General features: G+C 49.3%; 44 protein-coding genes, 1 tRNA gene and 1 riboswitch (1 of these 46 running past the window's edge). Of the genes, 39 read left to right on the top strand and 6 right to left on the bottom strand.

Going from position 1 to position 57,671, the window contains the following annotated elements; translation table 11 throughout:
* From DWZ44_RS15025 to DWZ44_RS14995, 7 genes are all read left to right on the top strand, one after another.
* Window positions 1-37, top strand: partial view of an MATE family efflux transporter gene (locus DWZ44_RS15025; protein ID WP_055267729.1) — the final stretch only. Its footprint begins 1,337 nt before the window's first position; the window shows 37 of its 1,374 coding nt (coding positions 1,338-1,374); the start codon falls outside the window, past its left edge; the stop codon is at window positions 35-37.
* Between the two features lie 317 nt (window positions 38-354).
* Window positions 355-657, top strand: a complete 303-nt coding sequence (locus tag DWZ44_RS15020) for a helix-turn-helix domain-containing protein (protein ID WP_055220202.1) — start codon at window positions 355-357, stop codon at window positions 655-657.
* 91 nt (window positions 658-748) lie between these two features.
* Entirely contained in the window at window positions 749-1,288 is a 540-nt protein-coding gene (locus tag DWZ44_RS15015) for a hypothetical protein (protein WP_117510108.1), read from the top strand.
* 8 nt (window positions 1,289-1,296) lie between these two features.
* The gene (locus tag DWZ44_RS15010; protein WP_117801552.1) at window positions 1,297-2,682 is read left to right on the top strand and encodes a TrkH family potassium uptake protein; all 1,386 of its coding nucleotides are present in this window, start codon (window positions 1,297-1,299) and stop codon (window positions 2,680-2,682) included.
* Between the two features lie 15 nt (window positions 2,683-2,697).
* Entirely contained in the window at window positions 2,698-3,354 is a 657-nt protein-coding gene (locus tag DWZ44_RS15005) for a potassium channel family protein (protein ID WP_117805224.1), read from the top strand.
* An 11-nt stretch (window positions 3,355-3,365) separates the two neighbouring features.
* Complete coding sequence (locus DWZ44_RS15000; RefSeq protein ID WP_117510107.1) at window positions 3,366-4,136, top strand: TrmH family RNA methyltransferase; 771 nt, start codon at window positions 3,366-3,368, stop codon at window positions 4,134-4,136.
* A 175-nt stretch (window positions 4,137-4,311) separates the two neighbouring features.
* On the top strand, window positions 4,312-5,781 hold the full coding sequence (locus DWZ44_RS14995; RefSeq protein WP_022461704.1) for a hypothetical protein: 1,470 nt from the start codon (window positions 4,312-4,314) through the stop codon (window positions 5,779-5,781).
* 90 nt (window positions 5,782-5,871) lie between these two features.
* On the opposite strand, the gene DWZ44_RS14990 is transcribed toward DWZ44_RS14995, so the two are convergent.
* The gene (locus DWZ44_RS14990) at window positions 5,872-7,638 is read right to left on the bottom strand and encodes a DUF885 domain-containing protein (RefSeq protein ID WP_158555014.1); all 1,767 of its coding nucleotides are present in this window, start codon (window positions 7,636-7,638) and stop codon (window positions 5,872-5,874) included.
* A 119-nt stretch (window positions 7,639-7,757) separates the two neighbouring features.
* A riboswitch (cobalamin riboswitch) is annotated at window positions 7,758-7,961 on the top strand.
* A 279-nt stretch (window positions 7,962-8,240) separates the two neighbouring features.
* Here DWZ44_RS14990 and DWZ44_RS14985 point away from each other — a divergent pair.
* The 4 genes from DWZ44_RS14985 to DWZ44_RS14970 all read left to right on the top strand — a co-directional run bounded on the left by DWZ44_RS14985 (window position 8,241) and on the right by DWZ44_RS14970 (window position 15,650).
* Window positions 8,241-12,029, top strand: a complete 3,789-nt coding sequence (locus DWZ44_RS14985) for a hypothetical protein (RefSeq protein ID WP_117805223.1) — start codon at window positions 8,241-8,243, stop codon at window positions 12,027-12,029.
* Window positions 12,030-12,108: 79 nt separating this feature from the next.
* Window positions 12,109-13,473 carry an ABC transporter substrate-binding protein gene (locus DWZ44_RS14980; protein WP_243002113.1) on the top strand — a complete coding sequence of 455 codons (1,365 nt, stop codon included), beginning with the start codon at window positions 12,109-12,111 and terminating at the stop codon, window positions 13,471-13,473.
* A gap of 11 nt (window positions 13,474-13,484) precedes the next feature.
* Window positions 13,485-14,546 carry a FecCD family ABC transporter permease gene (locus DWZ44_RS14975; protein ID WP_243001844.1) on the top strand — a complete coding sequence of 354 codons (1,062 nt, stop codon included), beginning with the start codon at window positions 13,485-13,487 and terminating at the stop codon, window positions 14,544-14,546.
* Between the two features lie 6 nt (window positions 14,547-14,552).
* Window positions 14,553-15,650 carry an ABC transporter ATP-binding protein gene (locus DWZ44_RS14970; RefSeq protein ID WP_055220215.1) on the top strand — a complete coding sequence of 366 codons (1,098 nt, stop codon included), beginning with the start codon at window positions 14,553-14,555 and terminating at the stop codon, window positions 15,648-15,650.
* Between the two features lie 573 nt (window positions 15,651-16,223).
* Here DWZ44_RS14970 and trxB read toward each other — a convergent pair.
* Window positions 16,224-17,144, bottom strand: coding sequence for a thioredoxin-disulfide reductase (gene trxB, locus DWZ44_RS14965; protein ID WP_117510103.1), 921 nt, complete (start codon window positions 17,142-17,144; stop codon window positions 16,224-16,226).
* Between the two features lie 59 nt (window positions 17,145-17,203).
* Complete coding sequence (locus DWZ44_RS14960) at window positions 17,204-18,529, bottom strand: hypothetical protein (RefSeq protein ID WP_117801548.1); 1,326 nt, start codon at window positions 18,527-18,529, stop codon at window positions 17,204-17,206.
* 205 nt (window positions 18,530-18,734) lie between these two features.
* Here DWZ44_RS14960 and dapF point away from each other — a divergent pair, with 205 nt between their 5' ends.
* Window positions 18,735-19,583 carry a diaminopimelate epimerase gene (dapF, locus tag DWZ44_RS14955; RefSeq protein WP_117805222.1) on the top strand — a complete coding sequence of 283 codons (849 nt, stop codon included), beginning with the start codon at window positions 18,735-18,737 and terminating at the stop codon, window positions 19,581-19,583.
* 171 nt (window positions 19,584-19,754) lie between these two features.
* Window positions 19,755-21,890: an anaerobic ribonucleoside-triphosphate reductase gene (gene nrdD, locus DWZ44_RS14950; protein WP_022461695.1), complete on the top strand. Its 2,136-nt coding sequence runs from the start codon at window positions 19,755-19,757 to the stop codon at window positions 21,888-21,890.
* Between the two features lie 97 nt (window positions 21,891-21,987).
* Here the strand turns inward: nrdD and DWZ44_RS14945 are convergent, their stop codons facing one another.
* Window positions 21,988-23,355, bottom strand: coding sequence for an MATE family efflux transporter (locus DWZ44_RS14945; protein WP_117805221.1), 1,368 nt, complete (start codon window positions 23,353-23,355; stop codon window positions 21,988-21,990).
* Window positions 23,356-23,532: 177 nt separating this feature from the next.
* On the opposite strand from DWZ44_RS14945, the gene DWZ44_RS18275 reads away from it, so the two are divergent.
* Entirely contained in the window at window positions 23,533-23,682 is a 150-nt protein-coding gene (locus DWZ44_RS18275; protein WP_158565933.1) for a hypothetical protein, read from the top strand.
* A 210-nt stretch (window positions 23,683-23,892) separates the two neighbouring features.
* A tRNA-Lys gene (locus DWZ44_RS14940) sits at window positions 23,893-23,965 on the top strand.
* Between the two features lie 211 nt (window positions 23,966-24,176).
* On the opposite strand, the gene DWZ44_RS14935 is transcribed toward DWZ44_RS14940, so the two are convergent.
* Window positions 24,177-24,485 (bottom strand): hypothetical protein, encoded by a 309-nt coding sequence (locus DWZ44_RS14935; protein WP_117805220.1) that lies wholly within the window; start codon window positions 24,483-24,485, stop codon window positions 24,177-24,179.
* A 73-nt stretch (window positions 24,486-24,558) separates the two neighbouring features.
* Complete coding sequence (gene trmB, locus DWZ44_RS14930) at window positions 24,559-25,209, bottom strand: tRNA (guanosine(46)-N7)-methyltransferase TrmB (protein WP_117801545.1); 651 nt, start codon at window positions 25,207-25,209, stop codon at window positions 24,559-24,561.
* A gap of 414 nt (window positions 25,210-25,623) precedes the next feature.
* Here trmB and DWZ44_RS14925 point away from each other — a divergent pair, with 414 nt between their 5' ends.
* The 24 genes from DWZ44_RS14925 to DWZ44_RS14805 all read left to right on the top strand — a co-directional run bounded on the left by DWZ44_RS14925 (window position 25,624) and on the right by DWZ44_RS14805 (window position 57,317).
* A complete protein-coding gene (locus tag DWZ44_RS14925) occupies window positions 25,624-25,935 on the top strand; it encodes a hypothetical protein (protein ID WP_022461691.1) in 312 nt (103 codons plus the stop codon).
* A gap of 4 nt (window positions 25,936-25,939) precedes the next feature.
* Window positions 25,940-26,980 (top strand): V0D/AC39 family V-type ATPase subunit, encoded by a 1,041-nt coding sequence (locus DWZ44_RS14920; protein WP_022461690.1) that lies wholly within the window; start codon window positions 25,940-25,942, stop codon window positions 26,978-26,980.
* 11 nt (window positions 26,981-26,991) lie between these two features.
* The gene (locus tag DWZ44_RS14915) at window positions 26,992-28,938 is read left to right on the top strand and encodes a V-type ATP synthase subunit I (RefSeq protein WP_373142148.1); all 1,947 of its coding nucleotides are present in this window, start codon (window positions 26,992-26,994) and stop codon (window positions 28,936-28,938) included.
* 127 nt (window positions 28,939-29,065) lie between these two features.
* Window positions 29,066-29,500 carry an ATP synthase subunit C gene (locus DWZ44_RS14910; RefSeq protein WP_022461688.1) on the top strand — a complete coding sequence of 145 codons (435 nt, stop codon included), beginning with the start codon at window positions 29,066-29,068 and terminating at the stop codon, window positions 29,498-29,500.
* 50 nt (window positions 29,501-29,550) lie between these two features.
* Complete coding sequence (locus tag DWZ44_RS14905; RefSeq protein ID WP_055220228.1) at window positions 29,551-29,859, top strand: V-type ATP synthase subunit F; 309 nt, start codon at window positions 29,551-29,553, stop codon at window positions 29,857-29,859.
* 23 nt (window positions 29,860-29,882) lie between these two features.
* Window positions 29,883-30,470 (top strand): V-type ATP synthase subunit E, encoded by a 588-nt coding sequence (locus tag DWZ44_RS14900; protein WP_055220230.1) that lies wholly within the window; start codon window positions 29,883-29,885, stop codon window positions 30,468-30,470.
* Entirely contained in the window at window positions 30,463-32,229 is a 1,767-nt protein-coding gene (locus tag DWZ44_RS14895) for a V-type ATP synthase subunit A (protein ID WP_022461685.1), read from the top strand. Before DWZ44_RS14900 ends, DWZ44_RS14895 begins: the two co-directional genes overlap by 8 nt.
* A gap of 14 nt (window positions 32,230-32,243) precedes the next feature.
* Window positions 32,244-33,668 (top strand): V-type ATP synthase subunit B, encoded by a 1,425-nt coding sequence (locus DWZ44_RS14890; RefSeq protein WP_022461684.1) that lies wholly within the window; start codon window positions 32,244-32,246, stop codon window positions 33,666-33,668.
* 20 nt (window positions 33,669-33,688) lie between these two features.
* Window positions 33,689-34,312: a V-type ATP synthase subunit D gene (locus DWZ44_RS14885; RefSeq protein ID WP_022461683.1), complete on the top strand. Its 624-nt coding sequence runs from the start codon at window positions 33,689-33,691 to the stop codon at window positions 34,310-34,312.
* Window positions 34,313-34,543: 231 nt separating this feature from the next.
* Window positions 34,544-36,310: a sulfatase-like hydrolase/transferase gene (locus DWZ44_RS14880; protein WP_117805219.1), complete on the top strand. Its 1,767-nt coding sequence runs from the start codon at window positions 34,544-34,546 to the stop codon at window positions 36,308-36,310.
* A gap of 228 nt (window positions 36,311-36,538) precedes the next feature.
* Window positions 36,539-38,224: a formate--tetrahydrofolate ligase gene (locus DWZ44_RS14875; RefSeq protein WP_022461681.1), complete on the top strand. Its 1,686-nt coding sequence runs from the start codon at window positions 36,539-36,541 to the stop codon at window positions 38,222-38,224.
* A gap of 187 nt (window positions 38,225-38,411) precedes the next feature.
* Window positions 38,412-41,156, top strand: coding sequence for a hypothetical protein (locus DWZ44_RS14870; protein ID WP_117805218.1), 2,745 nt, complete (start codon window positions 38,412-38,414; stop codon window positions 41,154-41,156).
* A gap of 165 nt (window positions 41,157-41,321) precedes the next feature.
* Window positions 41,322-42,392 (top strand): BMP family ABC transporter substrate-binding protein, encoded by a 1,071-nt coding sequence (locus tag DWZ44_RS14865; RefSeq protein ID WP_147326117.1) that lies wholly within the window; start codon window positions 41,322-41,324, stop codon window positions 42,390-42,392.
* 197 nt (window positions 42,393-42,589) lie between these two features.
* The gene (locus tag DWZ44_RS14860; protein WP_117510092.1) at window positions 42,590-43,945 is read left to right on the top strand and encodes a C40 family peptidase; all 1,356 of its coding nucleotides are present in this window, start codon (window positions 42,590-42,592) and stop codon (window positions 43,943-43,945) included.
* Between the two features lie 240 nt (window positions 43,946-44,185).
* Window positions 44,186-44,887 carry a hypothetical protein gene (locus DWZ44_RS14855; protein WP_199608703.1) on the top strand — a complete coding sequence of 234 codons (702 nt, stop codon included), beginning with the start codon at window positions 44,186-44,188 and terminating at the stop codon, window positions 44,885-44,887.
* 294 nt (window positions 44,888-45,181) lie between these two features.
* Window positions 45,182-45,901, top strand: coding sequence for a GntR family transcriptional regulator (locus DWZ44_RS14845; protein WP_117805217.1), 720 nt, complete (start codon window positions 45,182-45,184; stop codon window positions 45,899-45,901).
* Complete coding sequence (gene deoC, locus DWZ44_RS14840; protein ID WP_117805216.1) at window positions 45,898-46,584, top strand: deoxyribose-phosphate aldolase; 687 nt, start codon at window positions 45,898-45,900, stop codon at window positions 46,582-46,584. Before DWZ44_RS14845 ends, deoC begins: the two co-directional genes overlap by 4 nt.
* 143 nt (window positions 46,585-46,727) lie before the next feature.
* Window positions 46,728-47,789 carry an NAD(P)-dependent alcohol dehydrogenase gene (locus DWZ44_RS14835; RefSeq protein ID WP_022461674.1) on the top strand — a complete coding sequence of 354 codons (1,062 nt, stop codon included), beginning with the start codon at window positions 46,728-46,730 and terminating at the stop codon, window positions 47,787-47,789.
* Window positions 47,790-47,821: 32 nt separating this feature from the next.
* Entirely contained in the window at window positions 47,822-48,766 is a 945-nt protein-coding gene (locus DWZ44_RS14830) for a CobW family GTP-binding protein (protein WP_117805215.1), read from the top strand.
* A 172-nt stretch (window positions 48,767-48,938) separates the two neighbouring features.
* Window positions 48,939-50,021 carry a hypothetical protein gene (locus DWZ44_RS14825; RefSeq protein WP_117510090.1) on the top strand — a complete coding sequence of 361 codons (1,083 nt, stop codon included), beginning with the start codon at window positions 48,939-48,941 and terminating at the stop codon, window positions 50,019-50,021.
* Window positions 50,022-50,213: 192 nt separating this feature from the next.
* Window positions 50,214-52,820 (top strand): ATP-dependent chaperone ClpB, encoded by a 2,607-nt coding sequence (gene clpB / locus DWZ44_RS14820; RefSeq protein WP_055220290.1) that lies wholly within the window; start codon window positions 50,214-50,216, stop codon window positions 52,818-52,820.
* A complete protein-coding gene (locus DWZ44_RS14815) occupies window positions 52,817-52,990 on the top strand; it encodes a DUF4250 domain-containing protein (protein ID WP_022461670.1) in 174 nt (57 codons plus the stop codon). Before clpB ends, DWZ44_RS14815 begins: the two co-directional genes overlap by 4 nt.
* A 206-nt stretch (window positions 52,991-53,196) precedes the next feature.
* Window positions 53,197-54,837 carry a TIM barrel protein gene (locus DWZ44_RS14810; protein WP_158565931.1) on the top strand — a complete coding sequence of 547 codons (1,641 nt, stop codon included), beginning with the start codon at window positions 53,197-53,199 and terminating at the stop codon, window positions 54,835-54,837.
* Between the two features lie 212 nt (window positions 54,838-55,049).
* Entirely contained in the window at window positions 55,050-57,317 is a 2,268-nt protein-coding gene (locus DWZ44_RS14805) for a hypothetical protein (protein ID WP_117805213.1), read from the top strand.
* Window positions 57,318-57,671: the final 354 nt, after the last annotated feature.

The raw sequence follows: 57,671 nt of genomic DNA, 5'->3' as shown, positions 1-57,671 counted from the left end.
TCATCATTTGATAGAAGAAAAGAAACAGGAGATCTAAACCTCTTCTTCCGGTAAAAAAGAAAGCGCATATGCAAGAGAGTCGTTGAGATGAGATTTTTGACCGCGGCTGGAAGCCGTACCGGATCAATCACCTGAGCTGGTGGAAAGAGGAGCTTGCATCCGAAGAAGAGATGGAAGAGGGACGGAACAATCTTGCAGCACACGACAATCGGAATGTAGATGAAAAGAAAATCCTTTTGTACGAACAGATCATTCGGGTTGTGTAGAAACAGGAAGAAAAAACTGGATTTTTCCAGTACCGGATGATAAGATAAAACTGTGTTTCGGGATGGCTTAAACATATGGAGGTGCAGGATGGAACCAATTTATTTGTCAATCCAGCAGAAAGAAACTGGCAGCCGCATCAAATCCCTTCTTCGTGAAAGCGGATACACCGTGAGAGACATTCAGAATGCCATGGGTTTTGAAAATCCACAGGCGGTCTATAAATGGATTTCCGGCAAGTGCCTGCCAAGTCTGGACAACTTTCTCATTTTAAGCAGATTATTAAACACAAGCATCGAAGATATCCTCGTCATTGACGGGGATATTCCTCGCTTCAGGATAATTTTAAACTACACACAACGGTGGCAGGAAAGTCTCCACCGGCTCCGTTGACTTTATATGTGCAAACTGATAAGATACTCATAAGTATGTTCTTAGGGGTATCTTATTTTTGTATTTCAAAAAGAAAAGGGGAAATTAAATAATGACAAAAAAGAAAATCATTGGCCTTTGCATCGGCGCTGTCGTTCTTGTCGTGGCTGCGGCCGGTGTGAAGGAAGGCAGCTGGCTGATGAAGCATCGCCGGATGCAGAATGAGTTTACGCATGAGATGAATGCATTCACGACCAAAACAAACGCTGAGCTGATCCAGCCGACGATTGTTGCGGAGGATGATATCTACGGCTGGTTTTTCCATGAGGAAGATGACGGGCTGTACATGAATCTCTATTACCGGATCAAAAACGAGTCCAATCAGCACGAAATTGCATCCAGTGAATTTCCTGTGAAGATCAAAAAGGAGCTTCTTGCGGATGATAAAGTGTGGAGCAGAACGACGGGGGCCGCGAAAAATCAGGTTCACGCGGAATACCTGGAAGGAGAAGATGACATGACGGTTTCGTTTGACGTCTATTACCAGTGTGAGGGTTCCTGCGGGGAATATTTTGCGGATATTACCGTGACGGACAGTGAGACCGGAAAGCTCTACTACAGCAGTGAAGCAGAAAATGAAGCGGCAGAATAGGAGGAGCGATGGCCGAAAAAGAAAGCAAAAATAAATGGCACACACCGGCGGAGCGGATTATGATGCTGGGATTTGCGGCGGTAATCCTGCTGGGAACGATTCTTCTTTGCCTGCCGGTTTCTGCGGCGGACGGAAAAAGCGTTTACTGGCTCGACGCCCTGTTTACCGCAACGACATCTGTCTGCGTGACGGGCCTTGTCACCGTTCCGACGGCGACGACATGGAGTACCTTTGGAAAAATTGTGATCCTCGGGTTGATTCAGTTCGGAGGTCTTGGTATCATGGCGTGCCTGACGATGGTGTTTCTGATCCTGCGCCGGAAAATCAGTCTGCAGAGCCGTAAATTGATCCAAGACACTTACAATCTGCCGGTTTTAAAGGGCAGCGTCGGTATTGTGCGGAAGCTGCTGATCGGCACGGCGGCGGTGGAGCTGGCGGGAGCCTTTTTCTACAGCTTCTGGTTTGTGCCGGAATACGGTTTCTGGAAGGGAATCGGCTACAGCCTGTTCCATTCCGTATCCGCCTTCTGCAACGCCGGAATTGACCTCGTCGGGGAATCCTCGTTCGCCCCGTTTGTGACGAACCCTCTCATCAACTTTACGACGATGGGCCTGATTTTCTTAAGCGGCCTTGGCTTTCCGGTCTGGTGGGAAGTGCTGGAGCGCGTGCAGGATCTTGTAAAAGGAAAACGGACCCGGAAAAACTTCGTGCGCGGCTTCACGCTCCACACCAAACTGGTTCTGACGACAACCGTCATTCTTCTGTTCGGCGGGGCGCTTCTGATCCTCGCGCTGGACTGGAACAACGCATCCTCGCTTGGCAGCTTAAAACCGGCGCAGAAGGCTATGGCGGCCTTCTTCCAGTCCGTGACGACGCGAACCGCCGGCTTTGAGACGATCCCGCAGGCAAACTTCTCGGACGGCTCCGCGATGGTAAGTATGATCCTCATGTTCATCGGCGGCTCTCCGATGGGAACGGCGGGCGGTGTCAAGACGACGACTGTTGCGATTCTGCTCGTGGTCGTCGCATCCTACATCCGCGGCGATTCCGACACCGTGGTCTGGGGACGGAAGGTCATGGAAGAAAACATCCGCACCGCGGTCGTTATTTTCTTCTTCGCACTGACGATGGCATTCACCGCGACGGTGCTTCTGATCTCTGTCACCGGAAGTCCTCTGCTGGACTGCCTGTATGAGATCGTTTCCGCTGTGGCAACCGTGGGACTGACGCGGTCGCTTACGCCGACACTTCCGGCGGCGGGAAAAATCATCGTAATTCTGGTCATGTTCATGGGACGTCTTGGACCGGTTACGCTGGCCATTGCACTGCGGCGGAGAAGCGGAAGAAAAGATGTGGATATCCAGCGCCCGGAACAGCGGGTGCTGATTGGATAAAAGAGGAGAAAAAACATGAGTAAACAATACGCAGTCATCGGACTTGGAAAATTCGGCTTCGCCGTGGCGACGACGCTGGCGCAGGCAGGAAAAGAAGTGCTCGCGGTCGATAAAGACCCGGAGCTGGTACAGGAGATCGCCGATCTCGTCACATATGCGGCGCGCGCGGACATCACCGACAGCCGTGTTTTTGCATCGCTTGGCATCAGCAACATGGATGTCGTGATCGTCGGCATCGCTGAAAATATGGAGTCGAGCATCCTCGCCACCCTGCAGGCAAAAGAGGCGGGCGTGCCGCTCGTCATCGCAAAGGGCATGAGCCAGATGCATGCCAATATTTTGAAAAAAGTCGGCGCGGACCGCGTCGTGATGGCGGAGAGTGAGACGGGCATCCGCCTCGGAAAAAGCCTGATTTCCGGCGGCTTCCAGGACTTCTTCATGCTGTCGGATTCGTTCTCCATGGTAGAGCTTCCCGTGCCGGAAGCGTGGACGGGGCATAACCTCGAGGAGCTGGATCTGCGGAAGAAATACAGTATCAACGTAATCGCCGTCAAGGACGGAGAAGACATCCGTGTCACGGTCAATCCGAAGACGCTGCTCCGCGCAGAGGAAGTGCTGATTCTGATCGGCGAAAACAAAGAACTTGCCAAATTGATGAAAAACAGGAAATGAGGGGACCATTCATGATTACAAGCAGCAGCAATGCACAGGTAAAAAACATTATTGCGCTGAACAAAAAAGCAAAAGAACGCCGGGAGCAGGACGTTTTCGTGGCGGAGGGCTGGAAAATGTTCCAGGAAGCGCCGCGGGAATGGCTGAAAAAAGTATATGTGTCTGAGAGCGGCAGCAAAATGCATGAAATGCCGTCCGACGGGACAGAATACGAAGTAGTGGACGACCGCGTGTTCCAGTCCATGTGCGACACGAAGACGCCGCAGGGTGTTTTAAGTGTGATCCGCATGCCGCATTACACCGAAGAGGAGGTGATGGACAACGGAAAGACACCGCTTCTGATGGTACTTGAGGATCTGCAGGACCCTGGAAATGTCGGAACAATCATCCGCACCGCAGAGGGCGCAGGAGTCACCGGCATCATCATGAGCCGCGGTACCGCGGATATCTTCAATCCGAAAACGATCCGCTCGACGATGGGCTCGATCTACCGTATGCCGTTTCTGATCGTCGACGATGCGGTCGAATTTGTAAAAGGCTTAAAAGCGCGGAAGATCTGTACGTACGCGGCACATCTGCACGGCGTGCATTCCTACCGCGAGGAGGATTACACAAAAGGAACGGCATTCCTGATCGGAAATGAGGGAAACGGCCTGACCGATGCAATGGCAGAGGCCGCCGAGTGCCTGATCCGTATTCCGATGGAAGGAAAAGTGGAGTCGTTAAACGCAGCGATTGCATCCGCCGTTCTCATGTATGAGGCACACGGCCAGCGCGCATAAAAGAAAGAGCGTTACCGGTTTTCTTACATTTCTCTTAACCTGCCGGAAACCTACTCGACAGAACCGGTATTTTGAGCTAAAATAGAAAGAGCAGAGTCCGGGCTGAATTTCTGTCAGTCCGGTAAAACTGTAATATTTGCCAGAAAAGCAAAAGCTGTTTTGGGAGGAAGGAAAAATGAGTGAGAAAAAAAACATCAGTAAAAAGGAGCTCCGAAGAAGAAAGCGGAAGCGTGCGCTGATGATCAAAACAGGAATTCTATGTGTTCTGCTTGTCATCTTCGGCATTGGAATATGGGCTTTGGCCGGAGGAACAGAAAAAATCCAGCAGAAAGCACAGGAAAAAGAGGATCAGAAAACAGCAGAGGTGGACGGTTCCGTATCGTCGGACAGCACGGGAAGTGCTGAAGCGCCGACAACGAAAGCACAGATTATGGCGGAAGCCGATGCACTTGCGCAGACATACGATTACGATGGAGCCATTGAAAAGCTCCAGAGCGTAGAGGGCGCAGCGACCGACGCGGATATCATCACAAAAGTAGCAGAGTACACCAGCACGAGAGATGCCTGTGTGCGCGTCAACGTCAACGAAGTAACCCACATTTTCTATCATTCTCTTGTAGTCGATCCGCAGAAAGCGTTCTATCAGGACAACGCACAGACCGCAGGCTTCTGCCAGTGGATGACCACCGTGGATGAGTTCAACGCGATTACCCAGCAGATGTACGACAGAGGATATGTCATGGTTTCGATCAACGATCTCGTGAAAAAGACCGTAGATGATGACGGAACCGTTCATTACGAGGAAGGGGACATTTACCTGCCGGAGGGCAAGAAAGCATTCGTTCTTTCTCTGGATGACCTTTCCTATTACCACTCTTACGACGGACGCGGTATTGCCAGTAAGATGGTAGTCGGCGACGACGGAAAACCGACCTGCGAATATATTCAGGATGACGGAACTGTTGTGACCGGTGCTTACGACTGTATCCCGCTGATGGATCAGTTTATCGAAGCGCATCCGGATGCCGTATACCACAATGCGCGCGGAACCGTAGCACTGACCGGCTACGATGGAATCCTCGGATACCGCACCGACGGTGATTACAAGACGAGAGAAGATCTGACGGATGATCAGGTAGCATGGCTTGATGCACACCCGGATTTCGACTGGGATAAAGAGTGCGAGGAGGCGAAAAAAGTAGCCGATGCGATCAAAGCAGACGGCTGGACATTCGCAAGCCATACCTGGGGCCATATCCGTGTCGGCGACAAACCGATCGAGACGATCCAGGCGGATACCGAGAAATGGCTGACGTATGTTGCACCGCTCATCGGCGGAAGCGATATCATCATCTTTGCACATGGACAGGATCTTTCCGACTGGCACGATTACACGATGGACAATGAGAAGTTTGCTTACTTAAAGAGCCAGGGCTTCAACATCTACTGCAACGTAGATTCCTCCCAGTATTTTGTTCAGGTAAGAGACAATTACCTGCGTATGGGACGAAGAAACCTGGATGGATACCGTCTGTACCAGAACCTCTACGGAGGCGGCGAGGACAGAACAAGCGATCTGTTTGATTCTGCCTCTGTTATTGATCCGCAGCGGCCGACAGATCCATCTCTTTACAATTTAGGTTAAAGAATTTTGAAAATGAAAAAGATCTCACAGAACTTTCTATTATTTATAGAAGAAAGTCTGTGGGATCTTTTTTTCAGCAGGGCGAACCGTTTACAGATATTTTTCTACGAGCGGAAACGGCAGAGGCCCGAGACGGAGCAGTTTTTCATGGAAACCGATCAATGAGAATGAGTCACCTTCCTGTTCCCGCACTTCCGAGAGGAGCTGCGAAAACGAGAGCGATCCGACACAGTATTTCAGATAGTTCGCCGGTGTCTCGAGAATATACTGATATAAAGAGGCAGCGGCCGACGCATCCGTGATGCCGAACTGCGCCAGAAAGGCTGACGCATCCGAGAGGAGCCATCCCTGGCTGTGGATTCCGAGATCCAGCAGCGAGCAGAGGGTAAGATGCACCGAGCGGTTCAGATACCAGAGACGGCAGAGTGCCTGCGTGTTTGCATCGAGATTACGTGCGGCGTAGCGGCAGGCATATGATTCAACGTAGGTTGCCCATCCTTCCACATAACCCGACGGCGCGTAGAGATGGCGGATCAGAAGCGGGTCGGAGCGCGAGAACGAGACGGTCTGGTACAGATGGCCGGGAAAGCCCTCGTGGGCAAGTGTGGAATACAGTTCGATGCCGGTCATCTCATCCGCGGGATTCAGGTAAATGGAGTTGGGTGAATTGATATCGGCGGGCGGTGTGAGATAAAAGGCGGGGCTTAAAAAATCCTTGAGGGAGTCATCCACGGTCTTTACTTCGTATGCGATACCCGAAAGAACGGGAAAATCTTCAGAAACGGCATTCTGCAGATCGGCAAGCATTTCCTCCGGCGTGGAGAACGGCAGCACGAGCGCCTGCTCGGAGAGGGAGAGCGACGGATTCTGATCGAGAATGATCTGCATTTCGGCACACTGGTCCGCAAGCTGCTGTGTTAAAAGGCGGGTCAGCTCCTCCGGTGAAGCATCAACACCGACGCGGCTGCGGAGAAGATACGCATAGTAGGAAAGTCCGCCTTCCTGCCGTGAAAGACCACCGGCGTTCTGTGTTCCTTTGCCGCGGAGTGAAGAAAGCGCATCGGAAAGAGAGCGGTAGGCGGGAAAAACACAGGAGGTAAGGAGTTTTTCATGCGTCTGCAGACAGAGATTCCTTTCCGCCTCAGAAAACAGTGAAGACGCCTGCAGTTTATTTTGAAAAACGGTGTGGAGCAGATGGATTTCCGGTGTATCCGCGTCGGCGAGAAAAGCACTGCACTGGCGGATAATGCCATCGACCGCAAGGTCATTCTGAAACACGCCCTGCCGGGATTTTTCCTGCTCGAGTGCGATGAGGTCGGAGAAATAGCGCGGGAGATCCTGCAGAAGATGGAGGTAATCGGCGATATCCTGCTGTGTGCGGAACGGGTATTCTGCGAGCAGAATGGGAAGCTGTGCCTGAATCCCGAGCGACGGACCGAGCGGTTCCGCAAGAAGGCTGGTGCTGCCCGGCATTTTCTCGCAGTCCAGCTCGTAGAGCAGAAGATCGAGCGTGATCTGATTTTCCGCGGAGAGGCGGTTGCGATGAAAGGATGTGAGCGTTGTTTCCACACTCTGCAGCAGGGCATCATACGAGGTGCGGTCAGGGATGGAAACCGTGCCGAACGAGGCGGTGCCGGGGGCAATTCCGCGGGAAGCCGGATCAGCGAGGGTATAGTGGAGCGTGATGGCAGAAGAGGTTACCTCGGAGTGGAACCGTTCCTCCACATACGCGGAAAACCGGCGGTTCTCACCAGGGGAAAAGAACGGGGAAAAATACCAGAACAGCAGGGCGAAAAGAAGTCCGCCGCACAGAAGCAGAGGGAACAGGATGCGGCGGTGCAGAGAAGCTGGTTTCATAGAATAGGCTCCGGTGCGGACAGTTATCATAAAGTATGTAAAAAATGCTGATTTTATGCGCTTTTTCCGTGGCCTTTCATTTGACTTTCCAAAACGGCTTTGCTATAATCAGTAACGAATGAAATAAGGGACTTTTCAGTGCAGAACGGATTTGAAAAAGAATCCGCGAAGGTAAAAGAGAATCAGGTGGAAATCCTGAGCGATCCGGTCACTGTAAGCAGGGAGTGTTAGCTGCAGAAATGCCATTGTGCGAAACGCATGAGAAGGCGCGGCTGCCGTGAAGATCTGCGAGTCAGGAAACCTGCTGGAAAGGTTAGTGAATCGCTTCCGATGAAAGCATATATTCATGGAAAGATGTACGAAGTAAAATCGGACATCTGCTTTTTTGTCGCCATGCGTCCGAAAAAGAGCTCCGGTGGAGAAACTCTTTTGCAGAAAAAGCAGATGTCTGTTTGTCTTTTCGCAGAAAAAATGTGTCCTCAAAAACAAGATTACTTGCAGGGAGACATCATTGACGGGGACAGGCACCGCCCAGCTGCCTGAAAAAGTCAGACGGAATCCGGAGCAGATGCGCGAAGGAGATCCGAAGAAAAGGAGAAGTTATGAAAGGAAATTCAAGCAAATTTCTGGCACTGCTGCTGTCGGCGTCCATGATCATGAGCCCGACTGCCAGCGTATTAGCAGATACGCAGGAAAAAGCAGCACAGACAGAAAGCAGCGCAGCCGCAGAGGAAGCGCCGCAGAGCGAAGAAACAGCAGAGACGGCAGAACCGGAAACAACACCGGCAGAAACCGAGAGCAGTGAAAGCACTGCAGAGACTCCGGCAGAAGAGCCGACGGAAACACCGGCCGCGCCTGCAGAGGATCAGACACCGGCAGGATCTGACGAGACCGAGACACCATCCGCAGATGAGGATGCTTCGGAAGATACTGCAGAGGACACTGCAAAAGACGGTGAAGAGACTGCCGATACCACAGAAAAAGAGCCGGAAGCAGCAGATGAGACTTCCCAAGATGCTGAAAAAGAAACACCGGCAAAAGAAGAAACCAAAGATGCTGTAAAAGAGAATACCAGTCCGGCGGCAGAACAGCCGAAAACGGAAGTAAAAGAAACAACCAGAAATGAGGCATCCAATACAGCCGAGGAGAAAGAAACAAAAGCAGCGGAAGCAGCAAAACCGGCAGATGGTGAGTATGAGACTTCTGCAGAAGCAACCGGAAGCATGTTCCGTGTGATTTCTTCCAGACTCATCGTAAAAGATGGAAAACTGAAAGCATCCATTCTGCTGAGTGGAACCGGCTATGATTACCTGTATACGGGAACAGCAGCAGAAGCTGCCGCAGCAGATGAAAAGAGCTGGATTGCTCCGACAGGAAGCGAAACCTATACGGATACGAAGACTGGTGCAGAAAAGACCGGATATCGTTTTGAAATTCCGGTGGAAGAGCTTGACAAACAGATGGATGTTGCCGTTCGCTCAGCCAAGAAAAAAACATGGGCTGATAAAACCGTTACGATCCACAGCACCGATGCAATCCCGACGGTAACACCGGAACCAACCGAGACTCCAAGCGAAAATCCAGGTGAGGATTCCTCGAATAAGCCAGCCAGTGTAGAAGCACCGGTTACCAAAGAGGACGGCAGCGTATTCAAAATGTTCGTCATCTCCGAGGCAACAATGATCAACAAGGGCGATAAACTCGTTCTTACACTGAAAACAAACAACGTATCATTTGATAAACTGTATCTTGGAAAGAACGATGACCTTGCAAAAACACCGGCTATCCAGGGAATGCAGGAAGCAAACGGCGGTTATTCCTTTACATTTGAAGTAGATGCGGACAAAGCCGGCACAACCGTTCCGATCGTTCTTGGAAAGAAAGACGGAACCTGGTACACCAAACAGCAGCTTTATCTTGCAGTTCCGGGAAGCAAAACACCGGAAGTAACTCCGATACCGGAGCCGACCGAGACTCCGGTCCCGACTGCAACCCCGACTCCGAGTGAGACTCCGGTTCCAACCGCAACTCCAACTCCGGAACCGGCGAAAGTAGAAAACGGTATCTACAGCGGAACCGCGGAGACCGGCGCAGCTATGTTCAAAGTAGTCGGCGTAGAGCTGACCGTAAAAGACGGCGACATGAAAGCACGCATCACGTTAAGTGGTGTTGCCTACGATTATCTGTACATGGGAACACCGGAAGAGGCAGCTGCCACAGACAAGAGTGCATGGATTGCAGGCGTCGGCACCGTTGATTACACAACAGCAGACGGCGAGACGAAAACAGGAATGCAGTATGATATTCCGGTAGCAGCACTCGATCAGGCACTTGTTGTTTCTTCCCATTCTGCAAAACGGGATAAATGGTATGCAAGAACCATTACTATTGCATCTTCCAGTCTGAAAAAGACCGCAGATCTTCCGGCAGATGAGACCAATAAAGTAGCAGATGGTATTTACAGTGCAGAGGCAACAACTAATGCAGCAATGTTCAAGGTAGTCGGCGTAAAACTGACCGCGAAAAACGGAAAAATGACAGCAGTTATCACCTTAAGCGGAAGCGGCTATGATTATCTGTATATGGGAACCGGAAAAGATGCGGCAGCAGAGAGCGGCGCATGGATCGCTTCCACCGGAAAAGTGGACTACACCTTAGACGGTGAAACCAAAACCGGAATGCAGTTTGAAATCCCGGTAGAGGCACTTGATCAGGAATTTGCTGTAGCAGCTCATGCAGTAAAGAGCGGCAAATGGTACGACAGAGCCATCACGATTGCATCTTCCAGCCTGAAAAAGACCGGAGACCTTCCGTCGGATGACAACAAGGGCGATACTCCGAAACCAACCCTCGTTCCGACCAATACCCCAACCGTATCTCCATCTGAGACACCGGTTGTAAAACCCACCAGCACCCCGACTCCGGCACCGACCCAGAAACCGGCCGATACCAAACCGGAGCAGGAATCCAAATATGAGTCTGACTTAAGCGGCGGCACATCCAAAGTAGACAGTGCAACCACACTGGCAGACGGCGTTTACACACCAGACGGATTCTCCTTCTCCGGCGGATCCGGAAAGGTAACCATCTCCTGCAGCAAGATTACTGTAACGAACGGACAGGCTTATGCAACGATCGCATTCAGCAGTCCGTACTACGGATATGTAAAAGCAAACGGAAATAAATACATGGCAAATGTCAGCGGCGGAAGCAGCATCTTCACCATTCCGGTTGAGCTGAACAAGAACAATACCATCATCGGTATGACCACCAGAATGTCCGTTGCCCATGAGATTTCCTACAACATCTTCATCTCCTTGGCAGCAGCAAAGAAGGGCGGCAGCACTTCTTCCAGCACAGGATTTGTAAAAGCAGACGGAACAATCTCCACGATCAGCACCGATAACTCCAAGTTGGATACCACCGCTCCAGAGATCATGGGACTGGAATACAAAGCAGAGACAAAACTTGCTTACGCAGAGTACTTCAAGATGTATCATTACGACGAAGGCATCACCCTGCTGGAGATCGATATGACAAAAGATACCGAGCGTGATCCGGAGAAACAGAACGAGGACGACAAGAAAGCAGAAGATACCGATACCGCAGCAGCGGAGGATACCGCAGCAGCAACCGACGAGGAAGAAGCGGCAGCAGCATCCGATTCCAAAAAGACCAGCACTGAGAAAGCGAAAGATCTGACCGAAAAGACAAAAGAGCTGTACGAAGGCAATGTTGTCAAATATCTGATCGTTCCGAAAGATGTTGAGATTCCGGCAGGACTGGACAAAGATATGATCGTGATCCAGCTTCCGGTTGAGAAAACATACGTAGCATCTGAGGATGCCCTGAAACTTCTCGATGAGCAGTTAGACGCAGCAGAGAGCATCAAAGCAGTCGGCATGGAGCAGAAAGACTGCCAGATCGAAAACATTGCAAAAGCAATGGAAGACAAAAAAATCTCCTTCGACGGAGCATTCGATGATCTGGACTACAAAGCTCTGGTAAAAGACGAAATCGATTTTGCAATTCTTCCGTCTGAGTTCCTTCCGGGAAATGCAAAAGATGAGGAAGATGCTGATGCAGCCGACGAGACCGCAGATACCAAAGCTGAGGATCAGAAGGACGATAAAGACGATAAGACAACGGATGAGAAAGCAGACGAAGACAAGACTACGGAAGAACTTCTGAAAGAGGAAAATGAGCGTCTGTCCGACACCGCAGAGCGTCTGGCAACCCTGACCATTCCGATGCTGGTTGACCGTTCCGCAGACGAGAAGACCGATCTTGCGAAAGCAGAGTGGCTGAAAGTCTACGGCGTGATCTTCGGATGCGAGGATCAGGCAAACGAGCTGTTCCAGCAGATGGTAAAGGCAGAAGAGAATAAATAAGTACAATAATTTGCAGCAAAAAATGAGAAAGGGCTGCTGCCGTATGGCAGCGGCTTTTTCTTTCAGAAAGGAATATCAAATGACAGGAAAAAACGAAAGAAAGCTGAAAAAATGGGCCGCACTTTTTCTTGCAGCAGCGATGTCACTGACGGCCTGCGGCAGCACCGCATCAACGGGAAGCAGCACATCGTCCGCGTCGGGCACTTCGGCAGTTTCTGAGAGCAGCACATCCACAGCATCCGCAGCAGACGTTTCCGAAAGCCAGACGGAGAGCACATCCGTCTCGGAAAGTACGGCTGAAAGTGAAAGCACCTCCGAAGCCACTGCTGCGAGCAGCACCTCCGGGAGTGATACCGCATCCGCGGATGGTTTCGCAACGACAGACGATGTCAGCGACGCACCGGACATCACCGGAATCACCATCGAGAGCAAGATGGTCCTGAATTACGCGGAGTGCTTTAACGTATACTACTGCACAGACGGCTATAAACTGATCGATGTCAAAGACGGCGCGCAGTATCTGCTCGTCCCGGACGGAAAAGAGGCGCCGGATGACCTCGATTCCGACGTAATTGTAATCCATCAGCCGCTGGAACGCATCTACATGGCAGCAACCTCTCCGATGGCGCTGTTCGATGCCATCGACTCCCTCGATACGATTCGTCTCTCCGGTGAAACCGCAGACAACTGGTACGTACAGGATGCCGTTGACGCGATGAATGCCGGAACGATGATCTTCGCCGGAAAATACAGTGAGCCGGATTACGAACTTCTGGTCAGTGAGAACTGTGATCTGGCCATTGAATCCACGATGATCCTCCATTCCCCGAAGGTACAGGAGATGATCGAGATGCTCGATATTCCGGTCTTCATCGACCGTTCCAGCTACGAATCCCAGCCTCTTGGCAGAACCGAATGGATCAAACTCTACGGTGCCATGCTGGACAAAGAGGAGGAGGCGGCCGACTTCTTTGCAAATCAGGCAAGTGTTGTGGAAAATCTGAAGGATTTCCAGAATACCGAAAAAACGGTCGCTTTCTTCTATATTAATACGAGCGGAGCTGCCGTTGTGCGGAACCCGGAGGACTACATTTCCAACATGATCGAGCTTGGCGGTGCGCGCAACGCCTTCCGTGATCTCCAGGACGACAGCGGAAAAACATCCGTGCCGATCACGATGGAGCAGTTCTACGATACGGCCGAAGATGCGGACTACCTGATCTACAACGCAAGCATCGATTCCACCGTCAAAACCCTGGACGACCTGCTGGCAAAGGATTCCATGTTTGCCGATTACAAAGCAGTCAAAGAGGGCAACGTCTGGACAACCGAGAAATCCATGTATCAGGCAACCGATAAAATTGCACAGTTTACCAACGACATTAACCTTCTGGTAACGGGCGGCGATCCGGATCAGATGGTATTCTTAAGAAAATTATCCTGATGGAGGAACGTATGTCAGAGAAAAAAAATATGACAGGAAAAGAGAACAGTTTCCATATGGAAAACTTCCGGCGCCGTTCGCGGTATGCCGCTGTGTTCCTGGTGCTGATTCTGGCGTTCGCCGCCATCACCGTGCTGAATATCAATTCCGGAAACGTAAATATTTCGATTCCGGAAATTTTCCGGATTCTGCTGCGGCGGACCGGAGAGGGGAAAGCGTACAATATTATCTGGAAAATCCGCCTTCCGCGTATTCTGATGGCGGCAATCCTGGGCGGTGCTCTGTCCCTGTCGGGCTTCCTTTTACAGACTTTCTTTGAAAACCCGATTGCCGGTCCGTTTGTTCTTGGAATTTCCTCGGGAGCCAAAATGGTCGTGGCGCTGACCATGATCTTTTATCTGGAGCGGGCGCGCAATATCACATCTTACACGATGATTGTTGCAGCATTCTTAGGATCCCTTCTCTCCGTCAGCTTCATTCTGCTGATGTCCCGGCGGATCAAAAATATGGCAGGACTTCTCGTCGGCGGTATTATGATCGGTTACATCTGCTCGGCGGTCACGGATTTTGTTGTCACCTTCGCGGAGGATTCCGATATCGTCAACCTCCACGGCTGGTCACAGGGAAGCTTCTCCGGCATGAGCTGGAGCAACGTAGCGATCTCTGCGGCTGTGATCGGCATCACCTTTGTCATCACGTTCCTGATGGCAAAACCGATCGGTGCATATCAGCTCGGTGAGGCGTATGCGCAGAGCATGGGTGTCAACATCAAAGTATTCCGCATCGCGCTGATTCTGCTTTCGAGTATTCTCTCCGCATGCGTCACCGCATTTGCCGGTCCGATTTCGTTTGTCGGCATTGCCGTCCCGTTCCTCGTTAAACAGAGCCTCGGCACATCGCGTCCGCTCGTCGTAATCCCGGGAACGTTCCTCGGCGGAGCCGTCTTCTGTATGATGTGCGACCTGATCGCGCGTATGGCGTTTGCACCGCTGGAGCTGTCCATCAGTACGGTCACATCGATCTTTGGTGCGCCGGTCGTCATTTTCATGATGCTGCGCCGGAAAAGGGGGTAAGAGAATATGAATGAATATTATTTTCATCTGGACCACCTGACGGTCGGCTATGATAAGAAGCCGCTGATCAAAGATATCTGCATCGGCATCGAAAAAGGCGAGATCGTTACGCTGATCGGACCGAACGGTTCCGGTAAATCAACGATTCTGAAAAGCATCACCCGCCAGTTAAAGCTGGTCGGCGGAAATGTGGAGTTTGACGGGAAAAACCTGCATGAGCTTTCGTTCCGCGAGTTGTCCACGAAGATGGCCGTTGTGCTGACGGAGCGCATGAAGCCGGAGCTGATGACCTGCCACGATATTGTGGCAACGGGCCGCTATCCGTACACCGGACGACTCGGCATGCTGACCCGCGAGGATGAGGAGAAGGTCGAGAAGGCGATGCGCGCCGTTCATGCCGAAGAGCTCGGCGGCCGCGATTTCAACGCCATCAGCGACGGCCAGCGCCAGAGAGTGCTTCTTGCGCGTGCGATCTGTCAGGAGCCGGAGGTCATCATCCTCGACGAGCCAACTTCTTTCCTCGATATCCGCCACAAGCTGGAACTGCTCGCGATTCTGCGCCGCATGGCAAAGGAGAAGGGCATCACCGTCATCATGTCGCTGCATGAGATCGATCTGGCACAGAAAATTTCAGATAAGATCATCTGCGTCAAGGGCGATGCTATTTCCCATTTCGGCGCACCGGAGACAATTTTCCGCGAGGATATCATCCGCGAACTATACGAGATTGACAATGGTTCGTTTGACCCGTGCTTCGGAAGCATCGAGCTGCCGCGGCCGGAGGGAACACCGCGCGTCTTTGTCCTCGCAGGCGGCGGAACGGGAATCCCGGTGTTCCGGAAACTGCAGAAGGAAAATGTCCCGTTTGCGGCAGGCGTCCTGTATACGAACGATATCGATTACCAGCTCGCCCGCATTCTGGCGATGGAGACGGTAACCGAAGCACCGTTCCAGGAGATCAGCGACGAGGCATTTGCCCGCGCCTGCGAGCTGATGAAGAGCTGTGAACGTGTCATCGACACCGGCGTCCCGGTGGGCATGTGCAACCGCCGGATCGAAGAGCTGAGGGCAGAAGCAAAGCGGCTTGGAAAGCTGGCAGAGTAAAACAAAGAAAAATCCAATCAAAATCTCCTGTCTGGGAACGAAACAATCGTTTTCCGAACAGGAGATTTTCTTTTTGCAGCCATTGTAAAAACAGCAAAAGAACACGAAAAATGTAATATTAAATTGTACGAAAAATTCACACAATTCAAGTCAAAAACCAACAGAGATTGACACTTAAAAAGTCAAGTGCTTTATAAAATCTTTTGGCGAAATAACGGTTTTCTCTGTTATGACCAAAACACGCGTTCTGATTTCGCAAGATTTAAACACATGCTTTCCACACCGTTTTTCGTGGATAATGTGGATAACTCGGTGTATAACTTGTTTTTAGGCATGTTTTCGGTGGTTAACTATGTGGATAACTTGTGGACGGGATGTTTATAAAATTGGCCCGTGTGGGAAAAAACCGGTTTCTTTGTGCAATTTCGACAAAAAGAGGTTTTAAAGTTTTACACGACTGACATGAAAGGTTTTTCAGATTTCAGAAACTACGGAAAAACAGAAAAAAGCAGGCAGTTCTCCGTACAATACGAAGAATGCCTGCTTTTGCCGTATTCTATTCGAAAGAAGCCATCAGTGGCTGATCAGATATTTCTCTACCGAAGTCACACAGTTCGCGCCGTCGGCGGCTGCAGTGATGATCTGACGGAGCTGCTTCGTGCGGACATCGCCTGCGGCGAACACGCCCGGCACGCTCGTCACACCGTCTTCGCCGGCTTTGATGTAGCCAGCCTCATCGGTTTCTACGATGCCTGCGATCAGTGCGGAGACCGGAACGATGCCGACGGCAATAAACACGCCGTCTACCGTGATCACACCGGCTTCCCCTGCCTTTTTGTTCGTTACCTTCACGCCGGACACCATCTCGTTTCCTTCGATGGAATCCACAACCGTATCCCACACCATTTCCACATTCGGCAGTGCCAGCAGTGCATCCTGGAGAACACCGGCTGCCCGCAGTTCATCGCGGCGGTGGATCACGTAAACCTTTTTGCACGTTCTGGCAAGGAAAATCGCATCCTCCACGGCGACATCGCCGCCGCCGATAACGGCAACGGTTTTGTCTTTGAAAAATGCGCCGTCACACGTTGCACAGTAAGAGACGCCCATGCCGGAGAGCTCCTTTTCACCAGGTACATTTAACGCGCGGTGCTCCGCACCGGTTGCAAGAATGACCGTTTTGGCATGATACTCATTTTTTCTCGTGCGGACAATCTTGATCTCTTCGTCAAGAACAAGCTCCTTCACACGCTCACGGGAAAATTCCGCGCCCATTTTTTCAGCGTGTGCGCGCAGCGTGCTTCCGAGATCCATGCCGCTGATGCCCGGAAGGCCGGGATAGTTGTCTACTTCATAGGTATTCAGCACCTGGCCGCCGCTTGCAAAGTTTGCCTCAATCGTAAGAGAGGAGAGCTTTGCGCGTTTCGCATAAATCGCGGCAGAAAGACCCGCCGGGCCGGAGCCGATGATGATAACGTCGTATAAGTTTTCCATAAAAATCCTCGTTTTCGTCTGTAGTAAGCTGCCATGCAGCCATTTTTCTGAAAGTATCGTTACGGAGCCGGTGTTTCGGACGGTTCCTGACTGTCGGAAACGGAAGATGAATCTTCCGCGGAAGTTTTTTTGGCTTCTTCTTCCGGCGCTTCCGGCTGGTTGTGAACCACCTTGATGCTGCGTACCAGCTTCAGATCGTTGTCGATGCCGATTTCAGTGTAGTCCAGCTTTTCGTCATCACTATAGAATGTGTAGAGTGTCAGGTTACTATCCTCTTTTTCCGTTTTTTCTGATTTGGCATCCCCTGCCTTCGCCAGAAAATCGCTCTCGGAAGTGCCGAGCGTGATGCCGTTTGTGATTGAAATCGGAATCTTTGTCGTATCGAGATCGCCGTACAGCGAAGTAACAAAACAGTTGCGTACTGTCGTCGCCTCCGCGCCGTAATTATGTACGGTGCAGTAAAGCTTCTGACCGCCCTTTTCCAGCGTGACGTAGCCGTATTTTCCGTTTAAAACGGCCGTATCGGACTCTTTCGTATTGACGGTCCAGTCGTGGTCCAGAAGTTCACTGACCGGAACGGGAAGATGATAGAGTACATCGTCAAAGCGGACGGTCCAGTCGTTGATTTTACTGCTGTCGGCTTCCGGTGCCTGGTAGGCCTCCACTTCCGGTGTTGTGGCATCGCTGACACCATCGAGCGCTTCTGCATCAGCCGTGGTCGTAAAGTTCTGCATATCGAGGGAATACAGAATTCCCGTTTCGTTATCGAAGCCGAGCGTGATCGTCTGGTACAGCCCGTATTCATACGTGAACTGCACAGAGGTATCGGCCTCATAACGGTCCTTTGGCGCACCGTAGATGCTTTCCACATCCTCCATCAGCGACTGCTGCAGGGTGACGCCGTTCGGCAGGCCGACATAGATATTCTGACCCTCAGCGGTCGAGGTATCGATGTGAATGCCTCCGATCAGGCATTCCGCCACTGGCTTTGCCGTGGTGTCCGGATTGGCAATATCGACGGTAATCTGGTTTCCGTCCTTTTCAAAGCTTTCGCCCTCTGAGAAGGATTCCGGCTGGATTTCCTTTGTGTCGTCGCCGCTGTAGACCCAGCCAAGCGCTGTAAAATCCGCGTAGGATTCCGGAACTTCGTATGTATCGCCCCAGATGGCAAGCTGAAAACTGTTCAGGTTCTTCGAGAGATCCACATCGTATTCCGGAATCTCATCGGAATCGCCGGAGGCCGCCAGATTGTCTTTGGGGTCGTCATCGTCGGTACTCTGACTGATGGTTGTGATCGGAATCGTTTCTGTTTTCTTTCCGCAGCCGCTCGTTCCCACGAGGAAAGCGGCAAATACTGCTGTTAAAACCCAACGGTATTTTTTCATCAAAACCTCCTCATAATAAATGGTTAAAAATATTTGAGAGTTACTTCATGTAAGTAACGATATCAGTTCCCCCTATTCTATCACATTCCGCTTCGTTTTCCAATGTCTGAAGCGGATTTGAGAAAAATGGTTTTTCAAAAGCGCGGTACGGAATACATATTTAGTAAGGAACTGGAAAGGGCAGAAGTCTGGGAGGAGGCTGTGTATGCGTTTTACAAAAATGCAGGGCTGCGGAAATGATTATATCTATGTAAATGCCATGGAGGAGCGGGTGGAGAGTCCGGGACGGCTGGCAAAAGCGGTAAGTGACCGCCATTTCGGCATCGGCGCGGACGGGCTGATTCTGATCGGGGCATCCAAAACAGCAGATTTTTCGATGGAAATGTACAACGCCGACGGCTCGAAGGGCGCGATGTGCGGCAACGGCATCCGCTGTGTGGGAAAATACGTGTACGAGCATGGGCTGACGAGAAAAACGACGCTGACTATCGAAACCGGCAGCGGAAACCGTGTGATTCATCTGCAGACGGGGGAGAATCCGAATAAGATCTGTCAGGTGACAGTGGAGATGGGAACGCCGGAATTCCGCGCCGCACAGATCCCCGTTGTTTCTCTGGGGGAATATGTGCTGGAGCATAAAATTACCGTGTGCGGGGAAAATTATACGATGACCTGCCTTTCGATGGGAAATCCGCATGCGGTGATTCCGGTGGAAGATGTGGAAAAAATATCCATTGCAAAGACCGGTTCCGCTTTTGAACACCTTTCCTGCTTCCCGGACCGTATCAATACAGAGTTTATCCAGACTTTAGATCAACACACAATAAAAATGAGAGTCTGGGAACGTGGGAGCGGTGAAACGCTGTCCTGCGGAACGGGAGCGTGTGCGGCAGCCGTCGCGGCGATGCTTTCCGGCTGTGTTTCGGAGGGAGAAACTGCCGTAGAACTGCGCGGCGGCAGGCTTTTCGTTACATGGGACCGGACGAAAAATAAGGTCCTTCTGACCGGCCCGGCCGAGACCGTTTTTGAAGGAACGCTTGCAGAACGAATTTGAAAAATGCAGATTTCTGTCTGCACGAAAGAGCAGTATGCAATATTCTGAAAATAAAAACTTACAGGAAATGCCTTTTCTTTTCAAAAGAAACATGCTACAATATGTGGTGCCCGCTACAAGAAAAGGGTGGGGGACACACAAGATATAGTGTTTGAATTGGAGGACACCACAATGGTTTATATTATCAAAAAGGACGGCACCAAAGAAGAATTCGACGCGCAGAAGATCGTCCGTGCCGTAAATAAATCCGCACAGAGAATCCTGTATACCTTCTCACAGCAGGAGATTGACTTTATCTGTAAGTTCGCAACCGAGCACGTATATTCCCTTGGAAAGACCGAAATTCCGATCAGCGATATGCACAATATCGTGGAGGGAGCACTCGAAAAAGTAAACCCGGCTGTGGCAAAAAGCTACCGCGATTACCGCAATTACAAAACTGATTTTATCCATATGATGGACGAGGTCTACACGAAGAGCCAGTCCATCCGCTACATCGGCGACAAGAGCAATGCCAACACCGACAGCGCCCTCGTTGCAACGAAGCGAAGCCTGATTTTCAACGAGCTGAACAAAGAGCTGTACCGCAAGTTCTTCATGAACCGCAACGAGCTGCAGGCCTGTAAGGACGGTTACATCTACATCCACGACCAGTCCGCACGTCTCGATACCATGAACTGCTGTCTGTTCGATGTCGGAAACGTTTTAAAAGGCGGTTTCGAGATGGGAAATGTCTGGTACAACGAGCCGAAGACACTCGACACCGCATTTGATGTCATGGGCGATATCGTCCTCAGCACCGCTGCACAGCAGTACGGCGGCTTTACCGTGCCGGAGGTGGACAAGATCCTTGCTCCGTACGCACAGAAGAGCTATGATTACTACGTAAAAGAGTTCCTGAAATATACCGACGCATCCTGGGAGGGTGCACAGGAGAAAGCCATCGAGTATGCGATCGACAAAGTAAGAAGAGAGTGCGATCAGGGATGGCAGGGAATTGAGTATAAACTGAACACTGTTGGATCTTCCCGCGGTGATTATCCGTTCGTTACCGTGACCCTCGGCCTTGGAACGAGCATGTTCGAGAAGATGATTTCCATCTCCCTTCTCGAGGTCCACAAAAACGGACAGGGCAAGAAGGGCCACAAAAAGCCGGTGCTCTTCCCGAAAATTGTCTTCTTATATGACAAGGCAATTCACGGAGAGGGCGGCATCGCAGAAGATGTCTTTGAGGCAGGACTTGACTGTTCCTCTAAAACCATGTATCCGGACTGGCTGTCGATGAGCGGCGAGGGCTACATCGCCGAGATGTACAAGAAATACAAGAGAGTCATCAGCCCGATGGGATGCCGTGCTTTCCTTAGCCCGTGGTACGAGCGCGGAGGCATGGAGCCGGCAGATGAGAACGACAAACCGGTCTTTGTCGGACGTTTCAACATCGGAGCCGTTTCCCTTCATCTTCCGATGATCCTGGCAAAATCCCGTTCCGAGAACCGCGATTTCCATGAAGTGCTCGACTTCTACCTCGAGATGATCCGCGATCTGCACAAACGGACCTACGATTACCTCGGCGAGATGCGTGCATCCACGAACCCGCTGGCTTACTGCGAGGGAGGTTTCTACGGCGGCCACTTAAAACCGTCCGACAAGATCCGCCCGCTGTTAAAGCCGATGACCGCATCGTTCGGTATCACGGCGCTGAACGAGCTGCAGGAGCTGTACAACGGAAAATCTCTTGTTGAGGACGGACAGTTCGCACTCGACACGCTGAAATATATCAACGACAAGGTTGCCGAGTTTAAGAAAGAGGACGGCATCCTCTATGCGATCTACGGCACACCGGCAGAATCCCTGTGCGGCCTGCAGATAGAGCAGTTCCGCAAACAGTACGGCATCGTCCGCAACGTTTCGGACCGCCCGTATGTGAGCAACAGTTTCCACTGCCACGTAACCGAGGACATCACCCCGATCCAGAAACAGGATCTCGAGGGACGTTTCTGGGAGCTCTGCAACGGCGGAAAAATCCAGTATGTGCGCTACCCGGTCGGCTACAACAAAGGTGCGATCAAGACCCTGATCGAGCGTGCAATGGAGCTCGGCTACTACGAGGGCGTCAACCTGTCCCTGGCTTACTGCGATGACTGCGGCCACCAGGAACTCGACATGGATGTCTGCCCGGTCTGCGGTTCCAAGAACCTGACGAAGATTGACCGTATGAACGGCTATCTTTCCTACAGCCGTGTCCATGGCGACACCCGTCTGAACGAGGCGAAGATGGCAGAAATTGCGGAAAGAAAATCGATGTAAAATCATTGCGATATTTGTAATACGATAAAAGAACGAAATCCCCTGCGGGAAATCCATTCGGTTTGGATTTTCCGCAGGGGATTTTATAGTTCGGTAATTATTCTTCGATATCGCGGGTGATGTTGCGTACCCAGACGTATTTTTTATAATGAAGATAAACCGCAGGCAGTTTCACGATCTCATCGAGGTTTACGATACAGTAGACAACCATGACCGGCAGCTTCAGCCAGAACGCGGCGAGGAAGCCAAGCGGTACGGAAAAGCACCACATCGCGCCGATATTTCCCTGCATATCGAATTTTGCATCGCCGCCGGCACAGAAGATGCCGTCGAGAACGGTGGTGTTGACCGACTGTGCCATCAAGTTCAGACCGCAGAAGAGAAGCATGTACTGCAGATATTCTGCCGCGGTATCGGTAAGCGGAGCGAAGTGGACGATTGCAGGAGAGATCAACATCAGAAGACCGCCGGTCACAACGCCGATGGCAATTGCAAGATGCGTCAGGCGGCCGCCGTATTCGCGTGCTTTCTCGAGTTCATCTGCACCGAGCAGATTTCCGATCAGAACCCCGGCACCACCGCTCACACCGCGGATCAGGCAGGAGAGAAGGCTCTTGGCAATCGAGGTGATGGAGTTTGCCGCAACGGCATCGCTTCCCATATGTCCCATGATAACGGAGTACAGAACGTAGGCAATTCCCCAGACGAGGGAGGCCGCAAGCACGGGAAGCGTGTAGCGCCAGAAGTCTTCTGAAAGTATTTTCCCTGCGGAAGAGAAGAGGCGGTTCCAGAGAATCCGTACACGCTCCGGTTTCTTTGTCTCGAGATAAGCCCAGATCAGTTCCACAACGCGGGCAGCTACCGTTGCATAAGCTGCTCCGCGGATCCCAAGTGCCGGAGCACCGCAAAGACCGTAGATGAGGATGGCATTTAAAATGATGTTCAGTACAACCGCAGTGGAACTGATGCGGGAGCTGACTGCTGCATGACCGGTGTTTTTCAGCAGGATCAGATAGACCTGCGAAATACCGCAGAGTACGTAGGAGAGTGCAACAGCGCGTAAATACTGGCTTCCGCTTGCAACCAGGGCCGCATCATTTGTAAAGATGCGCATCAGCATTTCGGGACAGAAACCGGCAAGGATGGTAAACAGGCCGGAGAACAGCAGGTTGGTGCGAAGTGCGATCGGAATCACTTTTTCGATCGAAGCAGCATCCCGTTTCCCCCAGTACTGCGCTGCCATAATACCGGCGCCCGCCGCGATGCCTGAGATAAAAAGGCTCAAAACAAACTGCACCTGCCCGGCCAGCGAAACCGCCGACAGCGAGGTCTGGTCAATCCATCCCAGCATGATTGCGTCCGTCGCGCTGACGAGAGCCAGCATAAAGTTCTGAATCGCAATCGGGAGGACGAGGAGCTTTAATTTCTGGTAAAACTCATCCTTGAAATTCATTCGTGTTTTCATAAAAATTCCCCCAAAGTATAAATAGTAGTTTTTGCTGTATTATAGCGGAAAGAAAATGGGAAAACAATGGCTAAAACAAGCTATTTTCTGGTCAATGTTGACATTCCCTGTATAATATAGAAGAAAAAGAACTTTTCCGGTGCCCGTGTCCGGTACGCCGGAAAGCGGAGAAGAAGTTTGATCAGAAAATCAGGTTTCTTTCAGCAGAAACTCCAGGATTTCTGCTATCAGAATAAATATGCCGGCAGCGGCTGTCTTTATAAAATCCAGAAATCCATGCAGGAGCTGGAGAAGCTTTTGAAAAAGAAAGACAAGAAACGGAAGTAGGTTCGGCTGCCATTGGAGCCGTCGTCGAAACAAACGGAAATATACGAAAAAATTGTGAAATTTAATAGAATTATAAGACCTGTTTTCGCTGTTTTTAACAAAAGTAAAGAAACAGTGAAAAAAAGGTTGCTTTTTTCGGCAGAATCCTTTATAATCTTATTTGTGTTCAGCGAGTGGATCATCCAATGAAACACAGAAAAACAAAAGTAAGCGCCTTTAGCTCAGTTGGTAGAGCAGTAGACTCTTAATCTATTTGTCCAGGGTTCGAGTCCCTGAAGGCGCATCGAAAGCACTGTTTTTGCAGACCTGAGAGCTGCGGGGACGGTGTTTTTCTTGTTTTACGCACAAAAAAACGACAGCGGAGAGATCTTAAAAAAATAGATCTTTTCACTGTCGGTTTTGCATTCCAAGTAAAAAATGTCAATAGTTCTTCAGCTCGCTCGCCGAATCAATAATAATCTGGCAGCCCGGCTGAACATTTTTCAGAATCGTGATCATCTGGTCTTCCGGAACAGAAATGCATCCGCCGGGAAATTCCAGGCTTTCGGCGTTGTCTTCGTCGTGACGAACTGATTGTAGTATCTGGAATTTACATCATCGACCCAGTAATACGTATCATCCACCTGGGTATAGGAAAGTTCCGTTCCGGGATTAGGGAGAATGCCGAAGGCATACGTAAAGCTGAACTGTCCGCGCGGTGTTTTGCGGTTCCATTCGGTAGTTTCGCTTACACCGCCGTATCCGACATAGCTGCTTGTACAAAGATCCTCGTTCCAGGTGCCGTCCGCATCTTTCGTTACCATGGCCACTGTCGCACTGGTGCCGCCAGAACTTTTCTTTTCGTTTTCAAATCCCCCTTACATGCAGAAATGTTTTTTACAGAAACCGTGCCTCCATCTTACAGATCGGGTTTCCGATTGAGGAAAACTTCTCCTCATATTCCGTCATTACATTTCCTTCTGAGAGAACCACATCGTGGTGCAGATCGTATGTGAATGCAGTGAGTTCCCATCCCTCTGCATTTTTCATCTCTTCAAGAGAGAAGTCAAACAGATCTTTATTATCGGTTTTGAATTCCAGTGTTCCGTCCTTCTTTAAAATCTTCTCGTACCGTGCAAGAAACTCATGTGACGTCAGTCTCCGCTTCGCATGGCGGTCCTTCGGCCACGGATCGGAGAAGTTGAGGTAAATGCGGTCTACCTCGCCCTCAGCAAACACTTCCGGAAGCTGGCGTGCATCCATGCGGATAAAGAACAGGTTTTTGATTTCCGTCTCCAGTTTTTCCCGTTTCTGTACTGCGCGGAGCAGCACGCTGTCGTACATTTCAATGCCGACGTAGTTGATTTCCGGATGCAGAACCGCCATATCCATCAAAAAGCGGCCCTTTCCCATACCGACCTCAATATGAATCGGATTTTCATTTCCAAAAATTTCAGCCCACCGTCCCCGGCAGCTCTCCGGCTCCTGCACAACGAACGGACAGGAAGCAATCACATCTTTTGATCCTCTGATATTTCTAAGGCGCATATGCGTAAAATTCCTTTCTTAAGTGATAAATATTAGAATAAAAGCCAATCATATTCAGTATATCATAGCTCCCGAAAAAGCAAAACAGAAAAATCCCGTTTTCAAATTTTCAAAGTTTTCAAAATACTGTATACAATATCAACCTGCACATAGCATTTCTTATCAGCAATATGACAATCGGATTGGATCCATATCGAAATCATATGAGGGACCATCTTTTGGCTATTGAGATTGGAAGAAAAAATATGACCCATTGTCTATTTTTAATTAAAAAGTCGATCGAAATCCCACTTTTTTTTACGATTTCAATATGTCAACTTTGGAAAAAAAGGTGTAGAATACTAACAGCAAAGATGCGGGGAGTTTTCCTCGTCTTTGTTGTCTTTTAAATAAATAAGGAGGGAAAGCGATGCTATGGAATCTGTAATTAACAAACTTGCAGAGATCGAAACGGCTGCTACTAAGATTATGCAGGCTGCCGAGAATCAGAAGAAGCTCCAGGACGAGCAGCAGGAAGAGCGGATTGCAAAATTCGATGCAGATCTGGAAGCGGAAACGGCAAAGCGGATTGAAGAGATCACAACAAAACTTCATTCTACTACAGATGCGGATCAGAAAAAGCAGCGGGACTCTGCCGCCGAACTTCTATCTTCACTGGACGCTTATTACGAACAGAATCACGGAACACTGTCCACGCAGATTTACGAAAACATTATAAGGAAGTGAAACGATGAGCGGTCTATTATCCTACAGCGGCCTTACCACAAAGATAAGAGCCATGCAGAGCCATCTTTTAAACGACCAGAATTTTCGGGAAATCGTGGAATTGGAGAGTGTACCGCAGGCAGTTTCTTACCTCAAGCAGCATAAAGGCTATGAGGATCTGTTTGAGGGCTACAACGAAGCTGACCTTCACCGAGGTCAGATCGAGAAAATGCTGCGCCTGACGGTATACCGGGATTTTTCCAAGCTGTACCGTTTTGCAAATGTGGAGCAGAGAAAGTTCCTTGCGCTCTACTTTAAACGATACGAAGTGTCCGTTATCAAAGAATGCCTGAACACGGTATTTGATCACCGTGATGTGGTATTGAACCTGTCCATATTCGACGAGTTCTTTAACAAGCATTCCCAGCTGGACATCAATCTTCTGGCGTCCTCCAGGACGATCGAAGAACTGATTGCGAACCTGAAAGGGACAGAATATTATGCCCCGTTGTCGCAGCTCGCGGATATCGAGCGTCCGACCCTGTTCGACTATGAGATGACCCTGGATCTGTATTACTTTGCACAGATGTGGAAAGACAGATCAAAAGTAGTGACAAAGCGGGATCTGGAAGAGCTGACCGCTGCATGGGGAAGCAAGTTTGACATGCTGAACCTTCAGTGGATCTACCGTTCCAAACGCTATTATCACATGACCAGCGCACAAATCTACGCCCTGCTGATTCCGGTTCATCACCGGCTGAAAAAGGATGTGGTAAAGGCACTGGTAGAAGCCGAGAATATGAGTGCATTTTCCCAGCTGCTGGAACAAACCTATTATGCGAAACGGTATGATTCCTTCAAAGTCGATACGCTGGAATCCATGTATGCAGCCATTATGAAGCACATACTTTCCAGTGAATCCAGACAGGATCCTTATTCCGTTGCCACCATATACTCATACCTCTATCACAAAGAGCACGAGGTAAACCGGCTTATTATTGCACTCGAGTGCGTACGTTACCGTATCAGCGCTGACGAGGCAATGCAGCATATCGCAAAAACTTAATACACGGGGAGGTGTACTCATTGATTGTCAAGATGAAATTTTTGAGCATCACCGGGCCGAAAGCCGACATTGACCGTGTGGTCAACACTTATCTCTCAAAATATGAGATACATCTGGAAAACGCTCTGACGGAGCTGTCTACGATGCAGAATATCACACCGTATATCCAGATCAACCCATACAAAGAGACCTTAAAACAGGCGGAAGATTTTACAGCACTTCTGCCGGAAGAGAAGCGTACCACCACGAAAAGACTTTCCCTGGAAGATGCCATCAACTGTGTCCATGGTTTGGATCACACCCTTGGCCAGTTGAACCAGGAGCGTACAGAACTGGAAGCAAAAAAGAAAGACTTGATGGAAAAAGCACAGAAAATCGAGCCGTTTCAGGATCTGCACTGCAATCTTTCCTCCATTCTGGATTTCCACTTTATTAAATTCAGATTCGGAAAGATCACAAAAGAGTATTACAACAAATTTGAGAGCTACTGCTATGAGAACAGCGATACGGTATTCTACCGCTGCCATTCCGATGAGCAGTATGTATGGGGCATTTACTTCTGCCCAAGAGATCAGGTCACGAAAGTGGACGCCGTATTCTCATCCCTGCACTTCGAAAGAATCTACGTTCCGGACGAGTACAGCGGAACGCCGGAGGATGCTTACGCAGCACTTCAGGCAGAAATCAAAAAGACAGACGATGCACTCAGCGAGTGCTCACGGAAACTGGCAAAATGCCTTTCGGATTCCGCAGAGGATCTGGTTGCAGCAAAAGAGCAGTTAGAGCAGCTCTCCGGCAACTTTGATGTCCGTCGCCTGGCAGCCTGCACAAAATCCAAGAAGGAAACCTTCTATATTCTGTGCGGCTGGATGTCGGAAAAAGATGCCGCTTCCTTCCAGAAGGACATCGAAAACGACACAAATCTCTTCTGCTTCATCGAGGATGATGCAAACAACGTTCTGCGTCAGCCGCCGACAAAGCTGAAAAACCCGAAAATCTTCCGTCCGTTTGAGATGTACGTGAAGATGTACGGACTGCCAAATTACAATGAAATTGACCCTACGATTATCGTAGGACTCACCTATGCCTTTATTTTCGGAATCATGTTTGCCGATGTAGGACAGGGATTGTGTCTGCTGATTGGCGGCGCACTGCTGTACCACTACAAGAAGATGGATCTGGCAGCGATCATGAGTACCTGCGCGGTATTCTCTGTGATCTTCGGATTCTTGTTCGGCAGCTTCTTCGGATTTGAGAATGTCATACCGGCCCTCTGGCTGCATCCGAAGGAAGCGATGACAACGCTTCCGTTCATCGGTTCGATGAATACCGTATTTGTCGCAGCGGTTGCATTTGGTATGTTCATGATTCTGACAGGAATGGTTCTGCATATGATCAATGCAGCAAGAAACCATAAGCTCGGCGAGCTTCTGTTCAGCCAGAACTCCCTGGCAGGCTTCATTTTCTACGGAGCCCTTGCCGTTACACTCGTTCTCCTGTTCAGCGGCCATAAAGCTCCGGCTGTCGGCGTGATGGTAGTCATGTTCGGTATTCCGCTTCTTGCGATCTTCTTAAAAGAGCCACTGGAGCGTATGGTAGAGAAGAAGGGCAATGCATTTCCGGAGACCGGAAAGGGAATGTTCTTTGTACAGGCATTCTTCGAACTCTTCGATGTGCTTTTGAGCTACTTCTCCAACACAATTTCCTTTGTCCGTGTCGGCGCATATGCAGTCAGCCATGCGGCTATGATGGAGGTTGTCCTGATGCTCGGCGGAGCAACAGGCGGCGGCAGCATCAGCTGGCCGGTTATTGTTCTCGGAAATGTCTTCGTTGCCTGCCTTGAGGCACTGCTGGTAGCGATCCAGGTACTGCGTCTGGAGTATTACGAGATGTTCAGCCGGTTCTATGAAGGAGACGGAAAACCATTTGTTCCGTTTTTGAAAAAAGGCGAGAAATAAAAGAGGATTCAGAGCCATGCGAAATGGAAGTGAATATGGCGGGAAGCTGTATCGGGAAAAAGTGAAAATGGCTCCGGATCGCAGCAAAGAGTAAATTTAATGAATTAACTTCAGGAGGAAAACTATTATGAACTCAGCATTTGTACAGGTACTTACTGCAATCGCAATGGTATTAACCATCGTTGTTCCTATGACTTATTACTTCAAAGGTGAGCACAACAAAAATCGTTACAAAAAATCTCTGGCAGCCAATGTAAGCGGCTTCTTCGGCCTTCTGCTGATCGCAACCGTTGTTTCCTTCGCAGGCGCAACAACTGCATCTGCTGCAACAGAAGCAGGCGCTGGTCTTGCAACCGGTCTTGGTTACATCGGTGCAGCTCTTGTTACCGGTCTTTCCGGTATTGGTTCCGGTATCGCCGTTGCATCTTCCGCAAGCGCAGCTCTTGGAGCAATCAGCGAAGACGGCAGCATCTTTGGTAAATCCATGATCTTCGTAGCTATGGCCGAAGGTATCGCTCTGTATGGTCTGATCATCTCCTTCATGATTCTTGGTAAACTTTGATTCCAAAACCGGAAGGTATTGATCTTCACCTTAAGTTGGAGGAATCATAAATGAAAATGTTCTTGATCAGTGATAACGTAGACACTCAGACGGGCATGCGCCTGGCCGGAGTGGAAGGCGTTGTCGTTCATGAGCGCGAGGAGCTTTATGATACACTGCAGAAAACACTGGCAGACAAAGAGATCGGAATTATTCTCCTTACAGAAAAGTTCGGGAAGGAATTCCCGGACATTCTGGAGGATGTCCGCCTCAACCATAAGCTTCCGCTGCTCATTGAAATTCCGGACCGTCACGGTACCGGAAGAGCGCCGGACTTTATCACTTCCTTTGTAAATGAATCTATTGGATTAAAACTGTAAGAATGCCCTGGAGGTGACACACATTGACTACTGAGGAGAAACTTCAGAATTTTTATAATCATTCCCTGGACAGTGCAAACCGTGAAGCAGAACGTGTGATCGGCGATCACCAGAAAGCTCTGGATAAGATCTTCGAGGAGCATAAAGCAACCGCAAGACGTCAGGCAGAAGAAGAAGTTGCTGCCGAGACCGAGAAAGCAAAACGTGATGTCAATAAGACACTGTCTGCGGATCAGCTTCATATCAGACGGAAGCTGTCCCGTAAAAATCTGGAATTAAAAGAAAAACTGTTTAAAGAAGTTCGTGAAAAACTTACCGCTTATAAAAAGGATCCATCCTATGAGGAGTATCTGGAGCGCAAAATCCGCGAAGCCGTTACATTTGCCGGAAACGACAAGCTGACCTTATATCTGGATCCGTCAGACGAAGCTCATAAGGCTTCCCTGGAGCAGAAACTCTCCGTAACCCTTACCATTTCGGCCATGCCGTTCCTTGGCGGCGTGCGCGCGGTCATTCCGGAGAAAAATATTCTGATCGATAATTCCTTCGAGACCCTTCTGAACGAAGAGCGGGAGAATTTCATCTTTCACGGAGGTGTAGAGCATGAATAAAACCGGAGTTATCTATGGAATCAACGGTCCGGTCGTATATCTGAAAGGAAACACCGGATTTAAAATGTCCGAGATGGTTTACGTTGGTAAAGAACGTCTGGTCGGCGAGGTTATTGCCCTGACAAAGGATACCACCACAGTACAGGTTTTCGAGGAAACCACAGGACTGAAACCAGGCGAAACAGTTACCGCATCCGGAGATGCCCTCTCTGTTACATTGGGACCTGGAATCCTGAACAACATTTTTGACGGTATTGAGCGTCCGCTGTCCGAGATTGCAAAGCAGTCCGGTAAATACATCAGCCGCGGCCTTACCGTAGATTCTCTGGATACAGAGAAAAAATGGGATGTCCATGTAACTGTTTCGGAAGGCGAAGAGCTGATGGGCGGCGCAATCATTGCAGAAACACAGGAAACCCGTTCCATCGTTCACAAATCGATGGTTCCGCCGGATGTCAACGGCACGGTTATCTGGGCTGCCAAAGACGGAAAGTATACCATCCTTGACCCGATTGTAAAACTGAAACTGGAAGACGGCACCGAAAAAGAGATCACACTGGCACAGAAATGGCCGATCCGTGTACCGCGTCCAACCCTGAAAAGATATCCGGCATCCGTTCCGCTGATCACAGGACAGCGTATCCTGGATACGATGTTCCCGATCGCAAAAGGCGGCACAGCAGCCATCCCTGGCGGATTCGGTACCGGAAAAACCATGACCCAGCACCAGATCGCAAAATGGTCTGATGCCGATATCATCATCTATATCGGATGTGGAGAGCGTGGAAACGAGATGACACAGGTTCTGGAGGAGTTCCAGGAACTGATCGACCCGAAGAGCGGCAACCCGCTGATGGACCGTACCACCCTGATCGCCAACACATCCAACATGCCTGTTGCAGCCCGTGAGGCATCTCTGTATTCCGGACTGACACTGGCTGAGTATTACCGCGATATGGGCTATGATGTAGCAATCATGGCAGACTCTACATCCCGTTGGGCAGAGGCACTCCGTGAGCTGTCCGGCCGTCTGGAGGAAATGCCTGCCGAGGAAGGTTTCCCGGCATACCTGGCATCCCGTCTGTCCGCTTTCTATGAGCGTGCCGGCATGATGCAGACCCTTTGCGGCGCAGAGGGAAGCGTATCCATCATCGGAGCCGTATCTCCGCAGGGTGGTGACTTCTCCGAGCCTGTTACCATGAACACCAAACGTTTCGTCCGCTGCTTCTGGGGACTGGACAAATCTCTGGCTTACGCCCGTCATTTCCCGGCGATCCACTGGCTGACCAGCTACAGTGAATACCTGCAGGATCTGTCGCCGTGGTACAAAGATCACGTAAACAAAAACTTTGTAGATATGCGGAACCAGTTAATGGGAATCCTGAACTCCGAGAGCTCCCTGATGGAAATTGTAAAACTGATCGGTAGCGATGTTCTTCCGGATGACCAGAAGCTGACCCTGGAAATCGCCAGAGTTATTCGACTGGGCTTCCTGCAGCAGAACGCATTCCATCCGGATGACACCTGCGTATCTCTGGAAAAACAGTACAAGATGATGGAAGTTATTCTTTATCTGTACAAGAAATCCAAAGCGCTCGTGACGATGGGCATGCCAATGTCCGTACTGAAAGAGGACAAGATCTTTGACCGCGTCGTTTCTATTAAATACGATGTACCGAATGACCGTCTGGATCTGTTTGACACATACAAAAAAGATATCGACACCTTCTACGATAAGGTACTCGAGAAGAATGGTTAAGGAGGGAATTCATCATGGCAATTGAATATTTAGGCCTTAGTGAGGTCAATGGCCCTCTGGTTGTTCTGGAAGGTGTAAAAAATGCTTCCTACGAGGAAATCGTAGAATTTACCGTAGACGGCAATGAGAAAAAACTGGGACGTATCGTTGCTGTATACGAAGACAAAGCCGTTATTCAGGTATTTGAGGGAACTTCGAGCATGTCTCTTACCAATACTCATACCCGTCTGACCGGACATCCGATGGAGATCGGACTTTCCGAGGAAATCCTGGGACGTACCTTCGATGGTATCGGAAAACCGATCGACCGCATGGGACCGATTGACGCAGAGGTAAGAAGAAACGTCAACGGCCTGCCGCTGAACCCGGTTACCCGTAAATACCCAAGAAACTATATCCATACAGGTATTTCTGCAATCGACGGTCTGACCACCCTGATTCGTGGCCAGAAGCTGCCGATCTTCTCCGGAAACGGACTTCCGCACGACCAGCTGGCAGCACAGATCGTACAGCAGGCATCTCTTGGAGATTCCGATGAGAAGTTTGCAATCGTATTTGCCGCTATGGGTGTTAAATACGACGTAGCAGAGTTCTTCCGTCGGACCTTTGAGGAAAGTGGTGTATCTGACCACGTTGTTATGTTCCTGAACCTGGCAAACGACCCGGTTGTAGAGCGTCTGATCACCCCGAAGGTAGCACTGACAGCTGCCGAGTACCTTGCATTCGAGAAAGGCATGCATATCCTGGTTATCCTGACCGATATCACATCCTTCTGCGAGGCTATGCGTGAGGTTTCCTCCTCCCGTGGAGAGATTCCTTCCCGTAAAGGTTATCCTGGATACCTGTACAGTGAGCTGGCTACGCTGTATGAGCGCGCCGGAATCGTACAGGGCGTAGAGGGATCCGTAACACAGATTCCGATCCTGACCATGCCAAACGATGATATCACGCACCCGATCCCTGACCTGACCGGTTACATCACCGAGGGTCAGATCGTACTGGACCGCCAGCTTCACGGCCAGTCTATTTACCCGCCAATCAGCGTGCTGCCGAGTCTTTCCCGTCTGATGAAGGACGGTATCGGTGAGGGCTACACAAGAGCCGATCATCAGGACGTAGCGAACCAGCTGTTCTCCTGCTATGCAAAGGTAGGAGATGCGCGTTCCCTGGCATCCGTTATCGGTGAGGATGAGCTTTCTCCGATCGATAAACAGTACCTGGTATTCGGTAATGAATTCGAGCATGAATTCATCGGCCAGGGAATGGATGAAAACCGTTCCATGGAAGATACGCTGAATAAGGCATGGGAGCTTCTTGGACTGCTTCCGAGAGAAGAGCTCGACCGTGTCAACACCAAGGTTCTGGATCAGTATTATCATCCGACCACCATTGATGCAGTAGCAAAAGCAAAGGCAGAAGCCGATGCCATGAATGAGTAAGCGAGAGGAGTGAGATCGGAATGGACCCGAATACCTTTCCTACCAAGGGAAACCTGATTCTTGCAAAGAACTCTCTGAAACTTGCCCACATGGGTTACGAGCTGATGGACAAGAAGCGGAATATTCTGATCCGCGAGCTCATGGGCCTGATCGATGAGGCAAAGGATATTCAGCGTCAGATTGATGTGACGTTCCGCGAAGCATATGCGGCGCTGCAGATTGCGAACATGGAGATCGGTATCACCAACGTACAGACCGTGTCCTATACCGTTCCGGTGGAGGAATCTATCCGGATCAAGACAAGGAGTATCATGGGCGTGGAAATTCCGCTGGTAGAGGCTGATCCGTCCGGACAGGCCCCGACTTATGCTTACTACAGCACGAAGGAGTCCCTGGATCAGGCAAGACAGGCCTTTGAAAAAGTAAAAGACCTGACCTTAAACCTTTCCATGATTGAGAACTCGGCATACCGCCTTGCTGCGGCAATCAAGAAAACACAGAAGCGCGCCAATGCGCTGAAGAACATCACGATTCCGCATTACACCCAGTTGTCCAAGGATATCGCGGACGCACTGGAGGAGAAGGAGCGCGAAGAGTTCACACGACTGAAGGTCATCAAACAGAGAAAGAACAAGGCAAGCTGATAAGGCTTTCCCGGAATAGAGATGAAAAACCCGCTTGGGCCGCGAAGAGATTTGCGGTGCCGGGCGGGTTTTTATGTGTCATGCAAAAAATATGTTTTTGGCTGCACTTTTTGTGCAAAAATTTTATAAAAATTTTCTATCTTTTTAAAACGGTCTTTGCTATAATACGTAAGGCGATTGTAAAGAAAAGTTAAGATTTTGTAAGCTGTAATGCTTTTTGGAGGTAGGAAGATGAAACACAAGAAACAGAAAAAAACGAAAAAAGCAGGGCGCATTCTGCTGGCTGTGTTTGCAGTGTTGATCGGAACGCTTGGCGTGCTGCTGTTTACGTCCGAGCGCTGGATGCGGAAAACATGGCCGAATCTGAGCATGGAAGAGCTTGTTTACCAGTTAAAGGCCCCGATTGCCGGAACCAGCCATGATCTTCTGATGAGTTATATCTGCTCAAGTGCGCTGATCGCAGCGGCAGCACTCATCCTTCTGATTCTGGTCAGCATTTTTCTTCGGGAAAAACGCAAAGCCCATGTGGCGTTCGGGATGATCTGTATCGCGGCAGGAGCCGCCAGCATCGTCTATTCCATCAATGACGTGTGGGCAGCACTGGACGTAAAAGATTATCTGAAAAATCAGAGCACGTACAATACCGTGGTAGAAGACAACTACGTAGATCCGGACCGCGTGAATATCACGTTCCCGGAACAGAAACGAAATCTGATCTATCTCTATCTGGAATCCATGGAGAGCACCTACGCAGACAAAGCTTCCGGCGGAGCATTCGATAAAAACTATATCCCGGAGCTGACCCAGCTTGCCGCAGACAACATCAGTTTTTCCAATTCGGAGCTGCTCGGCGGCGGCCAGCCTACCGTAAACGCAACCTGGACCATTGCCGGAATTTTCGCACAGACCTCCGGTCTGCCTCTCAGCATCGGAATCCAGCGAAATGAGATGGCATATCAGGCCAGCTTCTTCCCGGAAATCAATACCCTGGGTGATGTCCTGGCGGATGAAGGCTACAAGCAGTATTTCTTCATCGGTTCAATCGGACAGTTCGGCGGCCGGGAAGAGTACTTTAAAGAGCACGGCGACTACGAAGTAGACGATTACAACTGGGCTATGGAAAAAGGCCTGATCCCGGAAGGATATTACGAATGGTGGGGCTATGAGGATGAAAAACTCTTTTCCTTTGCCAAAGACCGTCTGACCGAAATCGCAGCAGAGGGAGAGCCGTTCAACTTCACCATGCTGACCGCAGACACCCATTTTGAGGATGGCTATCCGTGTGAGCTCTGCGATGAAGAAAACGACGGTGACAACCAGTACGGAATGGTTCTGCACTGCTCCAGCAAGCAGGTCACCGAGTTCGTTTCCTGGATTCAGCAGCAGGATTTCTACGAGAACACAACGATCGTAATTTCTGGCGACCATCTGACGATGGATTCCGATTTCTGTGAGAACATTGATCCGGACTACATCAGAACCGTATACAACGTGATCATCAACTCTCCGATCCAGCCGCAGCAGGAGAAAAACAGAAGTTTCACCACCATGGACATGTTCCCGACCACCATCGCAAGTCTCGGAGCTACCATTGAGGGTGACCGCCTCGGTCTTGGAACGAACCTGTTTTCAGGTGAACAGACGCTTGCAGAGAAGCTGACTTTCGACCAGCTCAATGATGATCTCTCCCAGAAATCCAAATTCTTCGAAAAAATGGAAGATCAGGTAACCTCCATTTGGACCAAAACCGATGAGGGCTGGAAGTTCTATATCGAAGACGAAGACCGATGGGCCAAAAGCGAATGGGTTTCCCTGAACCCGCACCGCTATGCAAACGACACCGAGCAGAGATATTACATTGACGCAAACGGCTACGCCGTAAAAGGATGGAAACTGATCGACGGAAAATGGTATTACTTCTCCACACAGGGCAGCTACCGCCTCCTCGAAGGACCGTGCGACGAACCGTTTGAGGTGGATGAGTCGCAGTATTCTTAAAAAATAAAAAAGAGAAGGATTTTCGGCAGCAAAAAGCCGGGAATCCTTCTTTTTTTAATGCAGAATTGTGCCGCTCCGCCTTTTGGCGGAATTTTCTGCATTTTTTGGTACAAAACGTATAAAGATTGTGAAATAAATAATTATCAATTGAATCATCTTACAAAACATGGTAAAATATGGCTATCAATCGGCGGACAAAGCGGAAAAAAGAAAGGGGATTTTAAAACAATGGGTTACAAATCAGACATTGAAATTGCACAGGAATGTACCATGCAGCCGATCACAGCGATCGCAGAAAAAGCAGGTATTGATGACAAATATCTGGAGCAGTACGGAAAGTACAAAGCAAAAATTGATTACAACCTGTTAAAAGACACCAATGCGGAGGATGGAAAACTGATCCTCGTTACAGCCATCAACCCGACACCGGCAGGAGAAGGAAAAACAACAACTTCTGTAGGTCTGGTAGACGGACTTTCCAGAATCGGTAAAAAAGCAATGGTTGCACTTCGCGAGCCATCTCTTGGGCCGGTCTTCGGTGTAAAAGGCGGAGCAGCAGGCGGCGGATACGCACAGGTTGTTCCAATGGAAGATATCAACCTTCACTTCACCGGTGACTTCCATGCAATCGGTGCAGCAAACAACCTGCTGGCAGCTATGATCGACAACCACATTTTCCAGGGAAACGCTCTGAATATCGATCCGAGAAAGATCACCTGGAAACGATGCGTAGATATGAATGACCGTCAGCTTCGAAGCGTTGTAGACGGCCTTGGCGGAAGAACAAACGGAATGCCGAGAGAAGACGGCTATGACATCACCGTAGCATCTGAGGTTATGGCAGTTCTGTGTCTGGCAAGCGACATCACAGATCTGAAAGAAAGACTTTCCAAGATCATCATCGGATATACCTACGGAAAAGTATCCGAGCAGAAACCGGTAACCGCAGGTGACCTGCACGCAGAAGGCGCTATGGCAGCACTCTTAAAAGATGCCCTGAAACCAAACCTGGTACAGACTCTGGAAGGAACTCCGGCTATCGTTCACGGCGGACCATTCGCAAACATCGCACACGGCTGCAACTCTGTAACAGCAACCAAAATGTGCCTGAAATTAGCAGATTACACTATCACAGAGGCAGGCTTCGGTGCTGACCTTGGTGCTGAGAAATTCCTCGACATCAAATGCCGTATGGCAGGCCTGAAACCGAATGCAGTTGTAGTCGTAGCAACTGTTCGTGCCCTGAAATACAACGGCGGCGTTCCGAAAGCAGAACTGAACGGCGAGAACCTGGAAGCTCTGGAGAAAGGTATGCCGAACCTTCTGAAACACGTAAGCAACATCACAAACGTATACAAACTGCCATGTGTCGTTGCTATCAACGCATTCCCGACCGATACCGAAGCAGAGCTGAAGCTGGTTGAGGAGAAATGCAAAGAGCTCGGTGTCAACGTTGTTCTGTCCGAGGTATGGGCAAAAGGCGGCGAGGGCGGCGTAGCCCTGGCGGAAGAAGTTGTCCGTCTTTGCGAGCAGCCGAACGATTTCACTTATGCATACGATCTGGAAGGCTCCATCGAAGAGAAACTGAACGCCATCGTTCAGAAGATCTACGGCGGAAGCAGAGTTGTCCTGACCGCAAATGCACAGAAACAGGCAAAACAGTTAGAGGCTCTCGGATTTGGCAACTGCCCGATCTGTATGGCAAAAACCCAGTACAGCCTGACCGATGATCAGACCAAACTCGGCGCACCGACCGGATTCGAAGTTACCGTACGTAACCTGAAAATCTCCGCAGGTGCAGGCTTCATCGTAGCCCTGACCGGTGACATCATGACCATGCCAGGTCTGCCGAAAGTTCCGGCAGCAGAGCGTATCGATGTAGACGCTACTGGAAAGATTACAGGATTGTTCTAATAACACAGGATATTGTCTTGAAAAGACAGAATAAAGCGTGAAATAAAACACAGAAAAAAAGAGACATTCCTTCGTGAATGTCTCTTTTTTTACGTTTTTATTGCAAAATATTACAAAAGATAATATAATTTCTAATGATAACATGGAGAGAAAAGCAGATATAATATAGTAAGGGAGTTACTTGCCAATGACATCGAAGAAAAAATTGAGAAGTCTTCTGGGCGGTACACTTTTTATGGTGCTGATGCTCAGCGTACATCCGACGACTGTTTCCGCGAGTGCTGTGGGGAGCAGCACGGTGATGGACCAGTCTGTGGAGACAGAGGATCAGCAGAGCGGGATACAGAGTGAAACGCAGACACAGGCTTCACAGGACAGCGGTGCTGCTGTGCGGGCCAGTCAGAATGGCTGGGTTAAGGCAGGCGACGGCGGCTGGTATTTTTATGAGAACGGACAGCTGAAAACAGGATGGCTTTACCGGAATGGAAACTGGTACTGGCTGGATCCGGACCGGAACGGCCGCATGGCAGAAAACAGCTGGTTCACATACGATAATAATTTTTATTATGCCAAGGGAGACGGAGCAATCTATAAAAATGGTTTTCAGGAAGTAGATGGAAACCTTTATTATTTCCAGAGCTGGGGCGGCATTCAGAGAAATGTGTATCTCAGCATCAGTGGAAAAATGTACTATGTACAGGAAAATGGTATCGTTGCCCGTGGAATAGTCAGAACAATGAATGGACATGGTGATCTCTGCGCATTTGATGATACTACGGGAGCGCAGATCACACAAAAAGGCTGGCTGAAAAAAGGCACATCATATTATTGGGTAAGAGAAGACGGCGTCCTGCAGACCGGCTGGCTGCTGTACGATGATAACTGGTACTGGTTTGATGATAATGGTGTCATGATGGCATCCGGCTGGAAAGAAATCAACAACAATCTGTATTACTTCCAGAGCTGGGGCGGCATTTATAAAAACGGTTTCCAGAGCATCGGAGGAAACGAGTATTATTTCCGGAGCTGGGGTGGTGTATATCGAAACACCTTCTTTACCGTAAAAGGAAAAACCTACATAGCGCAGAATGACGGATCGATCTATCATGCCAGCCAGACCGGCTGGGTTCAGCTGGGAGATCAGACTTACTGGATCAATCAGGATGGTTCTGTTCAGACCGGCTGGCTGAAGCTGGAAGGCAAATGGTACTGGCTGAAAGCGGACGGCACACGTGCTGCATCTGAATGGATCACGTATGACAACAACCGATACTATTTCGACGGTGACGGTGTGATGTACACCGGAATGAAAGAGGTTGACGGAACAAGATATTATTTCCACAGCTGGGGCGGCGTTTACCATAACGAATCTTTTACTTGGCAGGGAAAGAAATACTGGGCAAAGGATGACGGAACCTTCTATACAGGTGTCTGCGATATCAATGGAAAGAAATACTATTTTCTGGAAGACGGCGAGCAGATTACAAAAGAGGGCTGGTATCTGACCAACGGAACGTATTACTGGATCAACAAGGATACGTCGCTTCAGACCGGCTGGGTGAAATATGACAACAACTGGTACTGGATGAAAGAAGACGGTACGATGGCATCGTCTGAATGGATCACCTACGACAAAAACCGCTACTATTTCCGAAGCTGGGGCGGCATGTACACCGGAATTCATACCATCGGCGGAACAAAATACGCATTCCAGAGCTGGGGCGGTCTGTACCATGATCAGACATTTACCATCGGCGGTAAAACATACTATGCCAATTCAGATGGAACATTTGCCACCGGCTGGGTGCAGAACGGCGGAAAAACGTATTATTTCGATGAGGACGGCACAAGCCATACGGGCTGGCTGCTTCTGGACGGAACGCATTACTGGATCAACGCCAATGGAACCAGAAGAGATGACGAGCTGTTTCAGTACGACGGAAACTATTATTATGTAGACAAAAACGGCGTTATGGCGACAAGCGGCTGGGTATACTGGGATTATAACTATTATTATCCGAGAAGCTGGGGCGGCATGTACAAGAATGCGTTTATTACCTATGATAATAACCTCTATTACCTTGGATCTGACTCGAAAATGGCAATCGGCTGGCAGTCGATTGGCGGAAATACATACTATTTCCGAAACTGGGGCGGCATGATAACCGGAAAACAGGTGATCGACGGAAAAACGTATGTGTTCGATGAGGACGGCAAGCTGGTACAGAGTCCGGACGGATTTGAACCGTCCGCGCAGATCGGTGTCCGCACCGTACGGAACTTTCTGAAAAATGCACTGCTTCCGCTTGGAAACACCCTGTATATCTGGGGAGGCGGCCACACAGACGCAGAGGCAGAGAGTTACGGCGTCAATGCGCAGTGGAAACAATTCTTCAATACACAGAATTCCACCTACAACTATTCCGATCATCTGTATGAGTACGGAAAAGGTCTTGACTGTTCCGGCTATGTCGGATGGACCGCACATCAGGTGACGAAAGAGTATGCAACGACAACCTCCACTGGAATGCCGGCCTACTTTGCAAGAAAAGGCTGGGGAACCTGCGTGACAGGCGATACATCCCAGAAATTTACGCCGGGTGATGTGGTCAGCAAGAGCGGTCATGTCTGGATTGTCATTGGCCAGTGCTCGGACGGCAGCGTGGTTGTCATTCATGCGACACCGCCGTATATTCAGCTTGGCGGAACCGTTTCTTCAACAGGAAGCATTAACAGTGAAGCTATTGAGCTGGCAAATGAATACATGAAAATGTATTATCCGGTTGCGTATGAGCGGTATGGTGTAAAAGTTCTTGACCGGTCCTATCTGACCGGTGTGAATCATTTCACCTGGAGCAGCAGTATCTTAAGTGACAGTGAAGGCTACCGCAGGAAGAAACCGGCAGAAATCCTGAACGATCTGTTCCAGTAAAATATCTTCTATAAAAAATAAGAGAGAATACAAAAAAACTTTGTAGTTCGTGTATTCTCTCTTTCTTTTTGCGCTGGAATTGTCTATACTAGAAGGTGCGTGAAAGACGCAGATCAGAAATACAAAAGAAAAAATCTGGAAAATAAAAATACAAGGGGAGTAAACATGCGAAAGAGCTGGAAATGGGCGCTCTGTCTTGGCGTAGTGTCGTTGCTGCTGCTGGGCGGCTGCGGAAAAGAAAAGACGGAACCAGTGGATCTGGTGCTGGTAACCGACGGCAGTGAGGTAGCTTCCGATGCCGTGTATCAGTCAGCATGGAACGGTCTTGCGCAGTATGGAGACGAGAGCGGTCTGAAATATGAAGCAAGTGTTCCGGCAGGACGGACAACAGAGGACTATGAAAACACCATCAAAGAGGCGGCGCAGAAGGGAGCATCCGTTATCGTCTGTGTCGGAACGAGCATGAGCCGCGCCGTTTACGATGCACAGCGCGACTGGAAGGATGTCCGTTTTCTGCTGCTGGAGGCAGAACCGGTCAGTGAGAGCGGCCGCAGCCGTCTCCGCGGAAATACAGAAAGCCTGGAAATTGATGTATCAGAGGCCGGCTACCTGGCAGGATATGCGGCAGTACAGGCCGGCTACACGCACCTGGGCTATATCGGACAGAAAAACGAAGAGAACGGAACAAAGTACGGGACAGGTTATGCACTCGGTGCAGAGGCGGCCGCTGCGGATCTGGGACTTGGAGAAAACAGCATCACGCTGGATTATACGTATCGGAAAAGCAGCAGCGTATCACCGTCGTATTTGGAAAAAATCAAAAGCTGGTATGGTGAGGGCGGACAGATTCTCTTCTCGGACGGTGCATCGTATCAGAATGTACTTGGCGCAGCAGCATCTGCGGCAGGCGGAGCACTGATCGCAAACGGCGGCGTGGAGGAGTACGCCAATGCCGTGTTGAAAGTACGTCTGGATTATGGAACTGCAGTTTACAATGCGTTAAAAGAAATGAAACAAAAGGATTTTGAAGGCGGGAAAATTGTAACGCGCGGCGTGACCGATCAGGAAATCAGTCTGGAATGGAATCAGGATGCGGTGCCGTACTTTACAGAGGATCAGTACCGGGCACTCTGTGCGAAATTCTCCGCAGAGGACTTTTCAATCCCTGACGGCGATGCGCTTTCCTCGCCGGATCAATACAAATTGAGTTGTGTGAGTGTACAGAAGGTAAAATAACATGTATCGTTACTGTTCACGAATTGTTTACAAAAAGTCGGGATATTTTTCCTTGCATCCATTTGTGAATTGTGATATTATGTAAAAGAATTGGGAAAAATATTTCAAAATTGTTACAGAATAATTGAATTTCTAAGAAACAGGGAAACCTGAAACAAAGAAACCTACATACAACGAATCAATTTGGGAGTGAAAGAATGAGAAAAAAATTTCTTGCCTTAAGTTTAGCAGTGATCGTAAGTGCAGCTCAGGTAATGACAGTAAGCGCCTCGAAACAGGAGCAGTTACAGCAGCAGCAGGCAGCACAGGCAGAGACCAGCGCACAGCTTGACAACGCAAAAGCAGAAATCGACGATCTGGAAACCAAAAAGAATCAGATTACCGGCGAGATTGATGACCTGGACGCACAGCTTGTCGTAACCATGGCATCCGTGGAAAATCTGAAAAATGAAATTGCAGAGAAACAGACAGAAATTGAAACAACACAGGAAAAACTGGCACAGTCCCAGGCTGAAGAGGACGAGCAGTACGAGCTGATGAAAAAACGAATCCAGTTCCTCTATGAGAGCGGCGGAGACAACGGCTGGGCAGCACTTCTTCTGGAGGGAAAAGATTTAAGCAGCATTCTCAACCAGGCTGAGTACACCCAGAAGTTATACAAATACGACAGAGAGTGCCTGCAGGAGTACATGGATCTTGTACAGCAGGTAACAGACTACAGCAATCAGCTTGCAGATGAAAAAGCAGATCTCGAAGCCAGTGAGGCAGAGCAGGAAGCACAGCAGCAGTCCCTTGAGGCAATGCTTGAGCAGAAAAAAGCCGTTTCCGATGACTACGAAAACCAGATCGCAGACCTGAACGACATGGCTGCACAGTACAACGCAGTACTGGCAGAGCAGAACGCAAAGATCCAGCAGATCCAGGAGGAGATTGCAGCCGAAGAGGCAGCAAGAAAAGCCGAAGAGGCCCGTCAGGCAGCAGAAGCAGCCGAGGCAGCCCGCCAGGCAGAAGCAGCAAGACAGGCAGCAGCAGAAGCAGCCGCAAGCAGTGCTGCAAATAATACAACAACGGCAGACAACACACCGTCCAGCACAGGAAGCTCCACCACGACAACAACACCGTCTAACGGAGGAAGCTCTTACGATGATTCTTCGTCCAGCGATACCAGCAGCTCGGATGATTCCAGCAGCTCCAGCAGCACCGGAAGCGCAACCGGAAGTGCCATCGTATCCTATGCAACACAGTTTATTGGAAATCCATACGTATGGGGCGGCACAAGCCTTACCAACGGAGCTGACTGCTCTGGTTTTATCATGAGCGTTTACGCACACTTCGGATACGACCTTCCGCATTCCTCCAGTGCACTGCGTGGTGTAGGACGCGGTGTATCTTATGCAGAGGCTCAGCCGGGCGATATTATCTGCTACAGCGGCCACGTAGCCATCTACATCGGCGGCGGTGCAATCGTACACGCAAGCAATGAGCGCGACGGTATCAAGATCAGCAGCAACGCAGCGTATACCACGATTCTTGCGGTAAGACGTGTGGTTTAAAAAAGAATTACATAGTAAGAATTTTCAGATCCCGGGAGAGAAAAATCCCGGGATCTTTTGCGTTTTGCTTAAAATTGAGTGCATTCGCGTTAAAACTGTGATATACTAAAGCACATCGGAGATACAAGGGCGTATTGACCAACAGAAGGTCAGTATGCCCTTTTGCTTGTTAGGAAGAAGGGAGAATCGTTATGAAACTGGAAAATTATTTTCGTCGTTTCGGTATTCGGAACGGATCTGGTGCGGAAAGTAGCGTCAGTGCTGTCCATCTGCATTATTGCCGGTCTGCTGATCGTCTACGTCCCGAACATCATCGCCGGAGCCGGAAAGATCGGCGATACTGTAAACACCATGAAAACCGCAGACCTCCCATTCAGCAAAGCCCTGTACGCCGCATTCCTCTACGGAACCTTCCAGCTTGCCAATGTCGCAGTCTTCGTCCAGCATGCCAAATCCTTCGAAAAACCGCAGGATGCCGGAAAGAGCATGGCAGTCGGTGCCGTATTAAATGCCCTTCTGATGATCATGGTCGTCCTCGGAATCATGACCGTATACCAGAACCCGGAAATGATCCAGCAGAGCGTCCCGACATTATTTATGGTTCAGCAGGGCGTCGGCAGTAAATTCATGACACCACTGATTTCCGTACTGATCATCCTCGGTGCCGTATCCACAGCCGTCAACATGGTTGCCGCCATGGTCAAACGAATCCACGCCGGTCTCGCTGAACGAAGCAGCAGAACAGAAACCGCAGGCAAAATCAGCCGCACCCAGATCCTTGCCGCGCTTGTCTGCTGCATCGCGGACTTCCTTATCGCACAGTTTGGTCTGCTGACGCTGATCCAGAAGGCGTACAGCATCCTGGCATACCTGGCAATCCCGGTCATCTTGGTGCCGTACGTGGTGCACATGGCGGTGATGCGGTTTGATACGAAAAAATAGAAAAGAACAATAAAAAATTTGTAACAAAAATTTACACCGCAGAAAGAGAGATTTGCTTCTGGAGAATGGAAGTATTTCGCAGACAGCAGAAAAAAGAAGATTCATGCAGAGCAGATGTGAGTCATAAAGAAATGACATGCGTCTGCCTTTTTTCTGTGCGTCTGGCAGAGTATGTGTCGGTGACAAAGCAGAAAACAGGAACTCTTCTTTGGGACTCGATTGTGCCGTCAAAATATGGTATACTGCAAAAAGGATCAAAAAGCGGATATTGATATTTCACGGGAGGGGAAGAAGATGAAAAATGCACCGGCTTATGTGAAGGTTTACAGCAGACTGAAAAACGAGATCAATAAGGGAACATATCCTGTCGGGGGGTTTCTGCCGAAGGAGTGTGAACTGGAGAAAATCTATCAGGTCAGCCGTACTACGGTACGGAATGCAGTAAAGATGCTGGTGCAGGAGGGACTGGTTGAGGTTCGCCAGGGTTCTGGAACGAGGGTGCTGAATCATAAGGCAATTCAGAATTATAACAAGGTCACATCGGTCACGGAATCCCTGATGAAAAAAGGATATCGGGTAACGACGTCAGATATGATGATCGACATCATTTTGGCGGACAAACAGCTCGCCGATGAACTGGAAATTCCGGAGGGAAGCAGTGTGGCGAGGATTCAGCGGCTACAGCTTGCGGATGAAGAGCCTGTTACACTGATGGAAAATTATGTTGAATATGCGAAAGTCCCTGGCATCGAAGCGTATGAGAATCAGTTTGTAGCGCTGTATCAGTTTCTGGAGGAGAAATTCGGCTTGCAGATTGATGAGACACGAGACAGAATTTCAGCGAAATCCGCGACCTTTATGGAAGCCCAGGTTCTGAAAACGGAGCCGAAGGATGCGCTTCTTGTGGTGCACAGAGTCACCTACTGGCAGAACCGGCCGGTGAGCATTGACCATGTGCGGATCATCGGAAGCAAGTACGAGGTGGAGATTTCGGGAAAAGGACGGAGTAAATGAGCGATGAGACAGAAAAACAGAAGAAACTGATGCGGCAGATTGATATCAGCTGTGTACAGGCATTTCATACCATGGATGAAATTGATGCGATGGTGGAGCTGGCAAAGAAATATCGTCTGGCTGCTGTGTTTACCTTGCCGGCGTTCAGCGCCCATGTGGCAGAACGGCTGCAGGACACCAGAGAAATCCATGCGGGAGGCGTGGTAAGCTTTCCGGGCGGCGGAGATACGACCGGACAGAAGAAGCGGCAGGCAAAAGAACTGTGGGAGGCTGGTTGCCGGGAAATCGACATGGTGATGAATCTTACGGCATTCAGAAGCCACGAATTTTCTTATGTAAAAGAAGAACTTCTGGCCATCCGGGAGCAGGTGCCTTCGGCGATTTTTAAGGTGATCATCGAGGCACCGCAGCTGACGGAGCAGGAAATCTGCCAGGCAGTGGATCTGTGTGTGAAAGGCCGTGCGGATTATGTAAAGACGAGCACCGGATGGTATCCCGGCTGTCCTTCCACCGTGGAGCAGGTTCGAATCATGAGCCGTGAAGCCGCCGATCGCATTCAGATCAAGGCCGCCGGTGGAATCCGCAGTCTGGAAACTATACAGGAAATGCAGAAAGCCGGCTGTAGCCGTTTCGGTATGGGAATGCGGTCGGTACAGAATTTGATAAAAAGTATCTATAAGTAATCTATTGTGCAAAAGCTATAAAAAAGTCACGGAATATTCTACGATATTCCGTGACTTTTCTGTTGAATTAGTAACCTATTAGTGATATATTCGAATCATAGGAATCGATAAATCATTAACAATCTGAAAGGAGAGCAAAAGATATGAAAGGTTATGCAATGCTGAAAATCGGTGAATCCGGATGGATCGAGAAAGAACGCCCGAAATGCGGGCCGATGGATGCCATTTGCCGTCCACTGGCAGTTGCCATCTGCACATCAGATGTCCACACTTTATGGGAAGGGGCCATCGGTGACCGTCATAACATGATTCTGGGCCATGAGTGCTGTGCAGAGGTTGTGGAAGTCGGAGAGCTCGTAAAAGATTTCAAACCGGGAGACCGGGTTCTTGTGCCGGCCATCACTCCGGACTGGAATTCTCTGGAAGCACAGGCTGGTTATTCCATGCACTCCGGCGGAATGCTGGCAGGCTGGAAATTCTCCAACTTCAAAGATGGTGTCTTTTCTGAATTCTTTCATGTAAATGATGCCGATGGAAACCTTGCGCTGCTTCCGAAAAACATCAATGTTGTCGACGCGTGCATGCTTTCCGATATGGTGCCGACCGGATTCCACGGCGTAGAGCTTGCCGATGTACAGTTTGGTGATACAGTTCTTGTCATCGGAATCGGACCAGTTGGTCTGATGTCGGTAGCCGGAACGAATATGCGCGGCGCATCGAGAATCATTGCTGTCGGAACGAGACCGGTCTGCGTAGAAGCGGCAAAAAAATACGGCGCAACGGATTTTGTCAGCTACAAGAACGGACCGATTTTCCAGCAGGTACTTGATATGACAGATGGAAAAGGTGTTGATAAAGTAGTCATCGCCGGCGGTGGTGTAGAAACCTTTGCAGAAGCAGTAAAATGCCTGAAACCGGGCGGAAAGATCGGAAATGTAAACTATCTTGGATCCGGTGACAACATTGATATTCCGCGTGTAGAGTGGGGCGTTGGAATGGGTCACAAACAGATTAACGGAGGCCTGATGCCTGGCGGAAGACTCCGCATGGAAAAACTGGGAGCTCTTGTTTCGGCAGGCAAGCTGGATGTCAGCCCGCTGTCCACACATGTGTTTGATGGATGGGATCATCTGGAAGAAGCACTGTTCCTCATGAGAGATAAACCGAAGGATTTAATCAAACCAGTCGTTAAATTGGCTGACTGATGATTTGAAAATTTGACTGAAAAAGGAAACGTATGAAAATATTGATCGTATCCGGCTTTTTGGGCGCGGGAAAAACAACATTTATCAAACGGCTGGCCAGGAACGTCGATCAGCGGTTTGCCATACTGGAAAATGAATATGGAGCCGCAGGAATCGACGGCGCACGTCTTGGCCAGAACCGGCAAGGAACGCAGAAAAATGTATGGGAAATGACAGAGCAGTGCATCTGCTGCATCGGGAAAAAGGATTTTGCAGCATCCGTGCTGACCATTGCCAATGTGGTAGACCCGGAATACCTGATCGTAGAACCGACAGGCGTCGGAAGTCTCGCCCGGATTATAGAAAATCTGCGTCAGATCGAGTACGAGAGAATTCAGCTTCTCTCGCCGGTCACTATTGTGGATGTTTACAGTTACCGCCGCTATATGGCGGAATATCCCGAGCTGTATCAGGATCAGATCCGAAGCGCGGATACGATCATTGTTTCCAAAACAGAAGCATGCCAGGCGGAAGAAAAACAGCGCATCCAGAAATTTCTGCAGGAAATTAACCCGCAGGCAAAAATCATCACGGATTATGCATCCACGATGACACGGGAAGATTACCAGAGCCTGCTGCTGGGCGGCCGATATGAGAAAGAAGTACAGGATACGCAGAGCGGCGAAAAGATGCCGGAGACCTTCTCCTTCGAAAATATCCGAATGGAGGCACCGGAAACCCTGTGGTGTTTTCTGGAACAGATCATTCGCGGAGCGTTTGGAAATATCATCCGTGCAAAAGGACAGTTCGCAGCCGGAGACCAGTTTCTCCAATTTGATGTCGCCGATCACCGCTACAGCATCACCGGCACAGAACAGAAAAACGCCGGCCAGGCTGTGTTTATCGGAAACGATATGAACGAAAATGCGATCCGGCAGTATTTTAAGAAATGCGCCGGAAACCAGAAAATGAAATATGCTGCCCGTCATGTATCATAAAGTAAATAGGAAAAAGAGATTGCGGAGTCCTGCCAAAACAGGGTTTCGCAATTTTGGTTTTTACAGAAAGATTCAACTGAAAAACGAAGGATAGGCAAAAACGAAAAATTACGCTAAAATAAACATACAAGTATTTCAAATAAAACAAAAGAAAAATCAGGGGGGATCTGATATGGAGGAACAGAAAAGAAGACGGGAAAGAAAATCAGCGGCATACTGGTTGAGCAAAAGCTCGATTTTATATCCGATCTGTATCTTGTATGTGATGTATGTGAAACAGGTTGAGGTATATATTACAGAATGTTCCGTCCATATTTCGTCGGGGACAATGCTTTTTGCCTATGCGCTGTGCCTGATTTTGTGGCTGGCCTCACCCATTCGAAGCTACTGCGCAGATGGAACTGCAAATGAAGTTTTATTCTATACATTTCCGCCGAGCATACTGATGCTGTTTTTATTTGCCCAATATTCACTGAAAATTGTGTTGTTTCTTGCAGTGCTGGATGGGATATTTCTTGTTACGGTTTTAAGAGATTTACATAGAAAAAAACGAAAATATTCTCCGAAAAAATTCTGGAGATTAAAAAGAAGTGACTTAAACGCATTTCTGTTTGTTTCAGTATGCGTGAGTATGGTACCGACTTGTATGATGATATATTGGAAGCTTGAGTCTCCGTCCGGAGTGGCAGAACTTTACGAACGAAAAAAGGACTATAATCTCGTCCAGAATCAGGAGAACATTTTTCAGGAAAATAAAGAATTTCTGCTGAGCTTAAAGGAGAGCGAATGGAGGCAAAAAACACTGGAAGAAAGAACAATTGCAGCGCAGAAGATGGTACGGCTTGAAACAGAACGACTTGGAATTCCCGAAATTCCGCTGTATGTGAAAGAGACAGGATCATCGAATTGCGTTGCATTATATAATAATGAAGAGAACGAAATATGGTATGCTCCAGAGCATTTAACATCTCAGACAGCAGAAGAATTTTTTACGGGAATTTGCGAAGAATGTTATCATGGAATGGAGTATTATCTGCTGGAGCGAATGGACTGGAATTCGGAAATGGCGAATACTGCTTATTTTGAAGAAATGAGGAAGTGGAAACTAAATGATAATCGCTACATATCTGGACGCGACGAGGGCGATTCGTTTGAAGCATATCAATCACAGCCGCTGGAAGCATCTGCCAAAAAGTATGCCAGTTCCGAAACAGAGGCACTGATTCATTTTATTGCTGTGTACGGCGATGAATAAAAATCTTTTAGGGGGGGGGAGGGAGAAAAGGAGCGTCGGGAAAAATAAAAAAAATTAGCACTCACCTCTTGACAGTGCTAATAACTAGTGTTATAGTACGACTAGAACAAAGAAAGAAAAGAAAATTCACATCAACGCTCTTTTTGTTCGGAGCGAATGTTAGCACCCAAATAGATAAGGAGGAAGCCGATTATGAATATTAGTAAATTCACACAAAAATCGCTGCAGGCTGTACAGGACCTGGAAAAGACCGCATACGATTTCGGCAACCAGGAAATAGAGCAGGAGCATCTGTTGTATAACCTCCTGCATCAGGACGACAGCCTGATTCTGAAAATGATCGAAAAGATGGAAATCAACAAAGATCATTTTCTGAACCGTGTCGAGACGGCGCTGAACGACCGCGTCAAAGTATCCGGCGGTCAGCCGTATATCGGTCAGTATCTGAATAAAGCACTGATAAATGCTGAGGATGAGGCGAAAGCCATGGGAGACGAGTATGTTTCCGTAGAACACCTCTTCCTGGCAATGCTGAAAAACCCAAGCCCGTCCATGAAAAAACTGTTTCAGGAGTACGGCATCACAAGAGAACGTTTCCTGCAGGCATTAAGCACCGTGCGCGGAAACCAGAGAGTTACCACCGACAACCCGGAGGCAACATACGACACCCTGGAAAAATATGGCCAGGATATCGTAGAAAAAGCCAGAAACCAGAAAATGGACCCGGTTATCGGCCGTGATACCGAAATTCGGAACGTTGTCCGTATCCTGTCCCGTAAGACAAAAAACAATCCGGTTCTGATCGGTGAGCCTGGTGTTGGTAAAACCGCAGTCGTAGAAGGCCTGGCCCAGCGAATCGCCAACGGCGATGTACCGGAGAGCCTGAAAGATAAAACCATTTTCTCCCTCGATATGGGAGCCCTGGTAGCCGGAGCAAAATACCGCGGCGAATTCGAGGAGCGTCTGAAAGCTGTTCTGGAGGAAGTCAGAAAGAGCGACGGAAAAATCATTCTGTTCATCGATGAGCTGCACCTGATCGTCGGCGCCGGAAAGACCGACGGCGCGATGGATGCCGGAAACATGCTGAAACCTATGCTGGCACGAGGCGAACTGCACTGCATCGGTGCCACAACGCTGGATGAGTACCGCCAGTACATCGAAAAAGATGCCGCCCTGGAGCGCCGTTTCCAGCCGGTTCAGGTTGATGAGCCGACCGTAGAGGATACGATTTCCATCCTGCGTGGCTTAAAAGAGCGCTACGAAGTTTACCACGGCGTAAAAATCACCGACGGTGCCCTCGTTGCAGCCGCAACCCTTTCGAACCGTTACATCAGCGACCGTTTCCTGCCGGATAAAGCAATCGACCTGGTCGACGAGGCATGCGCTCTGATCAAGACAGAACTGGATTCCATGCCGGCCGAGCTGGATGAGCAGCGCCGTAAGATTCTGCAGATGCAGATCGAGGAAGCCGCACTGAAAAAAGAGACCGACAATCTGAGCCGCGAGCGTCTGGAAACACTGCAGAAAGAGCTGGCTGAGTTAAAGGATACCTTCAATTCTGCAAAGGCACAGTGGGAAAATGAAAAGAGTTCCGTTGAGAAACTGTCCAAACTGCGTGAGCAGATCGAGGACATGAACCGCCAGATCCAGAAAGCAAAGAATGATTACGATCTGAACCGCGCCGCTGAACTGCAGTACGGTGAACTCCCGAAATTACAGCAGATGCTGGAAGCAGAAGAGAAAAAAGTTAAAAATGAAGATCTCTCACTGGTACACGAGAGTGTAACGGATGAAGAGATTGCCAGAATTGTCTCCCGCTGGACCGGAATCCCGGTTGCAAAACTGACCGAAGGCGAGAGAACTAAGATCCTCGGCCTGGAAGATGAACTTCACACGAGAGTTATCGGCCAGAATGAAGCAGTCACCAAGGTTTCGGATGCGATCATCCGTTCCAAAGCCGGAATCAAGGATCCGACAAAACCGATCGGTTCGTTCCTGTTCCTTGGACCTACCGGTGTCGGTAAAACAGAGCTTGCGAAAACGTTGGCAGAAAAGCTGTTTGATGATGAGAACAACATGGTTCGAATCGATATGAGTGAATACATGGAGAAATACTCCGTCTCCCGTCTGATCGGAGCGCCTCCGGGATATGTAGGCTACGAGGAGGGCGGCCAGCTGACCGAGGCAGTGCGCAGAAAACCATATTCTGTTGTTCTGTTCGATGAGATCGAGAAAGCGCATCCGGACGTCTTCAACGTTCTGCTGCAGGTACTCGATGACGGCCGTATCACCGACTCCCAGGGCCGTACCGTAGACTTTAAAAATACGATCCTGATCATGACCTCCAATATCGGATCCCAGTATCTGCTGGACGGCATTCAGGACGACGGCAGCATCTCCGAAGAGGCGAGAAACCTGGTCATGCAGGATCTGCGTGCACACTTCCGTCCGGAGTTCCTGAACCGTCTGGATGAAACAATTATGTTCAAACCATTGACAAAAGACAACATTGGTCATATCGTAGATCTGTTGCTGAAAGGACTGAACAAACGTCTGGCAGACCAGGAGCTTACCGTCGAACTGAGCCCGGCTGCAAAACAGTTTGTCATTGAGGGCGGCTACGACCCTGTTTACGGCGCCCGTCCATTGAAACGTTTCGTACAGAAAGAGGTAGAAACCAGCACCGCAAAACTGATCCTTGGCGGTCAGGTCAGCGAGGGCGATACGATCCTTCTGGATGTGGAAAACGGCGGCCTGAAGGCAATGATCAAACCAGGTGTGGAGGTAGTAGACGAATGATGCCGAAAGATCCCGTAATGCTGCTGAGCTATGTCAATACGCAGTTAAGAGATTTTTACCCGTCGCTCGCAGAATTCTGCGCGGCCATGCAGACAGAGGAATCCGATCTGCGGGAAAAACTGGCGCTCATCGACTATGAGTACGATGAGAAAACGAACCAGTTTGTATAAGAATAACCAGGCCCTGAAAAAAATGGCGGAAAAAGGCGTTCCGTATGTGGAAAAAACACATACGGGGCGCCTTTTTTACGCAAAGCGTGTTTCTTATAACTGACAGGAAAAATCATATCTATAATAGAAGAAATGTGGTAAAATGGAGGAAAAGAAAATCCGCTGAAAATGGGGAAACAGCGGATCTGGAGAAGGAGGAAACAAATATGTATTTTGGTGTACAGATGTATGGGGTATCCAAAGAATGGAAACAGGATCCCGAAGGATTTTTAAAGAAAATCTATGAGGCAGGCTACCGCCAGATCGAGCCGTGTCTCGGATTCCGTGTTGATGCCAGGGACTACGGTTTCTGGATCCCGGAGGATCTGGAGCAGGCAATGCCGCTGCTTGCAAAATACCACATTGAGGTTCATGCGGTCCACATTTTCCTGGATGAATACCACTATGAAAGAGAACTTGCCATTCTTACAGAACTGGCGCAGAAATACCACATTTCCTGGTTTGTCGTAAAGAGCCCGGCACGCCAGACAAAAGATGTTCTGGACGAAACCGCTGCAAGATACCGCGAACTGGCAGAAGAACTGGAAAAAGCCGGAGCAGGTCTTCTGATCCACAACGAAAAAGAAGATATCTGTATCCGCGTGAATGGAAAAACAGCGTACGAATATCTCCTGGAAGCCTGCGGTGAAAAAGTCGGAGCAGAAGTAGATGTCGGCTGGATGTACTGCGGCGGCGTCGACCCGGAAGAGTTCCTCTGGGCGCATGCGGACCGAGTCAAAGCCGTTCATTATAAAGATATGAAAATCACCGGCCAGGAAGCGCCGCTTGGAAAAGGCATGGTTGATCTGAAAGCCTGCTTCCAGTTCGCCCGCGCAAACGGTGCACTGCAGATTGTGGATATGGATGCGGCAACACTGGAGGATACCTGCCGCGCCGGAAAAATGCTCTCTGGATGGACAGGGGACAGAGACAACACCGACAGCATTCTCTGCACGATGGATGTGGAGACCGGAGAAGAAACCGTGCTGCATGAGTTTCCGGGAATCATCGAGGCACCGAACTGGCTGAACGATGGAAACACCCTGCTTTATAATGCGGATGGAAAAATCTACCGCTATGAGATCGACAAAGACCATGTGGAGCAGGTTGATACCGGTTTCTGCGTGCAGTGCAACAATGACCACGTTCCGTCACCGGACAACCAGCTGCTGGCGGTAAGCTGCATGCCGCCGGAACTCACAGATGGAACGTATGAATCCCACATCTACGTGCTCCCGATGACAGGCGGTGAACCAAAAGACCTCACCGGACCGGGTCTCAGCTATCTGCACGGCTGGTCGCCGGACGGAAAAGAGCTTGCGTACTGTGCCTTCCGCAAAAAGCCGGAGGAGGAGACTATGCGCATTGAGATCTGTACGATTCCATCAGACGGCGGCGAGGAAACCTGCCTGACGGACGGCAAAGGCTACAACGACGGTCCGGAGTATTCACCGGACGGAAAGCACATCTGGTTCAACAGCACCAGAAGCGGTCTGATGCAGGTATGGCGGATGAACCGTGACGGCAGCGGTCTCACCCAGATGACCGATTTCGATGCCAACAACTGGTTCGGCCACGTTTCGCCGGATGGAAAACACGTCATTTACCTGACCTTCGCTAAAGGTGAGCTGGAACCGAATGAGCATCTGCCGAACATGTATGTATCGCTTGGAATGATGGATTATGACGGACAGAATAAGAAAAAAGTGCTGGATCTTTTCGGCGGCCAGGGCAGTATCAACGTCAACTCCTGGGCACCGGACAGCCGCAGAATTGCGTATGTGAAATATGTGCTTCATCACAAATAAAGGAATATCTTAAGAAAATCTGACGGGCCGTAAAAATTCATGGAAGTATTGTGAAAAAACGTTGAAAGTATTTTAGCGGAAATGCACAAGAATTCTTACGAATTTTTACGGCCCGTTGACTCTTTTTCTGACACACGTATAATGAAAGTAACAAGAGAAACTGCGGCCCCTGGCGGCTGCAAAACAATCAAAAGGAAAGGAGGATTTGTGTTATGAAGAAAACGAAAAAAATGCTTTCGTTTGTACTGTCCATGCTTCTGATCGTGACGATGTTCCCAACCATGGCATTCGCAAAAGAGGAAGCCAAAACGTGGAAGTTCGGAGAGCTTTCGCTGAAAGCAGGCGACGTTCTCGGCAAAGATACGGAGATTAAAAATGATGCAGAGAACAGAGAAATCCGAATACTTTCAGAAAAAACAAATCTGGATGAAAAGAAAGATGACAAAGAAAGAATAAAAACAGAAAAAGAGGCTGTGATCGCAGCGGCGGCTTCCTGGAATCTGAAGGATCTTACGGAAAAGGCCAAAAAGGCTCCGGCAGATTATCTGCTTAAAAAGGCAGACAGCTGGAACGGAAGCTGGATTGTAACAAAGATCGCAGAAACGGAAACAAAAGATGCCATTGAAATCCAGATAAGAACCTATGAGTACGCAGCTGTAACAGAAATCCAGGGCATACCGAAAGAAATCCCGGGAACCACCGCACTGACGGGCAAAGCAGTTCCAGAAAATGCAGATCAGAAACAGATCACATGGGAAATCACGGATGCCGGAATGACAGGTGCTGTTTTAGACGGCACAAACCTGAAAGTAACGAATGCCGGAACCGTAAAACTTCTGGCGACAATCAAAGACGGAAAGAAAACCGGCGTTGACTTCACACAGGAATTCACTGTGATTGTAAAAGCCGCAGATTACACCAAAGTAACAGAAGCGCTGGCGCTGATCCCGGAGGACATGGGCCGGTATACAGAAGAAAGCGCGGCAGCTGTTCAGAAAGCAAAAGATGCGGTAAAAGAGAACCTGCCATCAGCTGAACAGGAAACCGTAAATGGTTATGCGGCAGCCATTCAGACAGCAGTAAACGCACTGACGCTTCTTGGCGCAGATTACACAGAAGTTGATGCAGTACTTGCCAAAGTTCCGGGAGATCTTTCTATCTATACGGAAGAAAGCGTGGAAGCACTGAATGCAGTCATCGCATCCATCGACCGCACCAAAACGGTAGAAGAGCAGCAGGCAGTTGATGCTTATGCGGAAGCACTGGAGAATGCAATTGCAGCACTGGTACGCAAACCGGTTCCGGCAGATTATCAGGGAGTGGAAGAACTCCTGGGAAAGATTCCGAAAGACTTATCCATTTATACCGAAAAGAGTGTAAAAGCACTGAATGCGGCAAAAGAAGCCATTGTATGGGATCTGGATGACAGCAGACAGGAGGAAGTCGATCAGTCTGCAGAAAACCTGAAAGCAGCTCTTGACGGACTGACCCTGAAACCGGCGGACTACAGCTCCGTAGACGCGGCTCTTGCCAAAGTTTCGAATGATCTGAGTATTTATACGGAAGAAAGCATTCAGCCGCTTCAGACAGCGATCAACAGCGTAGAAAGCGGAAAAACCATTCTGGATCAGGCAGAAGTAGACGGCTGGGCAGCAGCAATTGAAAATGCACTGGCAGGACTGCAGGTTCGGAAAGCAGATTATTCCAAAGTAGAGGAAGCCATCAAAAAGATTCCGGCGGACCTCAGTCTGTATACCGATGCGTCTGTAAAAGCACTGGAAGATGCAAAGAACAGCGTCGTAACCGAGCGGCCGGTCACAGAGCAGGAGAGCGTAGACGGTTACGCAAAAAAGATCGAGGCAGCGATTGCCGGCCTTACGTATAAAGATGCGGACTACAGCAAAGTAGATGCCGCAGTGAAGAAGATTCCAAACGATCTGAAGAAATACACGGACGAGAGCGTAAAAGCAGTCAATGATGCAAAAGCAGCGATTGTACGCGGAAAGAATATCACGGAGCAGAAGACGGTGGATGGTTATGCGGCAGCGCTGGAAAAAGCGATTGCCGGCCTGAAACAGAAACCGATGACTGCGCAGAATCTTCCGAAGATTACCAAAGGAGTCAATCAGTCAGGTATGCAGGGCAAGGAGCTTTCCTTCACCGCAGATTTTGAAGCAAAGGATCTTAAAAAGGTTCTCATCGACCAGAAAGAGATTGATGCGAAGAATTATGTGACGGCTGGAAAAGAGAATACGCAGGTTACGCTGAAGGCCGAGTATACAAAGAGTCTGGCAGAAGGCAAGCATACGATTTCGATCGTTTCAAGCAAGGGCCAGGCGGATACCGTATTCTATCTGAAGAAAGCAACAAAAAGTCCGGACACGGGAGACCGCACACAGGTGATGCTGTGGGTGATCCTGCTCGGCGTTTCTGCAGCAGCAGTGGTCGGAGCAGTTGTTTATCGTAAACGTGAGAAATAAGAGTTGAAAGGGAAAGGGCGCCGGAAGGCGCCTTTTCTTTTGGACGGTTTCGAATAGATTGCAAATAGTCAGATAAAATATAAAATATGCAGAATTAACTATATTTTTCTAAAAATAAGAAAATTCGAAAAAAGGTGTTGACTTTTGCTTTGGGCGGTGTTATTATAACTAAGCTGTCAGCGAGAGCTGATGCGAATGAGTTTCTTTGAAACAGAAAAACCTAGTTCGGAGCCGGGTGGCTGCCGCGGGTTGGAAAAACTGCTTCAAAAAAACCTGAAAAAAGTTCTTGACAAAAGCAAACGAGTTTGATAAAATAAACGAGTTGCTGATCGAGAGAACAGCAAAGAAGTTCGA

The organism is Blautia sp. AF32-4BH, from assembly GCF_003460565.1.
GTDB lineage: Bacteria > Bacillota > Clostridia > Lachnospirales > Lachnospiraceae > Fusicatenibacter > Fusicatenibacter saccharivorans.
The sequence above is the reverse complement of the archived record's forward strand: the minus strand, read 5'-3'. Positions and strand labels throughout refer to the sequence as shown.

Coding starts and splice junctions, on each gene's coding strand:
- DWZ44_RS14860 (WP_117510092.1), top strand. CDS start 42,590: ATGAGAAAAAAATTTCTTGCCTTAAGTTTAGCAGTGATCGTAAGTGCA.
- DWZ44_RS14985 (WP_117805223.1), top strand. CDS start 8,241: ATGAAAGGAAATTCAAGCAAATTTCTGGCACTGCTGCTGTCGGCGTCC.
- DWZ44_RS14990 (WP_158555014.1), bottom strand. CDS start 7,638: ATGAAACCAGCTTCTCTGCACCGCCGCATCCTGTTCCCTCTGCTTCTG.
- DWZ44_RS14805 (WP_117805213.1), top strand. CDS start 55,050: ATGAAGAAAACGAAAAAAATGCTTTCGTTTGTACTGTCCATGCTTCTG.
- DWZ44_RS14945 (WP_117805221.1), bottom strand. CDS start 23,355: ATGAAAACACGAATGAATTTCAAGGATGAGTTTTACCAGAAATTAAAG.
- DWZ44_RS15015 (WP_117510108.1), top strand. CDS start 749: ATGACAAAAAAGAAAATCATTGGCCTTTGCATCGGCGCTGTCGTTCTT.
- DWZ44_RS14970 (WP_055220215.1), top strand. CDS start 14,553: ATGAATGAATATTATTTTCATCTGGACCACCTGACGGTCGGCTATGAT.
- DWZ44_RS14815 (WP_022461670.1), top strand. CDS start 52,817: ATGATGCCGAAAGATCCCGTAATGCTGCTGAGCTATGTCAATACGCAG.
- DWZ44_RS14960 (WP_117801548.1), bottom strand. CDS start 18,529: ATGAAAAAATACCGTTGGGTTTTAACAGCAGTATTTGCCGCTTTCCTC.
- DWZ44_RS14875 (WP_022461681.1), top strand. CDS start 36,539: ATGGGTTACAAATCAGACATTGAAATTGCACAGGAATGTACCATGCAG.
- DWZ44_RS15010 (WP_117801552.1), top strand. CDS start 1,297: ATGGCCGAAAAAGAAAGCAAAAATAAATGGCACACACCGGCGGAGCGG.
- deoC (WP_117805216.1), top strand. CDS start 45,898: ATGAGCGATGAGACAGAAAAACAGAAGAAACTGATGCGGCAGATTGAT.
- dapF (WP_117805222.1), top strand. CDS start 18,735: ATGCGTTTTACAAAAATGCAGGGCTGCGGAAATGATTATATCTATGTA.
- DWZ44_RS14880 (WP_117805219.1), top strand. CDS start 34,544: ATGAAACACAAGAAACAGAAAAAAACGAAAAAAGCAGGGCGCATTCTG.
- trxB (WP_117510103.1), bottom strand. CDS start 17,144: ATGGAAAACTTATACGACGTTATCATCATCGGCTCCGGCCCGGCGGGT.
- DWZ44_RS14920 (WP_022461690.1), top strand. CDS start 25,940: ATGAGCGGTCTATTATCCTACAGCGGCCTTACCACAAAGATAAGAGCC.
- DWZ44_RS14910 (WP_022461688.1), top strand. CDS start 29,066: ATGAACTCAGCATTTGTACAGGTACTTACTGCAATCGCAATGGTATTA.
- DWZ44_RS14935 (WP_117805220.1), bottom strand. CDS start 24,485: ATGGTAACGAAAGATGCGGACGGCACCTGGAACGAGGATCTTTGTACA.
- DWZ44_RS14890 (WP_022461684.1), top strand. CDS start 32,244: ATGGCAATTGAATATTTAGGCCTTAGTGAGGTCAATGGCCCTCTGGTT.
- nrdD (WP_022461695.1), top strand. CDS start 19,755: ATGGTTTATATTATCAAAAAGGACGGCACCAAAGAAGAATTCGACGCG.
- clpB (WP_055220290.1), top strand. CDS start 50,214: ATGAATATTAGTAAATTCACACAAAAATCGCTGCAGGCTGTACAGGAC.
- trmB (WP_117801545.1), bottom strand. CDS start 25,209: ATGCGCCTTAGAAATATCAGAGGATCAAAAGATGTGATTGCTTCCTGT.
- DWZ44_RS14995 (WP_022461704.1), top strand. CDS start 4,312: ATGAGTGAGAAAAAAAACATCAGTAAAAAGGAGCTCCGAAGAAGAAAG.
- DWZ44_RS14895 (WP_022461685.1), top strand. CDS start 30,463: ATGAATAAAACCGGAGTTATCTATGGAATCAACGGTCCGGTCGTATAT.
- DWZ44_RS14905 (WP_055220228.1), top strand. CDS start 29,551: ATGAAAATGTTCTTGATCAGTGATAACGTAGACACTCAGACGGGCATG.
- DWZ44_RS15000 (WP_117510107.1), top strand. CDS start 3,366: ATGATTACAAGCAGCAGCAATGCACAGGTAAAAAACATTATTGCGCTG.
- DWZ44_RS14825 (WP_117510090.1), top strand. CDS start 48,939: ATGGAGGAACAGAAAAGAAGACGGGAAAGAAAATCAGCGGCATACTGG.
- DWZ44_RS14980 (WP_243002113.1), top strand. CDS start 12,109: ATGACAGGAAAAAACGAAAGAAAGCTGAAAAAATGGGCCGCACTTTTT.
- DWZ44_RS14810 (WP_158565931.1), top strand. CDS start 53,197: ATGTATTTTGGTGTACAGATGTATGGGGTATCCAAAGAATGGAAACAG.
- DWZ44_RS14975 (WP_243001844.1), top strand. CDS start 13,485: ATGTCAGAGAAAAAAAATATGACAGGAAAAGAGAACAGTTTCCATATG.
- DWZ44_RS15020 (WP_055220202.1), top strand. CDS start 355: ATGGAACCAATTTATTTGTCAATCCAGCAGAAAGAAACTGGCAGCCGC.
- DWZ44_RS15005 (WP_117805224.1), top strand. CDS start 2,698: ATGAGTAAACAATACGCAGTCATCGGACTTGGAAAATTCGGCTTCGCC.
- DWZ44_RS14925 (WP_022461691.1), top strand. CDS start 25,624: ATGGAATCTGTAATTAACAAACTTGCAGAGATCGAAACGGCTGCTACT.
- DWZ44_RS14885 (WP_022461683.1), top strand. CDS start 33,689: ATGGACCCGAATACCTTTCCTACCAAGGGAAACCTGATTCTTGCAAAG.
- DWZ44_RS14835 (WP_022461674.1), top strand. CDS start 46,728: ATGAAAGGTTATGCAATGCTGAAAATCGGTGAATCCGGATGGATCGAG.
- DWZ44_RS14870 (WP_117805218.1), top strand. CDS start 38,412: ATGACATCGAAGAAAAAATTGAGAAGTCTTCTGGGCGGTACACTTTTT.
- DWZ44_RS14830 (WP_117805215.1), top strand. CDS start 47,822: ATGAAAATATTGATCGTATCCGGCTTTTTGGGCGCGGGAAAAACAACA.
- DWZ44_RS14865 (WP_147326117.1), top strand. CDS start 41,322: ATGCGAAAGAGCTGGAAATGGGCGCTCTGTCTTGGCGTAGTGTCGTTG.
- DWZ44_RS14845 (WP_117805217.1), top strand. CDS start 45,182: ATGAAAAATGCACCGGCTTATGTGAAGGTTTACAGCAGACTGAAAAAC.